The organism is Lacticaseibacillus sp. 53-4, assembly GCF_016861805.1.
Taxonomy (GTDB): Bacteria; Bacillota; Bacilli; order Lactobacillales; family Lactobacillaceae; genus Lacticaseibacillus.
On record NZ_BOLT01000013.1, the window covers coordinates 1 to 57,671 of the forward strand.

54 protein-coding genes are annotated in these 57,671 nt (G+C 56.6%); 49 read left to right on the forward strand and 5 right to left on the reverse strand.

Annotated elements, in window-relative coordinates; all coding sequences use genetic code 11:
- The 6 genes from JUF21_RS06570 to JUF21_RS06595 all read left to right on the forward strand — a co-directional run.
- Positions 1 to 244: hypothetical protein (locus JUF21_RS06570; protein WP_203663595.1), on the forward strand; the 244-nt coding region annotated here is incomplete at its 5' end.
- A gap of 35 nt (positions 245 to 279) precedes the next feature.
- On the forward strand, positions 280 to 1,158 hold the full coding sequence (locus JUF21_RS06575; protein WP_203663604.1) for an LPXTG cell wall anchor domain-containing protein: 879 nt from the start codon (positions 280 to 282) through the stop codon (positions 1,156 to 1,158).
- A gap of 2,006 nt (positions 1,159 to 3,164) precedes the next feature.
- Positions 3,165 to 4,031, forward strand: a complete 867-nt coding sequence (locus JUF21_RS06580; RefSeq protein ID WP_203623737.1) for a sortase domain-bontaining protein — start codon at positions 3,165 to 3,167, stop codon at positions 4,029 to 4,031.
- Between the two features lie 605 nt (positions 4,032 to 4,636).
- Positions 4,637 to 4,903: a hypothetical protein gene (locus tag JUF21_RS11930; protein WP_239061432.1), complete on the forward strand. Its 267-nt coding sequence runs from the start codon at positions 4,637 to 4,639 to the stop codon at positions 4,901 to 4,903.
- A gap of 405 nt (positions 4,904 to 5,308) precedes the next feature.
- Positions 5,309 to 6,607, forward strand: coding sequence for an LPXTG cell wall anchor domain-containing protein (locus JUF21_RS06590; RefSeq protein ID WP_203663608.1), 1,299 nt, complete (start codon positions 5,309 to 5,311; stop codon positions 6,605 to 6,607).
- 598 nt (positions 6,608 to 7,205) lie between these two features.
- Entirely contained in the window at positions 7,206 to 7,478 is a 273-nt protein-coding gene (locus JUF21_RS06595; RefSeq protein ID WP_203623740.1) for a hypothetical protein, read from the forward strand.
- A gap of 211 nt (positions 7,479 to 7,689) precedes the next feature.
- Here the strand turns inward: JUF21_RS06595 and rpmB are convergent, their stop codons facing one another.
- The gene (rpmB, locus tag JUF21_RS06600; protein ID WP_054665539.1) at positions 7,690 to 7,875 is read right to left on the reverse strand and encodes a 50S ribosomal protein L28; all 186 of its coding nucleotides are present in this window, start codon (positions 7,873 to 7,875) and stop codon (positions 7,690 to 7,692) included.
- Between the two features lie 183 nt (positions 7,876 to 8,058).
- Between rpmB and JUF21_RS06605 the strand changes: the two genes are divergently transcribed.
- The 10 genes from JUF21_RS06605 to ftsY all read left to right on the forward strand — a co-directional run bounded on the left by JUF21_RS06605 (position 8,059) and on the right by ftsY (position 22,688).
- Complete coding sequence (locus JUF21_RS06605; protein WP_054665536.1) at positions 8,059 to 8,424, forward strand: Asp23/Gls24 family envelope stress response protein; 366 nt, start codon at positions 8,059 to 8,061, stop codon at positions 8,422 to 8,424.
- Positions 8,425 to 8,449: 25 nt separating this feature from the next.
- Positions 8,450 to 10,123, forward strand: coding sequence for a DAK2 domain-containing protein (locus tag JUF21_RS06610; RefSeq protein WP_203623741.1), 1,674 nt, complete (start codon positions 8,450 to 8,452; stop codon positions 10,121 to 10,123).
- Positions 10,124 to 10,339: 216 nt separating this feature from the next.
- Positions 10,340 to 12,379, forward strand: a complete 2,040-nt coding sequence (gene recG / locus JUF21_RS06615; protein ID WP_203623742.1) for an ATP-dependent DNA helicase RecG — start codon at positions 10,340 to 10,342, stop codon at positions 12,377 to 12,379.
- 27 nt (positions 12,380 to 12,406) lie between these two features.
- Positions 12,407 to 13,411, forward strand: a complete 1,005-nt coding sequence (plsX, locus tag JUF21_RS06620) for a phosphate acyltransferase PlsX (RefSeq protein WP_203623743.1) — start codon at positions 12,407 to 12,409, stop codon at positions 13,409 to 13,411.
- 54 nt (positions 13,412 to 13,465) lie between these two features.
- Positions 13,466 to 13,711, forward strand: coding sequence for an acyl carrier protein (acpP, locus tag JUF21_RS06625; protein WP_125754792.1), 246 nt, complete (start codon positions 13,466 to 13,468; stop codon positions 13,709 to 13,711).
- A 424-nt stretch (positions 13,712 to 14,135) separates the two neighbouring features.
- Complete coding sequence (metE, locus tag JUF21_RS06630) at positions 14,136 to 16,424, forward strand: 5-methyltetrahydropteroyltriglutamate--homocysteine S-methyltransferase (protein ID WP_203663610.1); 2,289 nt, start codon at positions 14,136 to 14,138, stop codon at positions 16,422 to 16,424.
- Positions 16,402 to 17,274: a methylenetetrahydrofolate reductase [NAD(P)H] gene (gene metF, locus JUF21_RS06635; RefSeq protein ID WP_203623745.1), complete on the forward strand. Its 873-nt coding sequence runs from the start codon at positions 16,402 to 16,404 to the stop codon at positions 17,272 to 17,274. Before metE ends, metF begins: the two co-directional genes overlap by 23 nt.
- Before the next feature lie 136 nt (positions 17,275 to 17,410).
- Positions 17,411 to 18,109, forward strand: coding sequence for a ribonuclease III (gene rnc, locus JUF21_RS06640; RefSeq protein WP_203623746.1), 699 nt, complete (start codon positions 17,411 to 17,413; stop codon positions 18,107 to 18,109).
- Between the two features lie 10 nt (positions 18,110 to 18,119).
- A complete protein-coding gene (gene smc, locus JUF21_RS06645; protein ID WP_203663618.1) occupies positions 18,120 to 21,683 on the forward strand; it encodes a chromosome segregation protein SMC in 3,564 nt (1,187 codons plus the stop codon).
- A gap of 9 nt (positions 21,684 to 21,692) precedes the next feature.
- A complete protein-coding gene (ftsY, locus tag JUF21_RS06650) occupies positions 21,693 to 22,688 on the forward strand; it encodes a signal recognition particle-docking protein FtsY (RefSeq protein ID WP_203663620.1) in 996 nt (331 codons plus the stop codon).
- Positions 22,689 to 22,735: 47 nt separating this feature from the next.
- Here the strand turns inward: ftsY and JUF21_RS06655 are convergent, their stop codons facing one another.
- Positions 22,736 to 23,053 (reverse strand): hypothetical protein, encoded by a 318-nt coding sequence (locus JUF21_RS06655; RefSeq protein ID WP_203623749.1) that lies wholly within the window; start codon positions 23,051 to 23,053, stop codon positions 22,736 to 22,738.
- Positions 23,054 to 23,205: 152 nt separating this feature from the next.
- On the opposite strand from JUF21_RS06655, the gene JUF21_RS06660 reads away from it, so the two are divergent.
- A complete protein-coding gene (locus JUF21_RS06660) occupies positions 23,206 to 23,547 on the forward strand; it encodes a putative DNA-binding protein (protein ID WP_203623750.1) in 342 nt (113 codons plus the stop codon).
- Between the two features lie 11 nt (positions 23,548 to 23,558).
- Positions 23,559 to 24,992 carry a signal recognition particle protein gene (gene ffh / locus JUF21_RS06665; protein WP_203663622.1) on the forward strand — a complete coding sequence of 478 codons (1,434 nt, stop codon included), beginning with the start codon at positions 23,559 to 23,561 and terminating at the stop codon, positions 24,990 to 24,992.
- Positions 24,993 to 25,040: 48 nt separating this feature from the next.
- Here ffh and JUF21_RS06670 read toward each other — a convergent pair whose 3' ends face one another.
- Positions 25,041 to 25,376 carry a hypothetical protein gene (locus JUF21_RS06670; protein ID WP_203623752.1) on the reverse strand — a complete coding sequence of 112 codons (336 nt, stop codon included), beginning with the start codon at positions 25,374 to 25,376 and terminating at the stop codon, positions 25,041 to 25,043.
- A gap of 210 nt (positions 25,377 to 25,586) precedes the next feature.
- Between JUF21_RS06670 and rpsP the strand changes: the two genes are divergently transcribed.
- The 13 genes from rpsP (at position 25,587) to JUF21_RS06735 (ending at position 35,699) form a co-directional block, all read left to right on the forward strand.
- A complete protein-coding gene (gene rpsP, locus JUF21_RS06675) occupies positions 25,587 to 25,862 on the forward strand; it encodes a 30S ribosomal protein S16 (RefSeq protein ID WP_125754782.1) in 276 nt (91 codons plus the stop codon).
- A 10-nt stretch (positions 25,863 to 25,872) separates the two neighbouring features.
- Positions 25,873 to 26,127, forward strand: coding sequence for a KH domain-containing protein (locus tag JUF21_RS06680; RefSeq protein WP_125754781.1), 255 nt, complete (start codon positions 25,873 to 25,875; stop codon positions 26,125 to 26,127).
- A 41-nt stretch (positions 26,128 to 26,168) separates the two neighbouring features.
- Positions 26,169 to 26,687: a ribosome maturation factor RimM gene (gene rimM / locus JUF21_RS06685; RefSeq protein ID WP_203623753.1), complete on the forward strand. Its 519-nt coding sequence runs from the start codon at positions 26,169 to 26,171 to the stop codon at positions 26,685 to 26,687.
- The gene (gene trmD / locus JUF21_RS06690) at positions 26,677 to 27,432 is read left to right on the forward strand and encodes a tRNA (guanosine(37)-N1)-methyltransferase TrmD (protein ID WP_203623754.1); all 756 of its coding nucleotides are present in this window, start codon (positions 26,677 to 26,679) and stop codon (positions 27,430 to 27,432) included. The genes rimM and trmD overlap by 11 nt, the downstream gene beginning before the upstream one ends.
- A gap of 353 nt (positions 27,433 to 27,785) precedes the next feature.
- Entirely contained in the window at positions 27,786 to 28,133 is a 348-nt protein-coding gene (rplS, locus tag JUF21_RS06695) for a 50S ribosomal protein L19 (protein WP_125754778.1), read from the forward strand.
- 47 nt (positions 28,134 to 28,180) lie between these two features.
- Positions 28,181 to 28,351 carry a hypothetical protein gene (locus JUF21_RS06700; RefSeq protein ID WP_164506125.1) on the forward strand — a complete coding sequence of 57 codons (171 nt, stop codon included), beginning with the start codon at positions 28,181 to 28,183 and terminating at the stop codon, positions 28,349 to 28,351.
- 12 nt (positions 28,352 to 28,363) lie between these two features.
- Positions 28,364 to 28,609: a DUF896 domain-containing protein gene (locus tag JUF21_RS06705; protein WP_203623755.1), complete on the forward strand. Its 246-nt coding sequence runs from the start codon at positions 28,364 to 28,366 to the stop codon at positions 28,607 to 28,609.
- A 68-nt stretch (positions 28,610 to 28,677) separates the two neighbouring features.
- A complete protein-coding gene (locus JUF21_RS06710; RefSeq protein WP_125754776.1) occupies positions 28,678 to 28,902 on the forward strand; it encodes a YneF family protein in 225 nt (74 codons plus the stop codon).
- A 155-nt stretch (positions 28,903 to 29,057) separates the two neighbouring features.
- On the forward strand, positions 29,058 to 30,824 hold the full coding sequence (locus tag JUF21_RS06715; RefSeq protein WP_203663630.1) for an ABC transporter ATP-binding protein: 1,767 nt from the start codon (positions 29,058 to 29,060) through the stop codon (positions 30,822 to 30,824).
- On the forward strand, positions 30,817 to 32,604 hold the full coding sequence (locus JUF21_RS06720) for an ABC transporter ATP-binding protein (protein WP_239061433.1): 1,788 nt from the start codon (positions 30,817 to 30,819) through the stop codon (positions 32,602 to 32,604). The genes JUF21_RS06715 and JUF21_RS06720 overlap by 8 nt, the downstream gene beginning before the upstream one ends.
- Before the next feature lie 176 nt (positions 32,605 to 32,780).
- Positions 32,781 to 34,445, forward strand: a complete 1,665-nt coding sequence (alsS, locus tag JUF21_RS06725) for an acetolactate synthase AlsS (protein WP_203663639.1) — start codon at positions 32,781 to 32,783, stop codon at positions 34,443 to 34,445.
- Between the two features lie 12 nt (positions 34,446 to 34,457).
- Positions 34,458 to 35,162, forward strand: coding sequence for an acetolactate decarboxylase (gene budA / locus JUF21_RS06730; RefSeq protein WP_203623758.1), 705 nt, complete (start codon positions 34,458 to 34,460; stop codon positions 35,160 to 35,162).
- Positions 35,163 to 35,252: 90 nt separating this feature from the next.
- The gene (locus tag JUF21_RS06735) at positions 35,253 to 35,699 is read left to right on the forward strand and encodes a GNAT family N-acetyltransferase (RefSeq protein WP_203623759.1); all 447 of its coding nucleotides are present in this window, start codon (positions 35,253 to 35,255) and stop codon (positions 35,697 to 35,699) included.
- 54 nt (positions 35,700 to 35,753) lie between these two features.
- Here the strand turns inward: JUF21_RS06735 and JUF21_RS06740 are convergent, their stop codons facing one another.
- Together JUF21_RS06740 and JUF21_RS06745 are read right to left on the reverse strand one after the other, a co-directional pair.
- Positions 35,754 to 37,136, reverse strand: coding sequence for an APC family permease (locus JUF21_RS06740; RefSeq protein ID WP_203623760.1), 1,383 nt, complete (start codon positions 37,134 to 37,136; stop codon positions 35,754 to 35,756).
- The gene (locus JUF21_RS06745) at positions 37,133 to 37,786 is read right to left on the reverse strand and encodes a 1-acyl-sn-glycerol-3-phosphate acyltransferase (RefSeq protein WP_203623761.1); all 654 of its coding nucleotides are present in this window, start codon (positions 37,784 to 37,786) and stop codon (positions 37,133 to 37,135) included. The genes JUF21_RS06740 and JUF21_RS06745 overlap by 4 nt, the downstream gene beginning before the upstream one ends.
- 96 nt (positions 37,787 to 37,882) lie before the next feature.
- Between JUF21_RS06745 and JUF21_RS06750 the strand changes: the two genes are divergently transcribed.
- From JUF21_RS06750 to rbfA, 18 genes are all read left to right on the forward strand, one after another.
- Positions 37,883 to 38,623, forward strand: a complete 741-nt coding sequence (locus JUF21_RS06750) for a tRNA1(Val) (adenine(37)-N6)-methyltransferase (RefSeq protein WP_203623762.1) — start codon at positions 37,883 to 37,885, stop codon at positions 38,621 to 38,623.
- Entirely contained in the window at positions 38,616 to 38,900 is a 285-nt protein-coding gene (locus tag JUF21_RS06755; protein ID WP_125754768.1) for a GIY-YIG nuclease family protein, read from the forward strand. Before JUF21_RS06750 ends, JUF21_RS06755 begins: the two co-directional genes overlap by 8 nt.
- Positions 38,887 to 39,345 (forward strand): GNAT family N-acetyltransferase, encoded by a 459-nt coding sequence (locus JUF21_RS06760; protein WP_164506124.1) that lies wholly within the window; start codon positions 38,887 to 38,889, stop codon positions 39,343 to 39,345. Before JUF21_RS06755 ends, JUF21_RS06760 begins: the two co-directional genes overlap by 14 nt.
- Positions 39,346 to 39,529: 184 nt before the next feature.
- Positions 39,530 to 40,333: a 30S ribosomal protein S2 gene (rpsB, locus tag JUF21_RS06765; protein ID WP_125754766.1), complete on the forward strand. Its 804-nt coding sequence runs from the start codon at positions 39,530 to 39,532 to the stop codon at positions 40,331 to 40,333.
- A gap of 93 nt (positions 40,334 to 40,426) precedes the next feature.
- Positions 40,427 to 41,302 (forward strand): translation elongation factor Ts, encoded by an 876-nt coding sequence (gene tsf / locus JUF21_RS06770; RefSeq protein WP_203623763.1) that lies wholly within the window; start codon positions 40,427 to 40,429, stop codon positions 41,300 to 41,302.
- Positions 41,303 to 41,422: 120 nt separating this feature from the next.
- Entirely contained in the window at positions 41,423 to 42,142 is a 720-nt protein-coding gene (pyrH, locus tag JUF21_RS06775; protein WP_203663641.1) for a UMP kinase, read from the forward strand.
- 2 nt (positions 42,143 to 42,144) lie between these two features.
- Positions 42,145 to 42,702: a ribosome recycling factor gene (gene frr, locus JUF21_RS06780; RefSeq protein ID WP_125754763.1), complete on the forward strand. Its 558-nt coding sequence runs from the start codon at positions 42,145 to 42,147 to the stop codon at positions 42,700 to 42,702.
- Positions 42,703 to 42,864: 162 nt separating this feature from the next.
- Positions 42,865 to 43,602, forward strand: coding sequence for an isoprenyl transferase (locus JUF21_RS06785; RefSeq protein WP_239061356.1), 738 nt, complete (start codon positions 42,865 to 42,867; stop codon positions 43,600 to 43,602).
- An 11-nt stretch (positions 43,603 to 43,613) separates the two neighbouring features.
- Positions 43,614 to 44,408, forward strand: a complete 795-nt coding sequence (locus JUF21_RS06790) for a phosphatidate cytidylyltransferase (protein WP_203623766.1) — start codon at positions 43,614 to 43,616, stop codon at positions 44,406 to 44,408.
- A 26-nt stretch (positions 44,409 to 44,434) separates the two neighbouring features.
- Positions 44,435 to 45,676 carry an RIP metalloprotease RseP gene (gene rseP / locus JUF21_RS06795; RefSeq protein ID WP_203663643.1) on the forward strand — a complete coding sequence of 414 codons (1,242 nt, stop codon included), beginning with the start codon at positions 44,435 to 44,437 and terminating at the stop codon, positions 45,674 to 45,676.
- An 18-nt stretch (positions 45,677 to 45,694) separates the two neighbouring features.
- Positions 45,695 to 47,404, forward strand: coding sequence for a proline--tRNA ligase (locus JUF21_RS06800; RefSeq protein WP_203623768.1), 1,710 nt, complete (start codon positions 45,695 to 45,697; stop codon positions 47,402 to 47,404).
- Between the two features lie 142 nt (positions 47,405 to 47,546).
- Complete coding sequence (locus JUF21_RS06805) at positions 47,547 to 51,854, forward strand: PolC-type DNA polymerase III (RefSeq protein WP_374706443.1); 4,308 nt, start codon at positions 47,547 to 47,549, stop codon at positions 51,852 to 51,854.
- A gap of 174 nt (positions 51,855 to 52,028) precedes the next feature.
- Complete coding sequence (gene rimP / locus JUF21_RS06810; protein ID WP_164506123.1) at positions 52,029 to 52,502, forward strand: ribosome maturation factor RimP; 474 nt, start codon at positions 52,029 to 52,031, stop codon at positions 52,500 to 52,502.
- A 32-nt stretch (positions 52,503 to 52,534) separates the two neighbouring features.
- The gene (nusA, locus tag JUF21_RS06815) at positions 52,535 to 53,734 is read left to right on the forward strand and encodes a transcription termination factor NusA (RefSeq protein WP_203663645.1); all 1,200 of its coding nucleotides are present in this window, start codon (positions 52,535 to 52,537) and stop codon (positions 53,732 to 53,734) included.
- Between the two features lie 9 nt (positions 53,735 to 53,743).
- Positions 53,744 to 54,043, forward strand: coding sequence for an RNase P modulator RnpM (rnpM, locus tag JUF21_RS06820; protein ID WP_125754756.1), 300 nt, complete (start codon positions 53,744 to 53,746; stop codon positions 54,041 to 54,043).
- A complete protein-coding gene (locus JUF21_RS06825; protein ID WP_203623771.1) occupies positions 54,040 to 54,339 on the forward strand; it encodes a ribosomal L7Ae/L30e/S12e/Gadd45 family protein in 300 nt (99 codons plus the stop codon). The genes rnpM and JUF21_RS06825 overlap by 4 nt, the downstream gene beginning before the upstream one ends.
- A 24-nt stretch (positions 54,340 to 54,363) precedes the next feature.
- Positions 54,364 to 57,222 (forward strand): translation initiation factor IF-2, encoded by a 2,859-nt coding sequence (gene infB / locus JUF21_RS06830; protein WP_203623772.1) that lies wholly within the window; start codon positions 54,364 to 54,366, stop codon positions 57,220 to 57,222.
- Positions 57,223 to 57,247: 25 nt separating this feature from the next.
- On the forward strand, positions 57,248 to 57,601 hold the full coding sequence (gene rbfA, locus JUF21_RS06835) for a 30S ribosome-binding factor RbfA (RefSeq protein WP_203623773.1): 354 nt from the start codon (positions 57,248 to 57,250) through the stop codon (positions 57,599 to 57,601).
- Positions 57,602 to 57,671 lie beyond the last annotated feature (70 nt).

Sequence of the window (57,671 nt, forward strand, 5' to 3'; positions counted from 1 at the left end):
ACATTACACACACTCCATTTCTAATTTCTTTGGTCGGAGAGCAGACAAGGGACAGTGTAATGTCCTCTTTGTGTGCTCAGACATAAAAATGGTATATAAAAAGGAGTTTCGAGGCAAGATGCCTTTCAACTCCAAATATCGTAGCGCCACTTTTCACAGCTGGCATCAGCTGCAGCTGAAAAGGCTGCGCAGAATGATGTCACAAGCAAGCAACAAGCTGCGTTTGCTGCTACTGGTGCTCTGAATAGTGCTAAGTACAAGCTTGCAGCTGCTAACACTGTGGCTGCTAAGGCTGCAGCACAAAAGGAAGTCGACGTTGCGGCCAATGCCCAGAAAGCTGCCGTTGATGCTTATAATGCTGCACAAGCAGCATTCACTGCTGCAAAGTCAGCTGTGAAGAATGCTCAGACTACCGGGGCAAACGATCAGAAGTTTGGTGACACTGGTCACTACACCACGAAGAACAGTTCCGTAGCAACTCAGGACAATGACATTAAGTTTGGTGGCTCAGGTCACTACACCACAAAGAACAGTTCTGCGGCAACTCAGGACAACGACATTAAGTTTGGTGGCTCTGGCCATTACACCACAAAGAACAGTTCTGCGGCAACTCAGGACAACGACATCAAGTTTGGTGGCTCTGGCCATTACACAAATGTTCCAGCCATCGACACTAATGCCCCACTGTCACACCGTACCCGTCCTAGCTCCGCTGACGTAAACTTCTCGACTCAGTCTTCTGCTGAAGCTGAGAAGGCTGCTAATCTGTCACACCGTACTCGTGTAAACTCACAGGACGTCAACTTCTCGACCCGCGAATCCGAAGGCCGTCGTGAAGCAGCTTCTGTTCTTTCACACCGTACACGTCTTAACTCACAGGACTTCAACTTCTCCACGATTGCTTCTGACAACGCTGCTAAGGCAGCTGCTGACAAGGCTGCGGGGAGCAAGGATAACGGCGCTAAGGTAACACCAGTTGACAACAAGACAACCGGCACCAAGACAACTGGCGTTGCTACAAAGGCTTCTGCTTCTGCTGGTAAGGCTTCTCTGCCAAAGACCGGTGACAGCAACAATGTTGTTGCTGCTGGTGTTGGTGCCGTTGCCGTTCTCGGCGCATTGTTCGGCTTGGCCGGCGATCGTCGCAAGCGTGCTTAAGTTTTAAAATCTACAGCTTTTAGAGCTACTCAACCCTGAGTATCATCAGGTGCAGATTCATCAGATTCATACATCTATCACCCCTGATAGGTTGTGAGAAGACTCTCCGAGATTTCGGTCTCGGGGAGTTTTTGTGTTCCACGGTAATTGTGTTTCAGACGATGGCGGGCCCACCTCGCCTTGTTGAGTCATTGCGCGAATGGTTTTGGCTGCTGGTGATCATCAACAGGGAGTCACCAAATTTTTCGTGCTGAGTCGTATTTCTTGCGAGTGTGATTAACAGCCCTTAGAATTGGCAATTGGGTGGGGGAAGGGTTGTTAGTTCGCTACCTCAGCCCTTCCCGCCGCTCCGCTCAAAGGGGGTGATGATCACCGAAAACAAAGCGTCGGCTGCATCATCCAAGTGGCCGGCAATGAAACAAGCCAGTTGGCGTCCAGCTTGACTACTGTTGGATGTCACTTGTGGGTCTCACGGATTCGAGACCCACATCAAAATCTGTGTGCAGCCCATGAATGAGCAATTCCCCCAAGAATCGCTATTCATGCAAGAAGGACGTCCACGGCTTGTTTCACCATTCTGATCGGAGATACGAAGACCTTGACCGGCATCGGTACAATGCCGGTCAGGGTCTTTTTGTTTGGGAAGGATGTCTGGCTTGTCTGATGGTCTGAAGGGATTGTCAGCCGAAGCTCAGGAGTCAGAGATTTCGGGGCTGCGCGGCTGGCACAGCAGGTGGCTGGCTGACCGGACATGTGGTGATTGCGATCAACTCCCCAAGCGAGGGTGCCATGATCAACATCGATTGAAAGCGGCTAATCGTCACAGTAGCGGGGGCGTCTGCAAAATGTTTAGGGCCATTTCTGCGTTGACGGCGGAATCTCTTAACGGCCGAGTTGATGATGGGTGGTTGTCGGTTGAAGCCTGACTTCGGACAACAAGGGGGTGATTGTCAGTCGAATTGGCGGCCGAAAGCAGAATATTTGCGAAATGCGACGAAAAGATTGAAAAAGCCTGTTATTGGACAAAAATAACAGTTTTGTCCAGCCAACTCATGCGAGCGTAATCCGTTCATGGGTCCATGCTGAGTCAGACACTGAAGGAGCTTGAAGGAACGCTAAGGGTGAGAAAGCTAGCAGATCGTCACTGATTCGACACTCAGAAGTGTTTTAAAGGTGGTTGATTGTGGCACGGCGGGCAATATCAGGGAATTAGACGCTGGTTGACTTGGAACTAAGCGAGGTATGGCGATTGTTTAGACACAGGGAGTGGATAGCGGCTGTCGGTTGTGAAAGTAGCGCCCCTGAATGTTTGGCTCGGCCCGGGTTCCCAATCCTGATAGATTCCCACGGCGTGTGATCGCGCAACTTTGCGCCCGCTGAAGCTGGCCGACTGAGCGGCAAGAACAGGCAACTATCCTTGACGTTCTTTGTTCGCCGGAATTGATTTGCGCCTTGGTGAGATCTGTCCAGACGGGGGTAAAAATAACAGCTGAGGGAAACGTTATTTACTGAAAACGGCCTCGCCTGTTTTAGCTTGCTGGTATTATTTTACCCTGAATGGTGTACCATCACTTTCCGCTATTGCCTTTTTCCCAGGAAAGCGGTGATTGACCCTTGATTACTGTAATCCTTTATTCATCAGGTGCTTAGCGCTTTCACCCTAGCCTTTCAGAACGGTTTTGTGTAATGCTAATACCCCAATTTTTTCACCCCACTCTTCGTCAATTCTGATATTTGCCGCCGAAATATTTTCTGAAAATGTTCTTGCGCTTTTCTGCAAATCCCTGTATATTGGTCAGGTTGTCAAAAACACGGAAACAAATGGTTATCGGTTTTTCGAGTGAGTAGACAGGTTAATTGTTTCACGTGACCATTTGGGTCATATCGGAGTTGTAAGTCAGTAATAGCGGTAGGACGATCTCTGCTGGGAAAAGAAGAGAACGTCAGCATTTGACCGCGCATTATGTAGGAGACCGGGGGGCTTCCTGCAGGTTAGGGGAATCTTTTTGAAAATCAATATGAAATTCTTGTCTCTTGGTGCCGCTGTCGTGATTGCGGGGGGCTTTGGTGCGGTGAACATCGTGACCAATGCAAGCAATGGCGATGTGGTTGACGCGTTAGAGCTGTCGACTACTGGCCACGGCAAAAGTGCCGCAGCGAGTGCCAGTGCTCACAGGGCAATGCCTGCTTCCAGCAAGCAGGTCTCGGTCGCTGCAGCCAAGGACAAGAAGACGGCGCACCAGGCTGCAGCTAAGGCCGCTAGTGCTAAGGGTGCCAGTGCGAAGCCAGCGACCGTAAAGCCGGCGACGCCTAGCACCACTGCCGCCAAGCCAGTTGCGGCTGCTCAGTCGCATCCGGCTGCACCAGTGCGTCACGTCGCAGCCCCAGTCCAGCACACGGCGGCACCAACTGCCGCTCAAAGCGCTGCGGCCAAGGCGGCCAGTATTCGTGCCACCACTGGGGAAACCTATGTGGGGACGATTTCTGGGTTGGGCCATTCGACGGTCGTCGTTCAAGGCAGCCGCAGCCGCACGAAGGCGCCTGCGCAGGCCGGCATGGCTATGACCTGGGGTGGGGCAACTCACATGACCACCACGGATGGTTTGACCTCTGAGATCGCGGGCCACGCGAAGAGCAACACTTTTTCCTGGATCATGGGCCTCGGCATTGGCAGCCGCGTCTCTGTGACTGATGCCAATGGCCAGTCGCGGACTTACACGGTATACATGACCGATGACGTCAACGATGAGAGCTATTCCGTCAAGAACGGCGCAGACCGCTTGAACGCGATCCTCAGCCCGAACCAGGGCGAAGCCGTTGTCTTGCAGACCTGCATCTCACAGACGGTAAACCGGCTAGTCTGGGCCCACTAAGGACTTGGTCGACGCTGTCTCAAAACTCAAAATAGGATATGTTATCAGCCAACTTAAATCCCGTTAATGCTTACTCGCAAAAAACTCTTCGAGAATAACTTCTCGAGGAGTTTTTTGCTTTTACTAGATGTATGCGCCCGTGGAAAGGCGCTGGGCGGGCATCTGCGGATCGAGGCTGAGTTTGTGAAGAGCCTGAATTTGAAATATATTTGAGTCAGATATGCACATTACCTGACTTTTTCGGTGTTTGATTGTACAGTATAGGTTGAGTGTATGACAATTAGCGTCAACGACGAACAGTTGAACTAGGTGTGAGCTGCAGATGCGGTAATTGTGGTCGCTGTGGGGGGGCCGCTTGATGGAATCATCCTAGTCGGGATTATAGATAAGAGGGGAATGCAATGGGCAGAGCGATTGACATCACCGGTCAGCGGTTTGGCCGGCTGGTCGCCTTGCGAATGACGGGGCATTCGCAAAGTGGTAATGCGTTGTGGTTGTGTCAGTGTGACTGTGGCAATCAGATTGTGACGGATTCGAACCATCTGCGGCACGGACTGGTGAGAAGTTGTGGGTGTCTGCGGCGAGAGCGTTCCCGGGAGAATATCTTGACCAATCTGAAGACCTTATTCAGGATGAAGTTTGGGTCACCGACGCCTTACGACCCAGAGAAACCGATCCGCATGAATTCCCGCAACGTCTCCGGGGTGACCGGTGTCAGCTGGGATGCGGTCGCCAACCGCTGGTTCGCCCGGTTGATGGTGGGCGGAAAGCTGGTTTTGAACAAGGCCTTTGCGACCTTCGGCGACGCGGTTGCCGCGCGGCGGGCCGCGGAAGCCAGCTATCACGTTGCGCCGCGCAAGCCACGGCATTAGGCTGATAGGCCAAAAATTAGATTCGTGTGATTAGCTGATAAGAGAAAAATAATTTACTCTCCGGAACTCAAGCAGGCGAAATAAAGCTTGGGGGCTGGGGAGTTTTTGCTGGTATCAGTGAATTTATAGGCTGAGCGGGGATTGCATGCTTAATGGGACGTGAGGACAACGTTATTCGCATAATTTATTGATTGCGGCCAGGAATTTCTCATTCAGATGGAGAATTGATTATCCTGAGTGACCGGCCGCATTTTTATACTTACTTTTTCATGGTTTCAATCATCATTTCTCCCCGATATACTCATTGGGACAGGTGATGCAAAATAAAGACTGTCGTATATGCCTGTCAACAGAAGTATGACGCGACTTGTACCGACGAGTTATCACTTTATAGGGGGAATTTTGATGAAAAATCGTTCCAACACGCTGAAAGCCGCTCGTTCCAATAAGGCCTGGTTCGCCGCTGGGGTCGTTGCAGCTGGCTTGTTCAGCGTCTCTGCGATTGGGAGCACAACTGTCTCGGCTGCGACGCTTGCGCAAGCCTCTGCGGCAAATACGCTTGCGGCGCCGAACCAGACAGGTAAGGTCCAAGCCGACCTTGACGCTTACGCCAAGGGTATGCAGATTGGAAGGACTGGTGCGATCTCGCTCCCGGCCCACTTTACGAATGGTCAACGCGCCGACTACATTGAGGCCATCACGGCCGGGTTCAAGGCCGGCCAGCTGATGCACCAACACAAGCTGAACCACATTGACACGATTGCCGAGACGCCGAACAAGTCGACTCAGGCCTCAGATGACGCCGCAGCCAAGGCCAACAACGATGTCAATAATCAGAATCCGACCGATCCAACAGGTAAGGTCAGTGAAGATCTTGACGCTTACGCCAAGGGGATGCAGATCGGCAAGACTGGCGCGGCTTCTTTGCCGGCTCACTTTACCGATGGTCAGCGTGCCGACTACATTGAAGCAATCACTGCCGGGTTTAAGGCCGGCCAGCTGATGCACCAAAGCAAGCTGAACCACATTGACACGATTGCCGAGACACCAAACATGTCGACTCAGGCTTCAGATGACGCCGCAGCCAAGGCCAACAATGATGTCAATAATCAGAATCCGACCAACCCGACCGGCAAAACCGAGGAGGACCTTGATGCCTACAACAGAGGGCTGCAGATCGGCAAGACCGGCGCAGCCTCGCTGCCAGCCCATTTTACGGATGGAAAAAGCGCGGACTACATCGAAGCAATTAAAGCCGGGTTCAAGGCCGGCCAACTGATGCACCAAAGCAAGCTGAATCACATTGACACGATTGCCGAGACCCCGAACAAGTCGACAGAAGCCTCTAACGCGATGGAACCGGCGGTCAACAGCAATCTGAACAAGATGGAAAACCTGCCGAACCTGTCGACCTTAGCCTCTGAGAAGGCCCGTTCAGAAGCGGAAAAGAACGGCGAGGACGGGGCAGAGGAGCCTGATTTTCCGGCCGCGCTGATCATGCCAGCTGCGGACATCACCACGCCGCGGCCGACCCCTGCACCAAAGCCAGGTCAACAGTCTCGCCAACCAGGCAAGAAGACCGCAAGCCAGCGGGTTTTACCGCACACTGGCGAAGCGTCAAACGTGGCCGCTGCTGGGCTGGGCGTCTTCGCGACACTAGGGGCACTGTTGGGCCTGAGCGGGATTGGCCGCAAGCGCGCCTAACCGAAAGAATTTCATGGCCCTCAAGTGCTTTCAACTCTCTGACATGTCCGCTTCGGTGGGCATGTTTTTTGCTGTGAGGCGGGCCGCAAAAATATTGTAAAATATTAGCGAGAAAAATAGTTGACAGCGGTTTCATTGCGTGCAATACTAACTATGGATGACGAGTGGGTAGGGAAGGAACAACCCCATCAGCACTACTCGCCGACTACCGGGCGATCCGACCGTACCAGGGTTGACCCGGCATGCTGAGCCGCCAGCTGGTTGGCTATGAAGACCCTATTCGAATATAGGGGGTCCTTTCAGGACGCATGGCAGGATGCTGCTATCACTTTCCTAACTTAATAAAGAGACTCGAAGCGGCAACGCAACGGGGATAGCAGGCAGGGGCAACCCTGCAATAAAAAGCCACCGGGGCAACCACGGTGGCAGGGGACACCATTTCGAATAGAATGGTGTTCTTTGCGTGCCTTTTTTCGTCTGCGCCGCATTTGACCGCCAATCATTGATCAATTAATTAGGTCAGTTATGCCCGTTTTGAACTATATTCGGCATTTTGACTGTAAACTGATGATGATTAATGATCCAAGGAAGGGGCCCCATGATGAGTGCGCCATTAGACATTACTGGAGAACGTTATGGCCGGCTAGTCGTGCTTGAGCGAGCCGGGCATAGTTCAAATGGTAATCTGCACTGGCTGTGCCAGTGTGACTGCGGCAACCAGACGGTCGTGGATTCATATCGGCTGCGGCACGGCGGCGTGCGCAGTTGTGGATGCTTGCGCCGCGAACAGTCGCGGAAGAACATTCTGGCCAATCCCAAAACGGCGGCCAAGATGCGCCGTGGTGACGCCCACAAGAAGCGCATGGGCTAATGGCGGCCGCGCCTGATCCTCAGGCCCGTCAGCTAGACGCCCGAGAGGAAAAAGCAATTTAGCTCACTTCGAATCATGAGTTGAGCCGTTATTTTAGCATGTCCAGTCACCTGGCATGCTTTTTTTGGCGACGCAAAAGCCCCACTCGCATGACACGAGCAGGGCTGAGCGGACAAAAAAAGCGCCACATGGACGCGATTTTTAATTGGGATTAAACCCGGGTCACTTTACCTGACTTGAGGGCACGAGCTGAAACCCAAACGCGCTTCGGCTTGCCATCGATCAAGATGCGGACCTTCTGAAGATTGGCCTTCCAGGCACGACGGCTTGAGTTCAAAGCGTGTGAACGCTTGTTGCCAAAAGTCGTGTGACGGCCGGTAATGACGTCTTTTGCCATAACGAGGGACCTCCTTTGCAATCGCATGTTGCGATTTTTTTCACTCAACTAATTTATCATACGGCCGGGCCGAATACAAGGGCTAGCAAGGAAAATTACTTGACAGCTGCCGCCTTCCTTTCAAATAATGGGTTGCTATGCTAAACTATTTGGGAAATACCTAGTCAAATAGGAGGTTATCGCATGGCGGTAAAAATCAAGACCAAGTATGGCACCATCGATATTTCGAACAATGTCATCGCAACGGTCGTCGGCGGTGCAGCCACTGATATTTATGGCATCGTCGGCATGGCTTCGCGCAACCAGATCCGCGATAATTTGAATGATATTTTAAACCGGGAAAACTACGCCCGCGGGGTCGTCGTTCGCCAGGCGGACAACGGCGTCACGATTGAAGTCAACATCATCGTCGGTTACGGCACCAAGATCTCGGAGGTCTGCCGCAACGTCCAGGAGAAGGTCAAGTATAACCTGGAAACCATGCTCGGGGTCACCACTAATGAAGTGACGGTCATCGTGCAGGGCGTACGGGTGTTGGCTAACGACTAGCAGCGGCGCGAGGAGGACTGAACAGGTGGAAGTCACAGAAATTACAGCAGCGAAGTTCCAGGACATGATCCGCGTCGCTGCACATCGCATTAAACAAAACGCAGAATTCGTCAACTCACTGAACGTGTTCCCGGTGCCGGATGGCGACACGGGGACCAACATGACGCTGACCTTCCAAAGCGGTGCGAAGGCCGTGCTGGAAAGCGATAGTCAAAGCGTTGGCGAGTTGGCGCAGCATCTGGGCAAAGGGTTGCTCATGGGGGCACGGGGCAACTCAGGCGTCATTTCTTCGCAACTGTTCCGCGGGTTTGCCAAGAACGTCGAGAAAAAGTCGACGCTGTCAGCGCAGGACCTGGCGGATGCTTTTGCCGCCGGGGTCGAAACGGCGTACAAAGCCGTCATGAAGCCGGTCGAAGGGACGATTCTGACCGTTGCGCGTGAGGCGGCCAAGGCCGGCCTCAAGTCTGCGGCGTCAACTGATGATGCAGTCGTCGTGATGGCGGCTGTCACCAAGGCGGCCAAGCGCGCGCTGGCAAAAACGCCGGAGCTGCTGGCAGTGCTGAAGGAAGTCGGCGTCGTTGATTCCGGTGGCCAAGGGCTGGTCTTCTTATATGAAGGCTTCAGCGAAGGGCTCTCCGGCGAAGCGGCCGACGACGCCTATGTGCCGGACGAAGAAGAGATGGACGAAATGGTCAACGCCACGCACCACCAAGGCGCCCAAACCCAGCTCAATCCGGATGACATCGTCTATGGCTACTGCACGGAAATGATGGTCGAACTTGGCAAGGGGGATAACCCGAAGTCGTTTGACTATGAAGCCTTCCGCAATTACCTGAACACGCTGGGGGACTCCACCCTGGTCGTGGCCGATGACGAAGTGGTCAAGGTGCACGTGCACACGGAGCACCCGGGGACCGTTTTCCGTTACGGCCAGCAATACGGGACGTTGGCGAAGATCAAGGTCGACAACATGCGGCTTCAGCACGAGTCAATCATTGAGCGCGAAGAAGCGATTCAGCAGGACGACAAGCCGCAGCCGCTGGCAGAAATCGGCGTCGTCGCCATCGCGGCCGGCTCTGGGCTCGGCGACTTGTTCAAGAGTCTGGGCGTCACCACCGTGCTGAGCGGCGGGCAGACGATGAATCCAAGCACCAACGACATTTTGGACGCGATCACCAAGGCCCACGCCAAGAACGTGATCGTGCTGCCGGATAACTCTAATATTTTCATGGCAGCTGATGAGGCGGCCAAGGCGGCGGAGGTCAACGTGGCAATCGTCAAATCCAAGACGATCAACCAGGGGATGACCGCGATGCTCGGGTTCAACCCGGACGCGCCGCTGGCAGAAAACCAGGAGCAGATGACCGAAGAGCTCGCAAATGTGGTTTCCGGCTCGGTGACCCAGTCGATTCGCGACACGGTGATTGACGGCCTCGAAATTAAAAAGGATGACTGGATGGGCATCATTGATAACAAGATCAAGGTGTCCGAAAAGAATCGCCAGCAGGCGGCTATCGACATGATTGAAGCCATGCTGGACGAAGATTCCGAAATCATCACGCTGATCATCGGTGAGGACGGCAGCGGGGAAGAGGCCGACGCCATTTCCAAAGCCATCACAGAGGCGCACGAGGACCTGGAAGTCGAAATCCACGAAGGCGACCAACCCGTTTATCCATATTTGGTTTCAGTTGAGTAGTTTGATGCAGACCGGAGACCACGTCCGGTCTGTTTTTGTTCAAGGTGCAAAGGGTTCGCGCACTTAGGGGGACAGCTAGCCTAGCTCAAGGCATTGCCAGCGTCTTTTGCTGGCGAGGCCTTGAGCGTAGCTAGATGCTCCCCCGTTGCGAACCCGTGCCCGATTACGCCAAGCCGCAGCCCGATTCCGTCGCCTGTTCAGAAAGGAGGGAACCCCATGTCACTAACCGATCCAGTCACCGTCCTGCCCGGCGTTGGCCCCAAGCGTCAAGCAGCACTGGCCAGCTTAGGCCTGGAAACAGTCGGTGATGTGCTGTTTTATTTTCCCTTCCGTTACGATGATCTCCAGGTCAAAGATTTGGCTGAGGCGGCGGACCAAGAAAAGCTGACCATCAAGGGCGTCGTCGTGGCGCCGGCGGTGGTGGCCCGGTTTGGGGCGCACAAGAACCGGGTGAACGTGCGCTTGCAGGTCGACCGCAGCGTGGTGATGGTCACCTTCTTCAACCAGCCGTGGCTCAAGGACAAGTTTGAGCAGGGCAGCGAGGCGGCCATCTACGGCAAGTGGGACGCCAAGCGCCACACGATGACCGGGATGAAGGTGCTGGCTACGCAAACGCAGGACGCGCCATCGCTGGCCGGCATCTATCCGGTCAACAAGAACATTCGTCAAAGCACGCTGGTCCAGCTGGTCAAAGACGCCTGGGCGCGCGATGCCGACAACATTCAAGACGTCGTGCCCAGCGCGGTGCGGGCCAAGTTCAAGCTGATGTCGGACCGCGAAATCGTCCACGGCATGCATTTTCCCGATACACCGCTTGAGGCCAAGGCCGCCAGGCGCAGTGCCGTGTTCCGCGAATTTTTCCTGTTCGAAACCCAGATTCAAGCGCTGCGCGAGGATAACCAAGGTGAGGCCAACGGGCTGGCGATTCCTTACGACAACCAGGCACTGCGGGGGCTGATCAAGACGCTGCCGTTTGAGCTCACCACTGCCCAGAAGCGGGTGGTCAACGAGATCTGTGCTGACATGCGTTCGCCGCACCACATGAACCGCCTGCTGCAAGGCGACGTTGGGTCAGGGAAAACCATCGTGGCGGCCATCGTCATGTACGCCGCGGTCACGGCGCGCTACCAGGCGGCGCTAATGGTGCCGACCGAAGTGCTGGCCGAGCAGCATTACGCCAAGCTGACGAAGCTGTTCGCCGATTTTCCCGTCAAGATCTCGCTGCTGACCGGCGCGACAACCGTGGCGGCGCGCAAAACCATCAAGGCCGATCTGGCCAGTGGGGCGTCCGACATTGTCATTGGCACGCACGCGCTGATTCAAAAGGATGTCGACTTCGCGAACCTCGGGCTGGTCATCATCGACGAACAGCACCGCTTTGGGGTCAACCAGCGCAAAATTCTCCAAGAAAAGGGCCTGAAGCCGGATCTGCTGGCGATGACGGCCACGCCGATTCCCCGGACGCTGGCCATTACGGCGTACGGTGAAATGGACGTGTCCACAATCGACGAGCTGCCGGCAGGCCGCCAGCCGATCACGACCACCTGGGTCCGCAAGAATCAGCTGCGCGAGGCGCTTTCGCGAATCAGCACGGAACTTGCCGCTGGTCACCAGGTGTTTGCCATCACGCCGCTGATCGCCGAATCGGAGAAAATCGATCTGCAAAACGCCGAGCAGCTCTACGAGGATCTGAACAAGGCCTTTGGGGCCAAGTACCAGGTTGCACTGCTCCATGGTCAGATGAAAAACGACGAAAAAGATGACATTATGCGCCGCTTCAGTCAAAATGAGATTCAGGTGCTGGTGTCGACCACGGTCGTTGAAGTCGGGGTCGATGTGCCGAACGCGACGGTAATGATGATTTTTGATGCCGACCGGTTCGGGCTGGCCCAGCTGCATCAGCTGCGGGGCCGAGTCGGGCGAGGCAAGTCTGCCGCGTACTGTATTTTGGTGGCAGACCCGAAAAATGACGCTGGCGTTGAACGCATGACCGTCATGACGGAAACCACTGACGGCTTTAAGATCGCTGAAAAGGACTTGGAACTGCGCGGGTCGGGTGATATTTTCGGTGAGGCGCAAAGTGGGCTGCCGGAATTCAAGATCGCCGACCCGGTTGCGGACTACGCGACCTTGAATGCGGCGCAGCAAACGGCGGTGGGCCTGTTCAAGGCGGACCCGACGCTTTCGGCGCCCGAGTTTGCCCCGCTGCGCGCGTATCTGGCACGGCGCCAGCAGGCAGTCGGCAGCTTGGATTAAGAACAGTGTGAAGAGGAGATTAAAACGATGAAAATTGCTATCGATGCGATGGGCGGCGATCACGCCCCTGAGGTTGTGATTCAAGGGGTTGAACAGGCCCGCGACGAGCTTCAAGACGTCGACTTTCTGCTTTACGGGGACGAGAACAAGATTCGGCCCCTGCTGAAAAACGATTCTCACGTGACGATTATTCACACCACTGAGAAGGTCAACTCCGACGATGAGCCGGTGCGCGCGATTCGCAGCAAGAAGCAGGCCTCCATGGTCCTGGCTGCCCAGGCCGTCAAAAGCGGTGAGGCCGACGCGATGATCTCGCTGGGCTCAACTGGGGCGCTGCTCGCTGCCGGCCTGTTCATTGTGGGCCGCATCAAGGGCATCGACCGGCCTGGCCTGATGCCGACTTTGCCGACCACGGACGGCGCGGGTTTTGTGATGCTTGACGTCGGCGCCAATGCCGAGAACCGGGCGTCACAACTGGTTCAGTACGCGGTTATGGGCGACTTTTACGCGCGGGATCTGCGCGGGCTGAAAAATCCCAAGGTCGGCCTGCTGAACAACGGCACCGAAGCCAATAAAGGCAATGAGCTGCATCAGGAGACTTACAAGCTGCTCAGTGCGCTGGATGGGATCAATTTTGTCGGCAACGTCGAATCTGACTCGATTCTCAAGCACACGGCAGACGTCGTGGTGACTGACGGCTTCACCGGCAACGCGGTGCTCAAGACCATCGAGGGCTCTGCGCGCACCATTTTGGGGCTGGTCAAGCACGCCATCATGGATAACGGCGTGAAGGCGAAGCTCGGCGGGCTGCTGCTGAAGGATGGCATTCAGTCCGTGGCCAGCACGTTTGACGTGTCCAGTTACGGTGGGGCTGTCTTGCTGGGGCTCAAGGCCCCGGTGGTCAAGGCGCACGGCGGTGCGGATGCCAAGGCGGTTTACTACACGGTCAAGCAGGTCAAGCAAATGGTGGAAACCGGCACGGTCCAGAAAGTGGTCGATTACTTCCAGGCCCATCCAGCGACCAAGGCGTGACAAAGCACCCCAAATCAGGTATGCTAAATTGCGTGAAAATCAAGGAGGCGCACTATGTCAGAGCAGGAAGTATTTGATAAAATCGCCGGGCTGATCGAGGACCACTTCCAGGTCCCGGCGGCCAAGGTCACCAAAGAGTTGAATTTTAAGACCGACCTCGATGCCGACTCAATTGATTCCGTTGAGTTTGTGCTTGAGCTCGAGGATACCTTTGGGGCCGAGATCCCAGACGAGGATGCCGAAAACATTCAAACCGTCGGGGATGCGGTGCAGTACGTACTCGATCACCAAAATAAGTAAGCAACCGATGACCACCTGGCAGGCCCGCGCTCACCAGGTGGTTTTTTAGTGCCGAAGTTCATGGTTTTTTAATTTTCGCTGGGTTTATTGTTGACAGGGTCTTGCATTCAGGGTTAGAATTTTCACAACATTAAAACGCGATTAAAAGATGAGTAACCGACGAGTCTGGGACAGAAAGCCGCAGGGGATGAGAAGCGGTGCAGGCAACTCGGCGAAGATGGTCTTTGCTGCCGCGGCCGGCTGAGCAAAAGCAAAGTTGGTCTGGGTGCGCCCATTACAGCGCCGAGTCTCACCGCAAGGTCGGACTGATCGAGGCGGCTGGCGTGAGTCAGTCGTGTATACAAGGTGGTAACGCAGCCAAGCTGCCCTTGCACTCTCTAGGAGTGTGGGGGCGGCTTTTTTTATCGCAAAAAGGAGCAAAATCATGACAACAACAATTATTGGTTATCCGCGCATCGGGGCCCACCGTGAGCTCAAGTTTGCGACCCAGCACTATTTCAAGCAGCGCATCTCCGCCGAGGAGCTGCAGGACACGGCGAAAAAGCTGCGTCAGGCCAACTGGGCAACCATCAAGCAGGCGGGGATCGACCAAGTGCCGACCGGTGACTTTTCATTCTTCGACACCACGCTGGACACGGCCTTTCTGCTGAACATCGTGCCAAAGCGTTACCAGGACCTGAAGCTGGCGCCCTTGGACGAGTACTTTGCGCTGGCCCGCGGCTACCAAGGCGCAGCGGGCGACGTCAAGGCGCTGTCCATGAAGAAGTGGTTCAACACGAACTACCATTACCTGGTGCCTGAATTTGACCGGGACACCCAGATCAAGGTGCGCGACTGGCAGCTGTTTGCTCAATTCAAGGAAGCCAAGGAGCAAGGCATCAACGCGCGACCAACGCTCGTGGGGCCGTACACGCTGCTGCACCTGAGCCGCTTTCTCGATGGCAAACAGCCAGCGGACTTTGTGGACGCGCTGGCGGCGGCGTACGCCGAAATCATCAGCCGGCTGGTCGGCGAAGGGGCCGAGTGGATCCAGCTGGATGAGCCGGCGCTGGTGTTTGACCAAACGGACGCGGACCGAGCCCTGTTCAAGCAGCTTTACACGGCAATTCTGGCGCAAAAAGGGTCGGCGAAGATCCTGCTGCAGACGTACTTTGGCGACGTCACCGATTCCTACCAGAATCTGACCAGCCTGGCCTTTGATGGGTTGGGCCTGGACTTCATCGAAGGGAAGGTCAACTTGGACCTGCTGACGACGCAAGGGTTCCCGAAGGACAAGGTGCTGTTTGCCGGGGTGATCAACGGCAAAAACATCTGGCGCACCAACTACGATAAGACGCTGACGTTGCTGTCTCAGCTGGACGAGGTGGCCGACCAGATCGTGCTGTCGACCTCGACGTCGCTGCTGCACGTGCCGTACACCACCAAGAACGAGACGAAAATCGACCCGGCGGAACTACGCTACCTGGCGTTTGCTGAAGAAAAGCTGACCGAGCTGCGCGAGCTGGACGAGGCGCGGAAGGCCAAGCGCGACACGCCGGCGGTGCTGACGAACCGCCACCTGTTTGCTACGCCGCGCTACGATGAAGACCCGGCCATCAACGCCAAAATTGCGGCCTTGAAGCCTGAGGATTACAAACGGCTGCCGGCACGCAAGGAGCGCCTGGCGATTCAGGCCAAGGAGTTCAACCTACCGATTTTGCCGACCACGACGATTGGGTCATTTCCGCAGACGGCGGCGGTGCGCAAGAATCGCGCCGAGTTCCGCAAGGGCAACATCACGGAAGAAGAATACACCGCCTTCAACCACAAGGAAGAACGGCGCTGGCTGAAGATTCAAGAGGACCTCGGACTGGACGTGCTGGTTCACGGCGAATTTGAACGCAATGACATGGTCGAATACTTTGGCGATAACCTCAAGGGCTTCCGCTTCACCGAAAACGGGTGGGTGCAGTCTTACGGCACCCGCGGGGTCAAGCCGCCGATCATTTGGGGCGACGTGGTGCGCACGCATCCGATTACCGTGGCGGAGTCCGTGTACGCCCAGAGCCAGACGGACAAGCCGGTGAAGGGGATGCTGACCGGGCCGGTGACGATTCTCAACTGGTCGTTCCCGCGCGAGGATGTCTCGCCTAAGGTTTCCACGGAGCAAATCGCACTGGCGCTTCAAGGCGAAGTGCTGGATCTGGAAAAACATGGCATCAAGATCATCCAAATCGATGAGCCGGCCTTGCGGGAAAACCTGCCGCTGCGCAAAAAGGACTGGAACAGTAAGTACCTCGACTGGGCCGTGCCGGCATTCCGGCTGGTCGGCGCGAAGGTGCAGCCAGGGACGCAGATTCACACCCACATGTGCTACTCCGAATTTGGCGACATCATCGAGGCCATTGACGCGCTGGATGCGGATGTGATCAGCTTTGAAGCCGCCCGTGCCGATATGACGCTGCTGGATGTGTTGCACGACGTCCACTTTGAGACCCACGTCGGCCCTGGCGTTTACGACATTCACTCGCCGCGCGTGCCGTCCAAGGACGAAATCGTCAAGATCATTCACGAGATTCTCCGGCGCATTCCTAAGGAGAACGTCTGGATCAATCCTGACTGTGGTTTGAAGACCCGCGAGGAGCCCGAAACGGTCGCGAGCCTGCGCAACATGGTCGAGGCGACCAAACAGGTACGAGAGGAGCTCGCGCATGAAAGTCAACCGACTGTTTAATGATCATCAGGTCTTGTCCTTCGAGCTGTTTCCGCCGCGCCGCCGGAACACTGATGATGACTACCGCCGCATTGATGACACCATCAGTGCCGTTTCCGAGCTGAACCCGGATTTTGTTTCGGTGACGCTTCACACCGGGGCCAAAGATCAGCGCCGCGTGACGCTGGAACTGGCTGACCGGATCCAGCAACAGTACGGCCTGCCGGCGGTTGCGCATCTGCCTGCGGTGCAGCTGACGACGGCCGAGGTTGACAGCCTGCTGGATGACTTCAAGGCGGCTGGCATTGAAAATATTTTGGCCTTGCGCGGCGATATTCCTGATGGCGGCCGGGTCGCCAACGATTTTCCGCACGCCAGTGACCTGATCACGCACATTCACGAGTACGGCGACTTTAACGTCGTCGCGGCCTGTTACCCCGAGACACATCCCGAGGCGACCAGCCCCGAGGCCGATCTGCGCCACCTGAAGGAAAAAGTGGACGCTGGGGCCTCACAGCTGATCTCGCAGCTGTTCTTCGATAACCACGTCTTTTACGACTTTGTGGCGCGGGCGCGGGCCGCGGGCATCCAAGTGCCCATCGAGGCCGGGATTATGCCAGTGCTCAGTCAGCACCAGATCGACACGATGGCCTTGACCTGCGGGGTCAGCTTGCCGGAAAAGTTTCTCAGCATGATGAAACACTACGAGGGGCGCCCCGAAGCCATGCGTGACGCCGGCATTGCCTACGCCATCGATCAAATCGTTGACCTGATGGTGCACGGGGTCGATGGCATCCACCTTTACACCATGGACAACCCGACGGTCGCCAAGCGCATTGTTGAGGCGACGCGGTCCCTGGTGCGTCAGTAATTTAGCTTAAACGGCACGCTTGCACACAGCAGGCGTGTCTTTTAAGCTCATCCGCGTCATTGGGCGGCTGGTGTTAGACCCAGTCGTTCTGTATAATGGATTAGAGTATGTTTAGCCAAATTACAGGAGGTCAACAATGGTCGCATCTGAGTTCGTCAGTGAGTTACGCCAGCGGTACGAAATCGAGTTCAAAGACTTGAGCCTGCTCGACGAAGCGTTTACGCATTCGTCCTACGTCAACGAGCATAAGGAGCTCGGCCTCAAGGACAACGAGCGGCTCGAATTTCTCGGGGATGCCGTGCTTGAGCTGACGGTCTCAGATTACTTGTACCGGAAGTTTCCAGACCTGCCGGAAGGCGACCTGACGCGGATGCGTTCGGCGGCAGTCCGCACGCGCGCGTTTTCAGGCTTTTCCAAAGAAGCGCACTTTGACCGCTACATTAAGCTGGGCAAGGGCGAGGAGCGCGCCGGGGCCCGCAAGCGGTTGACCTTGCTGGAAGACCTGTTTGAAGCCTTTAACGGCGCCTTGTACCTGGACCAGGGCCGTGAAGCCAACATTAAGTTTGCCAAACAGATCATTTTTCCTAAAATTGACGCCGGCGAGTTCTCAGCCGACATGGATCACAAAACCGCGCTGCAGGAGTATGTCCAGCAGGATGGGGAAGTCGACATCGAATACCACTTGCTGGCGGAAACCGGCCCGGCGCACGCGCGGCAGTTCCAAGTGGACGTTGCGGTTGACGGCACCGTGCTCGGTTCTGGTGTGGGTAAGAATAAAAAAGCGGCGGAGCAGGCCGCGGCCGACGATGCGTTGACCAAGCTTCGCGCAAAGTGAGTGAAAGTGCATGCAGTTAAGACATCTGACAATCAACGGCTTCAAATCGTTCGCGGATAAAACCGAGATCGATTTTGTGTCCGGGTTGACCGGCATCGTTGGCCCAAACGGCTCCGGTAAAAGCAACATCACCGAGGCCATTCGCTGGGCACTCGGCGAACAAAGTGCGAAGTCTTTGCGCGGCGAGAAAATGGGCGACGTGATTTTTGCCGGCACCGCCACCCGGCCGCCGCTCAACCGCGCCGAAGTGACGATGACGTTCGATAATTCAGACGGCTATTTGCCGAAGCAGCCGGCCGCGGTCACAGTGACCCGGCGGCTTTTTCGTGATGGCGAATCGGATTTTCTGATCAACAATCAAAATGTCCGGCTCAAGGACATCGTTGACCTATTCATGGATTCGGGTCTGGGCAAGGAGAGTTTCTCGTTCATTTCTCAGGGCCGCGTCGAGGCCATTTTTAATTCCAAACCAGAGGACCGGCGCGGCATTCTTGAAGAAGCCGCCGGCGTTTTGAAGTACAAACAGCAAAAAACCAAGGCCCAGGCGGAGCTCAAGGAAACGCAGGACAATCTGGATCGCATCAACGACATCGTGTCCGAGTTGCACAAGCAAGTCACGCCTTTGGCCGAGCAGGCCTCACTGGCCCGCGACTACGAACGCCAGACGAAAGACTACCAGCGTATTCATAAAGAAATCCTGGCACTAGAGATCCAGCAGCTGGCTGATGAGCAGACCAAGACGCAAGGGGAAGCTAAGGTTACCAAGGAGACCGTGGCCGCGCTGACCGCCAAGGCCAAGCACCTCGAGGGCCAGTCGGAAACCCTGACGGCGACTGATCAGGAGCTGGACGCCAAGCTGACCAAGCTGAACGATTCGCTGCTGTCTCAATCGATGAAGCTGGAAAGTCTCACCGGGGAGGTCAACGTGTCGTCAGAGCGCGCTAATAACGCGCAGGAGACGCTGAAGGATCTGCAGGCGCAGTTGGCGCAGGCGCAAACTGACCTGGCCGACGCGAAACAGCGCGTGGCAAATCTGACGCGAACTCAGACCGAACAAGCGGCGCAGCGCAAGCAGTTAGCCGAAAAGTTGACGGCTGCCCGCGCCGGCGCACAGTCCCCTGAAGCACTGGCCAAGCAGCTCGATGAAGCCCAGGCAAAGTACATTGACCTTCTGCGGCAGCAGGCGGATACGAAGAATGCCCTGGCGGCCGCGCAAAAGGATCAGCAGGTGGCGCAGAACCAAAGCGCCGCCGACCGGGCGCGGCTTTCCGAGCTTAACAAGCGCCAGCAGGCTCAGCAGGAGACCGTCGATCAGCTGATCGGGCAAGTGGCCAAACTGACCGCGGCCAGCGAAGATGCGCGCACTAAAGCGGCCGCCGCGCATGAACAAGCGGAAACCGTTCAGCAGGCGTTTGCGGACGCCCAAGACCGCCTCAACCAGGCGACCACCCTGTACCAACGCGCCAACTCGCGTTATGAGACCCTGCAGGAGCTGAAAGATGATTACGCCGGATTCTATTCCGGCGTGCGCGCCGTGCTGAAAAACAAGGCGCAGCTCGAAGGCGTCATCGGCGCTGTGGCCGAGCTGCTGGCAGTGCCAAGCAAGTACCAGCAGGCCTTTGATGTCGCATTGGGTGGCAGCTTGCAGGCGATCGTGACGACCACTGAGCAGGCTGCCAAGCAGGCCATCACGTACCTGAAGCAGACGCGCGCCGGGCGGGCGACCTTTTTGCCGACCGCTGTGATCCGGCCGCGGAACCTGCCGGCGAGTGTTGCCACCGAACTGGCCGGCCAGCCTGGGTTTATCGGCATCGGTGTCGAGCTGGTGCGTTTCCGGCCCGAAGTGGCGCCGGTCATGGCAAACCTGCTCGGCAGCCTGATTGTCGCCGAGACCTTGGACGCCGGGATCAAACTGGCTAATTTGACGCATCATCGCTACCGCATTGTGACGCTTGACGGTGATATTCTGACTCCCGGCGGCGCCTTGACCGGTGGCCAGACGCGCAAGCAAGGCGTATCGCCGCTGGCGCGCACCCAGGAGGTCACGCAGTTGCACGCGCAGCTGCGGCAGATGAAAGATGCTTTGGCCAAGCAAACCGACTTAGTGAATGGCCTGCAAGCCAAGCTGACGACAGCCCAGACTGCAGCCACGGAAGCCGACCGCGCGGTCAATCAGGCGCTGGCGGATCTTTCCGCCCAAAAAGCCCAGCTGGATGCCCAGCAGGCTAGTTTGACCCAGCTTGACCGGCAGCGCCAAGCCGCTAAGTTGGCAACCGGGACCGCAGACGATTATGATCAAAAGATCGAGACGTTGACCGGTCAGGCGGAAGCAGTGGGCAAGGCGTTGACCGAGACGCAAGATCAAATCGACCGCACCAAGGCGCAGCAAAGCCAGGCCGAGGCCAGTGCGGCTGAGATCCAAGCAAAAGTCAACGACTTGCAGACGCAACTGGCGGTGCTTAAAAGCACGGCCGAAACCACCAAGACCCAACTGGCGCAGTGGCAAGATCAAGTGCAAACCAGTACCCAATCCTTGGCTCAGCTGAAGGAACGGATCGCCAAAATTCAGCAGGCGGCTGAGGAAAGTGCGACTGACAAGCAGACCCGCACGCAGACCATCGCGCAGTTGAAAGTCAGCACCAAGGCGCTGCGCGAGGAGCAAGACAAACTGACCAAGGAAAAAGCCGCCAATCGCGGCAAACTCAGCAGTGTGTCGGCCGAAATCACGACGACCTACACCCAGCAGCACACGGCGATGGCACAGGCCGAACAGCAAAGTGCCTCGCTTTCGCGCATCAAGGTCAATCTGGATAATCGGCTGGCCACATTGTCGGAAGATTACCAACTCACTTATGAAGCGGCCCTGAAGGCCACAACCAGCAAGGCGGCAGAACTGCCGCAGCTGAAGTCGCAGCTCAAGCTGTTAAAGCGCGGGCTGGACGAGTTGGGACCAGTTAATCCGAATGCCATCACGGAGTACGAAAACGTGAAGGAACGCTTTGACTTTCTGACGAAGCAGCAGGACGACTTGATCGCCGCGAAAACCCAGCTGGAAGCCACGATGGGTGAGCTGGACGAAGAGGTCAAAAGCCGCTTTAAAGACATGTACGAGGCCACCAACGCCGCCTTTGAAACCATTTTTCCGCAGATGTTTGGCGGCGGCGAGGCGCACCTGACCCTGACCGATCCAGACGACTTACTTAACACCGGCATTGAGATCTCGGCGCAGCCGCCTGGCAAGAAGCTGACGCGGCTGTCCCTGCTGTCTGGTGGGGAGCGCGCGCTGACGGCCATTGTGCTGTTGTTCGCGATTCTGAAGGTGCGGCCGGTGCCATTTTCCATTTTGGATGAAGTTGAGGCCAGCCTCGACGACGTTAACGTCGATCGGTTCGGCCACTTCTTGCGCGATTATAGTTCGGACACGCAGTTCATTGTCATCACGCACCGGCGCGGCACCATGCTCGCGGCCAACATGCTGTATGGCGTGACGATGCAAGAATCCGGTGTGTCCAAGATGGTCGCCGTGTCCTTGGATCAGGTTCAAGATGAAAATACCGAGCCAGTTTCAAAATAGGAGGCAGTCATGGGATTATTCGATTCGCTGAAGAAAGCATTCGGCGGCGGCCAGCAGGAAACCGCTGAAGAAGAAAAGTACGACGCTGGGCTGGAGAAAAGCCGCAGCACGTTCGGCGAAAAGCTGAACGCGCTGTTTGCCAATTTTCGCACGGTCGATGAGGACTTCTTCGATGACCTCGAGGAAATGCTGATCGGCGCCGATGTCGGCTTCGAAACCGCCGAAAAACTCACTGATGAACTGCGCGATGAGGTCAAGCTCAAGAACGCCAAGAGCAAAGATGAAGTCTCCCAAGTCATCGTGCAAAAACTCGTCGACATCTACGGCGAGGCAGGCGAAGGCGAAGATAACTCGCTGCACTACGCCGAATCCGGGCCGACCGTCTTCTTGTTTGTTGGCGTCAACGGTGCCGGCAAAACGACGACCATCGGCAAACTCGCCCACCAGCTGCAGCAGGATGGCAAAAAGGTTCTGCTGGCGGCCGGTGACACGTTCCGGGCTGGAGCAATCCAGCAGCTGCAGGAATGGGGCAAGCGCGACGAGGTGCCGGTCGTGGCGACAGAACCCGGCGGTGATCCCGCCGCGGTGGTGTTCGATGCGGTGAAGCGCGCCAAGGACGAAAACTTCGACGTGCTGCTGGTCGACACCGCCGGCCGCCTGCAGAACAAGGTTAACCTGATGAAGGAGCTCGACAAGATCAAGCGGGTGATCGTGCGTGAGCTGCCAGATGCGCCACAAGAGGTGCTGCTGGTGCTTGATGCCACCACCGGTCAGAACGCGCTGAGCCAGGCCAAGGAGTTCAACCAGACCACCAAGATCTCCGGCATTGTCCTGACCAAGCTCGATGGTTCTGGCAAGGGCGGCATCGTGCTGGCGATTCGCAACTCGCTCCACGTGCCAGTCAAGCTGGTTGGCCTGGGCGAAAAAATGGACGACTTGCAGGTGTTTGATCCAAACAAGTTCGTGTATGGGTTGTTCAAGGGCCTGATCAAGGAAGAAAATTAGCATAAAAAAACCGCTGTGAGTTTCACAGCGGTTTTGTGTTCAGCAGACTATGCGGTAGCCGCTTCCTTCTTCTCGCGGCCCAAGATGAGCTGCAGGACGATCAGGACGACATAGGCGATCAGGATGTAGCCGAGCCACGGCCCAATCTTAACGGAGCTGTCAAACCAGTACTTCTGCCAGGCGGTGTTGCTCATCACCCACAGGAAGATGGCACCGAGCAGCGCGCCGATCGCGTTGAGAATCGCGAAGAACCACAGATTCCCGTTTTCATGGTTGTGCAGATAAATGCCGGAAAAGACAATGTTCCAGAGGAACCAGCCGCAGAACGCGGCCACGATGCCCCAGTACAGAATGGTTGCAACCATAATTATTCCCTCCAATTCATTACCTCTCTAGTTTACCACGATGGAAGCGGAATTTTGACCTTTTGTTCCGAATCGCCAAGTGCGGCTGCCTGCATTGACGCGGCCGCGGCTGACCGGTATTCTGTTATAAGGAAGAAAAGGCGGGACAACTAATGGAAATTGAGAAGAATAACCGCATGAATTCGCTGTTTGAATTTTACGGGGCGCTGTTGACCGACAAGCAGCATTCGTACCTGGAGCTGTACTACGGCGACGATTACTCGCTGGGCGAGATTGCGACCGAGTTCGACGTGTCGCGCCAAGCCGTGTACGACAACATTCGCCGCACCGAGGCGAGCCTGGAGGAATACGAAAGCAAGCTTCACCTGCTGGCTAATTTTCAGGCGCAAAACGAGGCCGTTGGCGACTTGGTGCGCTATGTGAAAAGTAAGTATCCCGGCGATTCGAAACTGAATGAGTTATTGGCCCGTGTCGCTGACCAAGCTGCGCGGTAGGAGGCAAATTTATGGCATTTGAAGGATTATCAGAACGCCTGCAAAAGGCCCTTTCTGGCCTGCGGCGCAAAGGTAAGGTATCGGAGCAAGACGTGCGCGACACCATGCGCGAGATTCGTTTGGCGCTGCTTGAAGCCGACGTCAATTTTGGCGTCGTCAAGGACTTCGTTAAGAACGTCCGCGAAAAGGCCCTGGGCGCCGAAGTGCTCGACAGCCTGACGCCGGCTCAGCAGATCATCAAGATCGTCAACGACGAGCTGACTAAGACAATGGGCGAGGCGGCCGTGCCGCTGAACAAGTCCGCGCACATTCCGACGGTCATCATGATGGTCGGGCTGCAAGGGGCCGGGAAAACCACCACGGTCGGGAAGCTGTCCAAGTACCTGATGGATAACGAAAAGGCGCGGCCGCTGCTGATTGCGGCTGACGTCTACCGCCCGGCTGCGATCGACCAGTTGAAGGTCATCGGCGAGAAGCTCAGCGTGCCGGTCTTTGACATGGGCACGGACACCGATCCAGTTGAAATCGTTCGCCAAGGGCTCGCGCAGGCCGCGCTGCAAAAGAATGATTACGTGCTGATCGATACTGCCGGCCGCCTGCAGATCGACGAGCAGCTGATGACCGAACTGGCGAACATCAAGGATCTGGCGCATCCCGACGAGATCCTTTTGGTCGTGGATTCCATGACTGGGCAGGCCGCCACCGACGTTGCCAAGGGCTTTAACGAGCGCCTCGACATCACCGGAGTCGTGCTGACCAAACTCGATGGTGATACCCGCGGTGGGGCGGCGCTGTCGATCCGGGCCGTCACTGGCAAACCGATCAAGTTTGTCGGTCAAGGCGAAAAGATGGATGCGCTCGATGTCTTCTATCCGGCCCGGATGGCCAACCGGATCCTGGGCATGGGCGACATGATGACCCTGATCGACAAGGCGCAGAAGAACTACGACGAGAAGCAGGCGCAAGAAGTCGCCGAGAAGATCAAGGAAAACACGTTTGACTTCAACGACTTCATCGACCAGATGGACCAGGTCACCAATATGGGTTCCATGGATGAGATTATGAAAATGATCCCGGGGCTGGCGAATAACCCGGCCATGAAGAACTTCCATGTGGATCCTAAGGACATCGCGCACCAAAAGGCCATTGTGTACTCCATGACCCCGCAGGAACGCGAAGACCCTGACCTGCTGAACCCGTCGCGGCGCCGGCGCATTGCCGCCGGTTCCGGCGTGCCGATCGTCAAGGTCAACCAGATGATCAAGCAGTTCAACCAGGCCAAAAAGATGATGAATCAGATGTACAAAGGCAACTTCTCCGGCATGGAAGGCATGATGGGCAATGGCATTCAGGGCCGTCTAGGCAAGATGGCCATGAACAAGATGGTGCGCAAGCAAAAGAAAAACAAAAAAAAGCGCCTGAAGACCAAGCACTTCCACTCCTAATTAGACCAAAATCGCGCCATGGATTGATCTCCATGGCGCGATTTGATTTTACTGCATCAGGTAAAGGGCGAGCACGATCGCATTGGCCAGCCCGGCGATCAGGGGCCCGTATGTTTTGAACTTGCTGACGTGCTGGCCGATCATGGCGTCGAAGAGTTGCACGCAGGTCATCGCCACCGCAATGGCCGCCAGGTATTCGGGACTGCGGAAGATGAGCAGGCCCAGCGTGGCAATGGCTAAGGCGCCGCTTCGCGCCAGTGCGTAGCGCGCGTTGAGCCCGTCTGCGGCGTAACTCGCTTTGCTTTGCCGATAAGCGGCGATGGCAAAGCCGAGGCTCACTGCCGCACTAATGGCGGTGATGATGGCGCAGAGTTGATATAACATGGAAGGACTCCTATCCGGTGCGGTTTTGTCCCAGCTTAACATAGCCCCGGGATTTAGAACAGCCATTGGGAACTCCCCCTTAGTCGACTCAAGAATGACCCGGCAGTCTTTTCTCAAGGCCATTTTGAGGATGTAAAGAAAAAACTCTTTACACGTCAAGTATTCTTTGCTATGATTTTGAAGTTGAGAAATTTACAGGAGGTGTACTTAATGGCAGTAAAAATTCGTTTGAAGCGGATGGGTTCCAAGCTTAAGCCTTTCTATCGCGTTGTCATCGCGGACTCACGGTCCCCACGTGATGGTCGGTTTATCGAATCCGTTGGCTACTACAACCCACTCTCAGACCCAGTTGATTTGAAGCTGGACGACGACGAGATCTTGGCATGGTTGCAGAAGGGCGCTCAGCCTTCCGACACAGTGCGCACCTTGCTTGCTAAGCACGGCATCATGCAGAAGTATCACGAAGCTCGTTTCACCAAGAAGTAGGCGTTAATCAGTGGACATCACAGCGCTGATCAAAGCAATCGTGACGCCATTAGTCACACATCCAGACGCCATTGAGATTACGCGGCACGAAACTGCCGAGTACATGGCGTTCGATTTGAGCGTTGACCCGGACGATGTTGGTCGAGTCATCGGCAAAGGCGGCCGGGTCGCGCAGGCGATCCGCACCATTGTCTATGCGGTCAAATCCCCGTACGACAAGCGCGTGCGGCTGAACATTTTGGATGCCTCGCATTCAGAAGCGTAAAAAGATCGGCGGATGCCGGTCTTTTTTGATAAGGAGGAATTATGGCAGAGTTATACACGGTCGGTAAAATCGTTAACACGCATGGCATCAAGGGCGAGCTGAAGGTCATGCCCGTCACCGATTTTCCGGAGCAGCGCTTCGCCCCTGGCAGCCAGCTGGTCATTGAAGCCAAAACGCCGCTGACGGTCACGGTGGCCGGCGCGCGCAAGCAAAAGGCGATGTACCTGCTGAAGCTCAAGGAGTTCGACGACATCAATGACGTTGAGCGCTTTAAGGGGCTGGCCCTTGGCGTGGCCGATGCGGACGTGCAAGATCTTTCTGAAGGCGAATACTACTACCACGACATTATCGGGCTGACCGTGATCGACCAAACAGGCGCCACGCTCGGTCAGGTCAGCGAGATCCTCAGCCCTGGCGCGAATGACGTTTGGGTGATTCCGCGGCCGGGCAAGCCAGACGTCCTGCTGCCGTTTCTGAAGAGCGTGGTGCTGCGCATCGATCTGGATGCCAAAGTGGCTCACGTAGACGTGCCAGAGGGGTTGATCGACGATGCGGATTGATGTGCTAAGCATTTTTCCGGACATGTTTGCGCCGCTGACGCAAAGCATGATCGGCAAGGCCTTGGAAAAGGACCTGCTGCAGTTTAAGGTGACCGATTTTCGCCAGTACTCCCATGACAAGCACCACCATGTTGACGATACCCCGTACGGCGGCGGGGCGGGCATGCTGCTGAAGCCGGAGCCGATCTTTGAGGCGATGGATGACATCAACGCGGCTCACCCGGGCAACAAACGGGTCATCCTGCTCGATCCAGCAGGTAAAACGTTCAACCAAAGCGAGGCTAAAAAGCTCGCCAAGGAGGATCACCTGGTCTTCATCTGCGGCCACTACGAGGGTTACGACGAGCGCATCCGCAGTCTGGTGACCGACGAGTATAGCCTGGGTGACTTCATCCTGACCGGCGGCGAACTGCCGGCGATGGTGATGATCGATGCCATTGCACGGCTGCTGCCAGGGGTGCTGGGCAACGCGGAAAGCGCCCCGACCGACAGTTTTGAGAACAACCTCTTGGAGTACCCAGAATACACGCGTCCGCCAAGCTTCCGCGGCATGGACGTCCCGTTCGTCCTGCAAAACGGCGACCACGGCAAAATCGATGACTGGCGCCTGAAGGAATCCCTCCGCCGCACCTTGCAGCGCCGGCCAGACCTGCTGGAGCACGCTGACCTCGACAAAAAGGCGCAAAAGCTCTTGCGTGAGGTAAAGCGCGAGGAGCGAACCAAGTATACAGACGAGCCAGACTAAGTATTGTTCGGATAAGTTGAGTTTGAAACTGGCTGGAGTAGGCAAGGCTGAGGGGCGGAGAGAAAAATGGCTCAGCAGTGAAAAAATTGTTGGCGGTTTACCGCCTACAATTTGCCTCGAATGAGAGACTCGCTTGCGAGGCTCGAAGCGGGGCCACTGCTCTAGCTTCGCGTCGCCAGCCATTTTTCTCGGAGCCTCTCAGGCGCAGCCCACGGCCTTAACTCTAGGCTCGTCAACATTTTTTCTTTACACCGCTAGGCCACTATGCTAGAATTACAACTTGTGATAACTCACATAACAACGATGTTCCGCTGGGCGGGATGCTTAAGAATGTCGACAAAGGAGCAGTTCTGATGAACCCATTAATTGAAGAAATCACCAAGTCCCAGCTGCGCACCGATATCCCAGACTTTCGGCCTGGCGACACGGTTCGCGTTCACGCGAAGATCGTCGAAGGCGACCGCGAACGTGTTCAGCTGTTTGAAGGCGTTGTAATCAAGCGCCGCGGCGTTGGCGTTAGTGCAACGTACACCGTTCGTAAGATTTCGAACGGCGTCGGCGTTGAGCGGACGTTCCCACTTCACACCCCACGTGTGGAGAAGATCGACGTTGTCCGTCACGGCCAAGTCCGTCGGGCAAAGCTTTACTACCTGCGGGCACTCCGTGGGAAGGCTGCGCGGATCAAAGAGAAGCGCCGTTAATCCGAGAAGGCCGCAGTTGCGGCCTTTTTTGATGCCGCGGAGGAACTATGGAAAAAATCATCACTGTCATTTACTATCAACAAGCCACGACTTTTCGGCTGATCAAGGCCTTCTCCTCGCCATCGCGCGCGGCGGATTACCTGCACATGATCCAGCAGGCCCCGTTCCCCGGTGAGGAGCCGAGTGGCTATCAGCAGCAGATCCTGCATCTGAATTAAGAGGTGAGCAGCATGGCACAACAACCACAAGAACGCATTGACCGGATCAACGAGCTGGCCCACAAGGCGAAGGCTGAGGGGTTGACCGACGAGGAAAAAGCGGAGCGCAAACAGCTGCGTGAAGCCTACCTGCGTGATTTTCGCGCCGGGTTTGCCGACCAACTTGAGACGACCCAGTTTTTCGATAAGCAAGGGCATGAAATTACGCCCAAGAAGGTCCGCGAGCTGCAAAGAAAACGCGGGTTGCGTAAAGATTAGGCTTTCAATCAATCCAAGCGTTTTGTACAATGAGAGAGTTGAATCTCACATGAAGGGGGGAATTTGAGATGATGTTCGCAATTGGGCTGGTCGTTGGCCTTTTGGCCGGCGCCGTAGCCGGGTTCTTCGGGGCCCGCGCATATATGAAGAAATATTTCCAAGACAATCCTCCTGTCAATGAGGAAATGCTGCAGAGCATGATGATGTCGATGGGGCAAAAGCCATCCCAGAAGAAACTCAACCAGATGATGGCGCAGATGAAGCAGCAACAGAAGAAAGCCAACAAGAAGTAGGCTTTGGCGTCAGACTTGGAAACGGTCCGGTCAATTTTTGACTGGCCGTTTTTCTTTTGGCGCGCGGCCGCGATTTCTCACGGATTCACTTGCAAATTCTTATCATTTAATCATATAATTTTCAGGCAGTGCGTTTTTGAGGAGGGCTGCTTGTAATGGGTATTTTTAAGAAATTGGGTTGGTATTTTAAAGAGGAATGGCGAAGGTATTTATTCGGGGTGGTCTTCCTTCTACTGGTTGCCTTGGTCAACTTGATCCCGCCGCGCGTGATCGGCAGCCTGATCGATTTGATGGATGGGCACCAATTGACGTCCGCGAAGCTGTTCTTCATGCTGGGGCTGCTGGTGTTTGCCGGCGTCGGCCAGTATGTGTTCCGCTACGGCTGGCGCACGGCGATTTGGGGCGGTGCAGCCAAGCTCGAAAAAACCTTGCGTTCTCGTTTGTTCTGGCACTTCATGAAAATGGATGCCACGTTCTACCAGCGCCACCGCACTGGGGACCTCATGGCCCACGCGACCAACGACTTGAACGCGATTCAAAACGTCGCCGGGGCCGGAATCTTGACCTTATTTGATTCGATCATTACCGGCTCGACCACCATCGTCGCCATGATCATGTTCGTCGACTGGCGCCTGACGCTGCTCGCAATTTTGCCGATGCCGCTTCTGGCCATCATGGCCCGCAAGCTCGGCATGCGCCTGCATCGCGAGTTCTCGCGGTCCCAGGCCGCCTTTTCGCGCCTGAACGACAAGACCCAGGAGTCGATTTCTGGGATCAAGGTCATCAAGACGTTTGGTCAGGATAAAGAAGATACCGAAGACTTCGACAAGATCGTTGACAAAACCATCAGCATCAACAAGCGGGTCAACTTCATCGATTCGTTGTTCGACCCCACCACCAGCTTGATCATGGGCATCACGTATATCATCACTATTATTTATGGTGGCAATTTGGTCATGAGCTCAGCCATCACCATTGGCCAGCTGGTTTCGTTTGTGTCTTATGTCTCTGCGCTGGTGTGGCCGATGTTTGCCATTGGCCGGCTGTTCAACGTGCTGGAGCGCGGGAACGCCTCCTATGACCGCGTGGTGAGTCTGCTGCGCGAAAAGAGTGCCATCATCGAGGCCCCGGACGCGATTTCGACGCCGGCGCACGGCGACCTGCGGTTCAAGGTCAACAAGTTTAGCTACCCGGATGACGATCACGCAACACTGGTCAACGTCCACTTTACTTTGCCGGAAGGGGAGACCCTCGGGATTGTCGGCCGCGTCGGCGCCGGCAAGAGCACGATTTTCAAGCTGCTGCTGCGCGAGTTTGACAACTACGACGGCGAGATCGACTTCGGCGGCCACAACATCAAGGAATACACGCTTGATGCGCTGCTGGATTCGATTGGCTACGTGCCGCAGGATAACTTCCTGTTCTCCACGACCGTTGCCGACAACATTCGCTTCTCCTCGTTTGATAAGCAGCAGGAAGAAGTGGAAGAAGCTGCCCGCGAAAGTGCCGTGCACAACGACATCCTCGACTTCACCGAAGGGTATGGCACCCTGGTTGGCGAGCGTGGGGTCAGCCTGTCAGGCGGGCAAAAGCAGCGTCTGGCGATTGCCCGGGCGGTCATTACGACGCCGGAGCTCTTGATCCTCGATGATTCACTGTCTGCGGTCGACGCGAAGACGGAAGCCGAGATCCTGCACAACCTGAAGCAGGAGCGGCAAAACAAGACGACCATCATTGCAGCCCAGCGGCTGAGCTCGGTCATGCACGCCAACCAGATTCTGGTTCTGGCAGACGGCCACGTGATTGAGCGCGGCACGCATGAGGAGCTGCTGAAGAACGACGGCTGGTACGCCGAGATGTGGGCCAAGCAGGAGCTGCAAGGCGAAATCGAAACCAAGATTGAAGGTGAGACCCTTGGCTAAATATCAAAGTGCATGGTCCAAGAGCATTCCGGTGCGCGAGCAGGTCCACATTTTTGGCCGCTTGATGAGCTACACCAAGAAGTACTGGAAGCAGTTCACCGGCGCGCTGGTCGGCGCGGCTTTGCTGGCGGGCATGAACATCGCCTTGCCGTATGTGCTGCAGGTCTTCATGGATAAGTACCTGACCAACAAGAGCGCCACGGTCCAGATCATCCTGATTTTTGCGGTCGTTTACGCGTTTGGGACGGTCATGAAAGGGCTGTTTCAGTTCCTGCAGAACTTCGCCTTTCAAATGGGCGCCGAGCGCGGCCTGGAGGACGTTCGCCGGGCGCTGTTCAAAAAGCTGCACACGCTGGGGATGCGGTACTTCGACCAGGTCCCGGCCGGGTCGATCGTCAGCCGCGTCACCAACGACACGATGACGCTGGCCGATTTTTGGAACGTCATTTTGTCTGTGATCGTCGGCATGTTCTCGGTGATTTCCAGCTTTATCGCGATGTGGACGCTCAGCCCCCGCATCGCGCTGTACGTGCTGGCCTTCATGCCGCTGCTGATTTTTGCCATTTGGTATTACAGTCAGTACAGCTCGAAGGTTTACCGCCACATGCGCGAGAAGCTGTCTGAGCTGAACACTAAACTGAACGAGTCGATCGAAGGCATCGGCATCATTCAGCAGTTCCGGCAGGAAAACCGGATCACCAAGGAATTTGAAACCACCAACAACGATTACTTGGAGACCCGCAACGCGATGATCAAGACCAATTCGCTGCTGCTGTCGCCGATCATCAACCTGCTGTACAGCTTGGGGCTGGTTGTTGTGCTGTGGGCGTTTGGCGCGATGTCAATGGACGTCGTGGTCAAAGCCGGGGTCGTTTACGCGTTCACGCAGTATGTCGCGAACTTCTTCAACCCGATGACGAACATGATGGATTCGCTGTCCTCGCTGCAGGACGGGATCGTAGCGGGCAGCCGGATTTTCCATATTTTGGATGAAACGGAGTACGCGCCGGCGCAGAATCCTGGCGCCAGCGCCACCATCACGCAGGGCAAAATCGAGTTTCGGCACGTGTCCTTTGCCTATGATGGCAAGCATGACATCCTGCACGACATCAGCTTCGTCGCCAATCCCGGCGAAACCGTCGCGCTGGTCGGGCACACCGGGTCCGGGAAGAGCTCGATCATTAACGTGATGATGCGCTTCTACGAGTTCGGCACTGGGGAGATCCTGATCGATGACAAGGACATCCGCGAGTATCCAATGACAGAGCTGAGGCAGAAGCTGGGTCTGGTCCTGCAGGATTCGTTCATGTTCTATGGGGACATCTCCTCAAACATTCGGCTGTTTAACGAAAACATCACCGATGAGCAGGTCGAGGCGGCGGCTAAGTTCGTGCAGGCCGACTCCTTTATCGAGAAGTTGCCGAACAAGTACCACGCCCGCGTGATTGAAGGCGGGGCGCAGTTCTCCAGTGGCGAACGCCAACTCTTGTCGTTTGCTCGGACCATTGTGACTGATCCAAAGATTCTGGTACTGGATGAAGCCACCGCGAATATCGATACGGAAACCGAAGCCCTGATTCAGGAGGGGCTGCGGCGGCTGCGCAAGGGCCGGACCTCAATTGCCATCGCGCACCGCTTGTCAACGATTCAAGACGCCAACTTGATCCTGGTGCTTGACGCCGGTCGCATCATTGAACGGGGCACACATGAGGAACTGCTGGCCAAGCACGGCCGGTACTACGATATGTATGAGCTGCAAAACGGTTCGAAGACGGAATAGAATAAGGGTGCTGCGATTAGTCGCGGCACCCTTTTGTTTTTGCCAAGTTGCACAGATACAAAATAAAAATGTCACACGCTAATACTGATAGTACAGTATTCCAGAAAAATTTGCTTTTCATTATGAAACAGATGTGATATTGTTTGAAACAGACATTTTGAAAGGAAGTCTTCGCCATGTCCAAACGTTTTGGGGCCGACCTTGTCGTCGAAAGCCTGATCAATCATCATGTTCCCTTTGTTTTCGGGATTCCCGGTGCGAAAATCGACCGCGTGTTTGAGCGGTTGGAACACCCAGTCGCACAGGACACCCCCAAGCTGATCGTGACGCGCCACGAACAAAACGCGGCCTTCATGGCAGCGGCAGTCGGCCGGATGACCGGCGACCCTGGCGTGGTGTTGACCACTTCCGGGCCCGGGGCGGCGAACCTGGCGACCGGCCTGGTCACCGCAACGGCCGAAGGTGATCCCGTATTGGCACTGTCCGGTCAGGTTCAGCGCAAGGATCTGCTGCGCTCCGCCCACCAAAGCATGCGCAACGCGGAGATGTTTGCGCCAATCACCAAGTACTCGGCGGAAGTCCAGGACGTCGACAACATTTCCGAACTGATGGCCAACGCCTGGCGCACGGCGGCATCCGGTAAGCAAGGGGCCAGTTTCATCTCGATTCCGCAGGACGTGACGGATGCGGAAACAGAGAAGTCGGCACTGGCCGTTAGTGAAAAACCGAAGCTTGGTCCGGCGTCGCTCAACGACATGGTCGATTTGGCGCGGCGCATCAAGGAAGCCGAGCTGCCGGTGCTGCTGCTGGGCATGCGCGCGTCTGCCCAAGACGTCACCGATTCGGTGCGCGATTTGCTGAAGACGGCGGCCATTCCGGTCGTCGAGACCTTCCAAGGCGCGGGCATTGTGTCACACGACCAGGAGGCCAACTTCTTCGGCCGCGTGGGTTTGTTCCGCAACCAACCGGGCGACCAGCTGCTTCAGCGCAGCGACTTAGTGGTCGCCATCGGGTATGACCCGGTCGAGTACGAGCCGCGTAACTGGAACGCCGATGGCAAGGCTTCAATCGTGGTTATCGACTCACAGGAAAGCGAACTTGATCAGCATTTTCAGCCGATCGAGGAACTAGTCGGCGACATTTCCCAGACCCTTGAGCTGCTGATCCCGCAGGTGCGCGGCTATCATGTCGCACCGGGCTCCCAGCGCTACTTGGAGGACCTTCAGGGGCAGCTGAAGGCCAGTGATGTGCCGCCGGTCGAAACCGGCAACCGCGTGCACCCGCTGAGCATTGTCGCCGCGCTGCAGGCTCGCGTCACGGATCACATGACAGTGACCGTCGATGTTGGCTCGCATTACATCTGGATGGCGCGGCACTTCCGCAGCTACGAACCGCGCCGCCTGCTTTTCTCAAATGGGATGCAGACGCTGGGGGTCGCGCTGCCATGGGCCATCGCTGCGACGCTGGTGCGGCCCGGCGAAAAGGCCGTCTCAGTGTCCGGTGACGGTGGTTTTCTCTTCTCGGCCATGGAGCTGGAAACAGCCGTGCGCCTGCACGCCAACCTGGTTCACGTGATCTGGAACGACGGGCATTACGACATGGTCAAGTTTCAGGAGGAAATGAAGTACGGCCAGGCGGCAGGTGTCGATTTTGGTCCCGTGGACTTTGTGAAGTACGCCGAAAGTTTCGGGGCTAAGGGGCTGCGCGTCGAGCGGCCGGATCAGCTCGGCGCTGTCCTGGATGAGGCATTTGCGACAGATGGCCCAGTGATCGTCGATATCCCTGTCGACTACGCGGACAACCCCAAGCTGGGTGAAGCCATGCTGGCCGATCAATTCTAAGGAGACGTCGTCATGAAAACAGATATTTTGTATCAGCACGGCACGCTTGGGGTGCTGGTGCCCGGATTATTAAACGGGACCCAGAAGCTCAGCGAACTCTTGAACCATGGTGACTTTGGCATCGGCACACTGACCGGCTTGAATGGGGAACTGATCATCTTAGCCGGGACTGTGTACCAGGTGCAGGCTTCGGGGCAAGTCGTCGTCATCACTGATGGGGAGGTCCCGTTCGCCAATGTCCATTTTGCGGCGTTCGGCGTCTCAAGCCCGGTGACGGCCGAAACCGCTCAAGCGGCCGAGGCGACCATGCTGAGTCAAATCGGCACGCGCAACCTGTTTGCCGCGGTATCGCTGCATGGGACTTTTGACCACATGACGACTCGCGCGGTCAAGGCCCAGCACCGCCCATTCCCAGGGCTGGCCGCCACTGCGGCAGATCAGGCCGTGTTCAGCCGCGACCAGGTGACCGGCACCTTGATGGGGTACTGGTCACCGCAGCTGTACGCGGGGATGGCCTCACCAGGGTTCCACCTGCATTTTCTCAGCGACGCCCATGACTTCGGCGGGCATGTGCTCGATTTTGCCGGTGCCGCCGGCGATCTGGCAACGCAGGTCTTCAGTGATGTGCAGCTGCACCTGCCAACTGCCGATCGGGAATTCCTGCAGGCCGATCTCGACGGGGATTTGCTTGCAGACATCACTAAAGCTGAACACTAATTGGTCAAAACCATCAACTCGTCAGTTGGTGGTTTTTGCTTTTGGCGCCGGGTTCAGGTATAAGGGAGTTAAACAAAGGAGGGCATGCCGATGATTCGAGTTGCGACTGTCGCTGATCTGCCAAAGGTGGTCAGCCTGTTTCATGATTATTACCAGACCAGCACGGTGCCCCATGAATTTGACGACGACCGGATGCTTGGGTTTCTCAAGGAGCGCCTGGCCAACCAGCAAGCCGGGCTGCTGGTGGCCGAACAAGGCGGTCAGGTGGTGGGCTTTGCGCTGCTGTACGTGACCCAGAATACGCGGGATTTGGCGCCACAAGTGATCATCAACGATGTGTTCGTGGCTGCGCAGTTTCGCAGGCACGGCATCGCGCGCCAGCTGATGACCGCTAGTTTTGTCTGGGGCCGTCAGCACGGCGCCAAACACGTGAGTTGGCAGACTCGCACCACGAATGCGGCCGCCCAGCCGCTGTATGATCAGCTGGGTCAGCGGGAAAGCGGCTGGATTCATTACGACCGCGATTTGACCGACTAAAAACGCCCGCCAACGAATTGGCGGACGCATGCGGCGCAGTGAAAGCTGCGCTATTTATTTGCCATGGCGGTAGCCGTAGCCGAAGTAGATCAGAAGACCAACGCCGAACCAGGCCAGGCTCATCAGCCAGGTTTCTTTTGATAGCTGGCTCATCAAAAGGAGGCAGAACAGAAACGAGACGATCGGGATGACCGGGTACCCGGGGACCTTGAACCCCGGGTTGTGGATCTGCTCGTGCTTGCGCAGCGGCAGGATGCCGAGGCTGACAATGGCAAAGGCAATCAGGGTCCCGATGTTAACCAAATTGACGAGCTGGGTCAGCGGCACCAAGCCGCCGAGCACTGCGATGATCAGGGTGACGGTGGTCAGGGCGTGGCGCGGCAGCTGCTGCTGGACCTCGCCGAACCACTTGGGCAGCAGGCCATCGCGGCCAATCGCGTACACCAGGCGCGAGCTTGAGTAGATCATGGTGACCATCATCGTGAACATGCCGGCCAGCGCGCCGATGGCAATGATCCCGGCCAGCTGCGGCTGATGAATGAAGTTCAGCGCAAAGGATACCGGGTCGGCCACGTTGAGGTGGGTGTACTTGACCATGCCAGTCAGCACAATGGCGACCAGCACGTACAGCACGGTGGCGATGATCAGCGTGCCAATGATGCCGCGCGGCAGCGTTTTTTGCGGCTTTTTCACCTCAGGGGCACTGGCGGAGACGGCATCAAAGCCCAGATAGGCGAAAAACACGAGCGAGGCGCCGGCCAAGATGCCCTTGACGCCAAACGGCATAAACGGGTGCCAGTTGACCGGCTTGATGTAAAAGGCCCCGACGATGACGAAAATGCCGATGATGAGAAGCTTAACCAGGACCATCGCGCGGTTGACGGCCATTGAGGTATTCATGCCGCGTGACAGCATGCCGCCGATCAGCAGAATGACCAGCACCGCAATGAGGTTAATGTAGGTGCCATGAGCCGGGTCAAAGGCGCCGCTGAGCGCCTGGGGCAGGTGCCAGCCAAAGCCGCTGATGAGGCTGGCAAAGTAGGCGGAGAAGCTGGTTGACACCGCGGCCACCGCCAGCATGTACTCGAGGATCAGCGCCCAGCCGATCACCCAGCCCACCAGCTGGCCGAACACAATGCTGCCGTATGCGTAGGCGGAGCCGGCCACGGGCAAAGCCGAGGCAAACTCGGCGTAGCACATCGCCGCCAGAGAGCAGACCACCGCGGCCAAAACAAAGGCCAGCGTGATGGCTGGCCCACTAGTCGTCGCGGCGACCGTGCCTGGTAAAATGAAGATCCCGGTGCCAATCACGGCCCCGATGCCCAAGGCGATCAGGTCTCGGGTGGTCAGCGTGCGCGCCAGCTGGTGGTCAGCATTCAGGGTACTTTCCACATCCGGCTTGTGCGTGATGCGCTGCCAAAAACTCGGTTTATTCATTTGACCTTGCCAGCCTCCTTTTCGGCTAAGTACTTCTTTTGATCCGGCACGTACTTGAAGGTCGGGTCGATGGCCTTGTCAATGGCGTCAAAGGATTGCTGCATCTGCTCGCCGACTTGCGCGGTCAATTCATCCGTCACGCGGCCACTAGGGACCGTGATGGGGTCCCCAAACCGCACCGTGATCCGCTTGCGCAGAAAAATGTGCGAGAACTTGACCGGGCCTTGGTAGACCGCCGGCACGATAGGCACTTTCGCCAACTTGGCGATCAGCACCGCGCCGCCCTTGAGCTGCTGCGAGTAGCGGGAGCCTGATGGGAAAATCATCACCGCGAGCTTGCCTTCTTTTAGTGTCCGCACCGGGACCTTGATGGTACTTGGCCCGGGATTAGCGCGGTTGACCGGAAAAGCGTTGGCATGGTTCATGATCCAGCGTAAAATAGGATTCTTGAAGAGTTCTTCTTTGGCCATGAACGAGAACTTGCGCGGGCTGCCGGCCAAGGCGAAGAAGATCGGGTCCCACCAGGTCCGGTGGGGGCCGACGAGCACGTATGGCCCATCTGGCAGCACCTGTTTATTTTCATAATGCGTGTTGCCGTTGATCAGCAGGACAAGGACCCGCACGACCCAGCGGATGAATGAATAAAACATGAAGTTCATTCCTTCCATAAAATGCCGCTTGCGGCTAGGATATTGTTCGATAAATTATACCACAAACACTTAAGGGCGTTAGCAGGAGGCGCAGGCATGAGTGAAGTCACATTGGAACCAGACGAACGGATCGACGTGCTGCAAGGCGTGGGCATTCGCATCATCCAAAGCCCATGCGTCTTTGCCTTTTCACTGGACGCGGTGCTGCTGGCGGGGTTTGCGCAGGTCAAACGCCGCAGCCGCGTGGTGGATTTGGCGGCCGGCAACGGCGCGGTGGGCCTGTTCGTTGCGCGCCGGACAACCAATCAGGTGACGCTGATCGAGCTGCAGCCTAGGCTCGCCGACATGGCGCAGCGCAGTGTGCAGCTCAACGACCTGAGAAACGTTGACGTGCACCAGCGCGACCTCAAAGACGCCGCGCAAATCGTGCCCAAAGATTCGGTCGACGTGGTGACCTGCAATCCCCCATACTTCAAGGTGACCGATCAGTCGCTGACCAACCCGAACGACCACCTGGCGCTGGCCCGCCACGAGCTGACCACCAACTTCCACACCGTCTGTGAAACTGCGGCGGGACTGCTGAAGTATCAGGGCAAGGCGTTTTTCGTGCACCGACCGGAGCGGCTTGAAGAATTGCTCTCAACCATGGCGGCCGCGGACCTTGCCCCTAAGCGCGTGCGGTTCATTCACCCCAAGGCGGACCGCGAGGCTAACATGGTACTGCTGGAAGGGATTCGTTCTGGCAAGCCGGCGGGGATGCGAATTTTGCCGCCGCTGGTGGTCTACGGGCCAGATGGGCAATATGGGGAAGAGGTGCAGCACTTACTTTATGGCTAAATACTTTTTCTACGTCCTGCTGTGCGCCGACGGGACGTTTTACGGCGGCTACTCGACGGATGTGACTGCGCGGGTGGCGACGCATAATGCAGGTAAGGGGGCCAAGTACACCAAAGCGCGCCGCCCTGTCCGCCTGCTTTATTCGGAGGGGTTTGCGGATGAACATGATGCGCTTTCGGCCGAGTGGCACTTTAAGCACCAGAGCCGCGCGGCCAAAGAAGCGTTTTTAAGCGCGCATGATGTTCATTGGGAGGAGTCTGACGATGGCCACGCTTAAAATTGTGCCAGTGACTCCGAAGAATGCGCCGCTTGCAATCGCGCTGACCGTCGATCCCAGCCAGCGCCAAATGATTGAAACCAATGCGCAGTCGCTTTCAGAAGTCCAGCAGGACCGGCGCTTTGACTGGCATCCATTTCTATTGGTCGCTGACGACACCCCAGTGGGGTTCGCAATGATTGGCGCCTACAATCGGGAAGAACGTTACATCTGGCTGGACCGGTTCATGATTGCCGCGCCGTATCAAAGGCAAGGGCTGGGCAGCCGCTTCTTGGAGCTGCTCAAAAGATTGATCAGCCGGCAGTGGGATGTGGTGGACATCGTGCTCAGCTATGATCAGGCCAATCTTGTCGCAGCTCGCTTGTATCAAGCACATGGGTTTGTGCCGGTAGAAATGAAAGACGGCAATGATCCGATGGCGGTTTACCATGTCGCACAACCATGAGCGCCGCGCACAAAGAGACTTTTGCCGAATTAAGTTGCACCGCGCCGGCTTTCTCTGTATAATATTTTAAGTGTGAAAAACACACAACCCACATCAGGGGAAGATCGTGGTGCCGGTGCTTCGGGAGAAGTGGCACAGCGAGTTGACGCCTCTGAGAGGAATAAAACCATATGGAGGACTACACATGTCTGTATTAAGCATGAAGCAACTGCTTGAAGCTGGTGTCCACTTCGGTCACCAGACCCGTCGCTGGAATCCAAAGATGAAGCCATTCATCTTCACGGAACGCAACGGGATTTACATTATCGACCTGCAGAAGACGGTCAAGATGATCGACGATGCCTACAACTTCGTCAAGGAAGAGGCCGCTGACAACGGTGTGTTCCTGTTCGTCGGCACCAAGAAGCAGGCACAGGATGCCATCCAAGAAGAGGCCACTCGCGCCGGCCAGTACTACGTCAACCACCGTTGGCTTGGCGGCACGCTGACCAACTGGAACACCATCCAGACGCGGATCAAGCGCCTCAAGGACATCAAGAAGATGGCCACCGATGGCACCTTCGACAAGCTGCCGAAGAAGGAAGTTTCCCTGCTCAAGAAGTCTCAGGCCAAGCTTGAGAAGTTCCTCGGCGGGATCGAAGACATGCCTCGCATCCCAGACGTGATCTTCATCGTTGACCCACGCAAGGAAAAGATCGCCGTTCAGGAAGCACAAAAGCTGAACATCCCGATCGTTGCGATGGTAGATACGAACTCTGATCCGGACGACATCGATGTCATCATTCCTTCTAACGATGACGCGATCCGGGCCGTTCGCCTGATCACCGCGACGATGGCAGATGCCATCATCGAAGGCAAGCAGGGCGAAGATCAGGCTGAAGACGCCGATGCTGACCAACAGCCAGCAGACGACGCCCCGAAGGCCGATTCGATCGAAGACATCGTGAACGCCGTTGAAGGCGACAACACGAAGCCTGACGCCGAATAATTAAATCGTCAGTTAGACTCAGCCGTCTGTGCTTTGCAGCAATTGCAGGCGCAGGCGGCTTTTTTAAAACAAATTTTAGGAGGAATTCAAGAAATGGCTATTACCGCAAAGCAAGTCAAGGAACTGCGTGACCGTACTCAGGTCGGCATGATGGATGCGAAAAAGGCGCTGGTTGCTGCCGATGGCGACATGGACAAGGCGATCGACGTCCTGCGCGAAAAGGGCTTGGCCAAGGCTGCGAAAAAGGCGGGCAACATCGCCGCCGAAGGTCTGACTGCCATTACCGTTGACGGCAACGCCGCAGCCATCATCGAAGTCAACTCAGAAACCGACTTTGTAGCGTCCAACGACAAGTTCCAGAACCTGGTGAACGGTGTTGCCAAGGCCATTGCTGCCGGCAAGCCGGCCGACATGGATGCCGCTCTTAAGCTGGACGTTGACGGCCAGACCGTTGACGAAGCAGCCAAGGCGCTGACCGCAGTCATCGGCGAAAAGATCGACCTGCGCCGCTTCACGGTGGTTGAAAAGAACGACGGCGACCACTTCGGTGCCTACCTGCACAACGGCGGCCAAGTCGCAGCGCTGGTCACCATCGAAGGCGGCGACGACGAAACGGCCCACGACATTGCGATGCACGTGGCGGCCATCAACCCGCAGTACCTGGATCGCACCCAGGTGCCGGCCGATGAGCTGAAGAAGCAAACCGACCTCTTCACCAAGGAAACCGTTGACGAAGGCAAGCCGGAAAAAATCGTGCCGCGGATCGTTGAAGGCCGCGTGAACAAGTGGCTGTCTGAGATCTCACTGGTCGACCAGGAATTCGTCAAGGACTCCGACAAGACCGTTGCCGAATACGCGAAGAGCAAGGGCGCAACCGTCAAGGGCTTTGTCCGCTACGAAGTCGGCGAAGGCATCGAAAAGAAGCAAGATAACTTCGTTGATGAAGTCATGGGTCAAATCAAGGACTAGTTTCTTTTATGGGTCACGCCTAGTGCGTGGCCTTTTTTCGACTGCAGGTCGTGCTCGTTAGGGCAAGGCCCGGCCTGGTATGGTAAACTAGTAACAGCAATTCAAGAAGGGACAACACTCATGATCAAATACAAACGCATTGTACTGAAAGTTTCCGGCGAGGCGCTTGGCGGCGAAACCGGTGCGGGAATACAGCCCCCGGTCATTAAGCTGATCGCCGAGCAGATCATGCAGGTTCACGACATGGGCGTGCAGATCGCCATCGTTTGCGGCGGTGGCAACATCTGGCGCGGCGAGACTGGTGCGGCCATGGGCATGGAACGGGCGCAGGCAGACTACATGGGGATGCTGGCCACGGTGATGAACGGACTGGCCCTCCAAGACAGTTTGGAAAACCTTGGGGTGCCAACGCGCGTGCAGACCAGCATCGAGATGCGCCAAATTGCTGAGCCGTACATTCGGCGGAAGGCGGTTCGGCACCTGGAAAAAGGCCGCGTCGTCATTTTCGCCGGGGGCACCGGGAACCCATACTTCAGCACCGACACGACGGCGGCCCTGCGCGCTGCCGAAATCGGCGCTGACGCCATCCTGATGGCGAAAAACGGGGTCGACGGGGTCTACTCTGCGGATCCGAACAAGGATGCCAGCGCGAAGAAGTTTGATCACCTCAGTCACATGGACATCATTACCAAAGGGCTGAACGTGATGGATTCCACCGCCAGCACCTTGTCGATGGACAATGACATCCCGCTGGTCGTGTTTAATTTGAATGATCCAGACAACATCAAGAAGGTCGTTGAAGGTGCACACATTGGCACAACGATCCAAGGAAAGGACTAATCATGGCGAACCAAATTATTGATGACGCCAAGGCGTCAATGAAGAAGTCTGAAGAAGCACTGTCTCGCCAGCTCGGTACCATTCGGGCTGGGCGCGCCAATGCCAGTCTGCTCAACCGGATCGAGGTTGAGTACTACGGCACCAAGACGCCGCTCAACCAGATCGCCGCGATCACGGTGCCAGAAGCCCGGGTCTTGCTGGTGACGCCTTACGATAAATCCAGTTTGAAGGATATCGAGGCCGCGCTGAACGCGTCTGACCTGGGCATCAACCCGGCCAACGACGGGAATGCCATCCGGCTGGTCGTGCCGCAGCTCACCGGTGAGCGCCGCGCGGAGATTGCCAAGGAAGTTGGCAAGTTCCAGGAAGAAGCCAAGATCGCGATCCGCAACATTCGGCGCGACGCCTTGGACAAGCTGAAGAAGCAGGAAAAGGCCGGCGACATCACCGAAGATGACCTGCACCGCGGTGAAAAGGACGTGCAAAAGGTGACCGACGATTCCGCCAAGCGGATCGAAGCCATCGCAGCCGAAAAAGAAGAAGAAATCAAGGAAGGCTAATCACCGGCCTTTGCCCGCGGGTTTGCCGCGGGTTTTTCAATGTCGACTAAGCGCACCACTGCCGGTGCAGGTGGCGGGTTGCAACCTGGCCGGCTTTTTTGACCGCGGGATTTCTGCTACAATACGTGAGATGTGACTAGTTTCACGATGGAGGACTTTTTGTTGGCAAATCAACCACTTGATCCCACGCGGATTCCGGCGCACGTCGCCATCATCATGGATGGCAACGGGCGCTGGGCCAAGGCCAGACACCTGCCGCGCGTGGCGGGTCATAAGCAAGGCATGGAGGTCGTCAAAACGATCACCAAGGCGGCAAGTCGCCTCGGGGTCAAAGTGTTGACGCTTTATGCTTTTTCAACGGAGAACTGGAAGCGCCCAACCAGCGAGGTGTCCTACTTAATGCGCCTGCCGGTCGATTTCTTCGGCACGTTTATGCCGGAGCTGATCGCCGAAAACGTGCGCGTGCAGGTGATGGGCGAGCTGGATGCCCTGCCCGCAAAGACGCGTAAAGCGGCGAAAGACGCGATGGCTGACACGGCGCAAAATACCGGGATGATCCTGAACTTTGCGCTGAACTACGGCGCCCGCGACGAGCTGGTGCAAGCTGCTCGCACCATGGCTCAGGAAGCTAAAAGCGGTCAGCTTGACCCGGAGCAGATCGACGCACAGGTGGTTGCCGATCATCTGATGACGCGCCACCTGGGGGCCTTGGCCGATCCCGACCTGCTGATTCGCAGCAGTGGCGAAGAGCGGTTATCCAACTTTTTGCTGTGGCAGTTGGCCTATTCCGAGCTGGTGTTCACCGATACGTACTGGCCTGACTTCACTGGGGCTGTCCTCGAACGATGCATCGCGGAATACCAGGCACGTGACCGCCGCTTTGGCGGGTTGAAAAGTTAACGGAGGGTGTTATGAAACAACGAATCATTACCGCAGTCGTCGCGCTGATCATCTTTATTCCGATTCTCATCCTTGGCGGTTGGTGGATCGAACTAGCTGGGTGTGCGCTGGCGGTCATCGCACTGTCAGAAGTGTTCATCATGCGCAAGAAAATCATTGTCTCGTTTGATTTTCTCATTTCGGCGCTGGGCGTGTTGGCAGTGGCGGTGCCGGACAGCATGCTCAAGTGGCTGCCGGCGTACATCTCCCGCCTCGACATCATCTACCTGTTTGTGGTCCTGCTGCTGTTAAACACGGTAGCCAGCAAGAACAAAACCAGCTATGACGACGTCGCCGTGTCTGCCTTGTCGATTTTTTACATTGGGACAGGCTTTCACTACTTCATCATGCTGCGCAACGATCCGAACGGCGGGCTTGATACCTTGTTGTTCGCGATGCTGATCGTGTGGCTGACGGACTCCGGTGCGTATTTCTGCGGCCGGGCGTTCGGCAAGCACAAGCTCTGGCCGGCCATCAGCCCCAATAAAACCTGGGAAGGCAGCATCGGCGGCAACGTGACGGCGCTGATCTTCGCGGCGATTTACCTGAACTTTTTCCCGCAGGCGTACAGCTTCTGGCCGATGATGGGCATCGCGCTGGCACTGTCGATTATCGGCAGTCTTGGCGATTTGATTGAGTCGGCGCTGAAACGTTACTACGGCGTTAAGGACTCGGGCAAGATTCTGCCGGGTCACGGCGGTATTTTGGATCGGTTCGACAGCATGCTGCTCGTGATGCCGATGATTCACTTCTTTGGCATTCTTTAACCGCAGTCGCACAGTAAGGAGCGTCTATGACAACAATTATTGAATTCTTGGTCGTCTTTGTGATTCTTGTGCTTGTGCACGAATTTGGACACTTCATTTTTGCCAAGTGGTCCGGCATTTTAGTGCGGGAATTTTCCATTGGCATGGGCCCCAAGCTGGTCGCTTGGCACAAGAATCACACGACGTACACGCTCCGCCTGCTGCCTTTGGGCGGTTATGTCCGCATGGCGGGCTGGCAGGACGAAGACGACGAGATCAAGCCAGGCACCATGCTCGCCATTGAGGTCAACGACCAAAACGTCGTTGAGCGGATCAACCTGTCGAGCAAAACCACGCTCCAAGGCGGCATCCCGGTCCAAGTCGACAAGGTAGATCTGCAGCATGACCTGACCGTTGTCGGTTACGAAAACGGCGATGAGTCCGAGCTGAAAACCTGGTCCGTCGATCACGACGCGACCATCATCGAGGAAGACGGCACCGAGGTCATTATCGCCCCGGATGACGTGCAGTTCCAAAATGCCAAGCTCTGGAAACGCATGCTGGTCAATTTTGCCGGGCCAATGAATAATTTTCTGCTGGCAATCGTGGTGTTCATCGGCGTGGCGCTGGTCAACGGCGTCGCGGTGACCAACACCAACCAAATCGGCAAAATCGAACCGAATTCACCGGCCGCGGCCGCAGGGCTGAAGGCTGATTCGCGCATCGTGTCGATCGGCGGCGATAAGATCGCGGCGTTTGACGATATTCAAGGTGCCGTGGCCCAGTACCGCGGGCGCACCACCACGCTGGTGGCGACTAAGGCGGGGAAGACGCAGAAGCTGATGATTCGGCCCACCAGCGACGGGACCATCGGGGTTTACGCCAAAACGACTAAGGCCCCCATGGCGGCGATCGAGTCCGGCTTCACCACGACCTGGGCTTATGTCACCGGGATTTTCCATGTTCTGGCGCAAATGGTCACGGGGCATTTCTCCCTGAACCAGCTTGCGGGCCCGGTCGGCATCTACACGATGACGGCCACCGCGGCCAAGGGCGGGCCGATGAACCTGATCCTGTTTTTAGGCGGCCTGTCGGTCAACCTGGGGATCATGAACCTGATTCCGATCCCCGTGCTCGACGGCGGCAAACTTGTACTCAACCTGCTTGAAGCCATTCGGCGCAAGCCGCTCAAGCAGGAGCACGAAGGCGTGATCACATTGATCGGCGCCGGGCTGATGTTCGCGTTGATCATTGCGGTGACCATCAACGACATCATGCGCAGTTTTTAAACCCTTTGGAGGAAAGTCATGAAACAATCTCGAATGTTTATTCCCACTGAAAAAGAAGTCCCCAGTACTGCTGAGGCCAAATCGCACCAGATGATGTTGCGCTCCGGCTTCATCCGCCAGGTGGCGGCCGGGGCGTATGCCTACCTGCCGTTGGCGGAGCGAGTCTTGCAAAAAATTGAGGCCGTGATCGACGACGAAATGAGCAAGATTTCCGCCGTCAAAATGCAGATGCCAAGTTTGCTGCCGGTTGAGCTCTGGCAAGAATCCGGCCGCTACGAAACTTACGGGCCAAATCTGTTCAAGCTGAAGGATCGCCACGACCGCGACTTCATTTTGGGCCCGACGCACGAGGAGACCTTCACGGACCTGGTTCGCAACGATTTGAACTCCTACAAGAAGATGCCGCTGGTGCTGTACCAAATCCAGACCAAGTACCGCGATGAGGATCGCCCACGCTACGGCCTGCTGCGTTCGCGTGAGTTCATCATGGAGGACGTTTATTCCTTCACCGCGAACACCGAGGATCTGGACACCATTTATACCCAGATGGAAAAGGCCTACACCAACGTGTTCAACCGGTTGGGGTTAAACTTCCGCGCGATTGTCGGCGACGGTGGCGCGATGGGCGGCAAAGATTCCAAAGAGTTTTCGGCCATCGCGGATATCGGTGAGGATACGATTGTTTATTCTGATTCATCCGATTATGCGGCTAACTTGGAAATGGCCACCAGCATGAATGTGCCGGCCACCACGCACGAAGACGCCGCCCCGCTGGCCCCGGTTGACACGAAGGACGCCAAAACCATCACCGAGGTCGCCGAGTTCCTGAAGGTGCCGGCAAGCAAGCTGATCAAGGCGGTCTTGTTCATCGCCGACGAAAAGCCGGTGCTGGCACTGGTTCGCGGTGACTACGAAGTCAACGACGTCAAGCTCAAGAACCTGCTGAACGCGGATTACCTCGACATGGCCACCCCAGAGCAGGTGCAGCAGTACATGCACGCCGAAATCGGCAACATCGGGCCGGTCAACGCGCCGGAGGATGTTCAGGTCATTGCCGATAACAGTTTGACGGGACTCGTCAACCTGGTCGCCGGGGCGAACAAGGCCAACACCCACTTGATCAACGTCAACCTTGGGCGCGACTTCACCGCTGACCAAACGGCGGACATTCGCTTTGTTAAGGAAGGCGAAGTGTCGCCTGATGGCCAAGGCGTGCTGAAGTTCACCAAAGGTATCGAAATCGGTCATATCTTCAAGCTTGGGACCCGGTACACTGAGGCGATGGGGGCCAACTTCCTCGATGAGAACGGCCGCGCTAAGCCGATCATCATGGGCTCCTACGGTATCGGCGTGTCCCGGCTGCTGTCGGCCATCGCTGAGCAGACGTTGGACGAGCACGGCCTGGTTTGGCCGCGGGCCGTTGCGCCATTTGACGTGCATGTCGTGCCCGTCAACTTGAAAAAGCAGGCGCAGGCCGATCTGACGGCTAAGATCACGAAGCAGCTGGAAGATGAAGGCTTCGCGGTGCTGGTCGATGACCGCAACGAGCGGCCAGGGGTCAAGTTTGCGGATTCCGACCTCATCGGGATTCCCGTGCGCGTCACTGTCGGTAAGAAAGCCGAGGATGGCATTGTCGAGCTGAAGTTGCGCAAGTCAGGTGAGACCCTTGAGGTCAAGTCCGAGGAGCTGATTTCCTCGCTCAAGATCCTGCTTGACCACGCAGAATAAAATAATCTCCAGCAAGCGGCGCCGAGTCCGACTCGGCGCCGCTTTTGCGTTCTGTGCCGCCTTGTTTGCACCGCGCATTCGGGGTAACATTGTTTCATCATCAAAAAGGGAGTGGCTTTTTTTGGCGCTATCAAAAGCAGAAATGTTTCAAAAGCTGATCGAGCAGGCACACTTGCCTGACCCGGTCAGACAAGACCCTGCCCTGGCCAGCGCGACGGTCGAGGCCGTGACCATTCACAGCCGCTCTAAACGTTACGAGTTTGTGCTCGGCACGGCGGCGCTGCTGCCTTATGCCGTGTTTATTCAGCTGGATTCGCATATTAAGTCCGCGTTTAAGGGGATCGCCGAGGCCAGCATTCGCGTGCAGCCGCAAACGGTCGACCTGCAGGCCAAATTTTTGTCCGCATACTGGTCCTACGTGGTGGCCAACGCGCAAATCGAGTCGGCCATCGTCGCGGAGACCTGCATGAACCAAACCCCGCAGTTCGAGGACGGCAAAGTCACGCTGCTGGCGGAAAACGAGCCGGTACGCCAGTTTTTGATTCAGCAGGGCCTGGGCAAACTGGCCGAAGCCTACGCACAGGTCGGCCTGCCCGGCGTGACCGTGGACGCGGCCGTTGATGCCAGCGAGTCGGAAGCCAACCTGGCGGCCTTTAAGGCGCAAAAGGCCGAGGAAGCCGCCGCAATGGCCAAGCGGGCGCAAGCAGTCGTGGCCCAGCGCGAGCAAAATCCAGCGCCCAGCGGCCCGGTTCAGCTGGGCCGCGGTTTGAAGAATAACGAGACGCCAACGCAGATGGTCGCGATCACCCAGGAGGAGAACTCCGTTTTGATCGAGGGCTACGTGTTTGACGTTGAGGTTCGCCAGCTGCGCTCCAAGCGGTCGCTTTTGATCGCGAAAGTGACAGACTACACCTCGAGTTTTATCGTGAAGAAATTCAGCAACGGTGCCGATGATGAAGCGGCGTTCGGCCAGATCAAGGTCGGCATGTGGCTGAAGATTCGCGGCAGCGTGCAGGAGGACACCTATTCCCGTGAGCTGACCGTCATGGCCCGCGACATGGTGGAAGTGCACCATGATCTGCCGCAGGAAACGGCAGAAGGCGAAAAGCGCGTTGAGCTGCATTTGCACACCAACATGAGTCAAATGGACGCCTTGCCAAGCATCAGCGCCTATGTCGAGCGCGCCAAGGCCTGGGGCCAGACTGCCATTGCCGTGACCGATCACGCCGGGCTGCAGGCCTATCCCGAGGCCCACACTGCGGCGACTCAGGCCAAGCTCAAAATGCTTTACGGCGTCGAGATCAACCTGGTCGACGACGGGGCACCAGTGGCGTACAACGCCGATGCACCGCGAAGCCTCGCGGATGCCACGTACGTGGTGTTCGATATTGAAACCACCGGGCTGTCTGCGGTGTACGACAAAGTGATCGAAGTCGCCGCCGTCAAGATGAAAGACGGAAAGGTTATCGACTCGTTTGAAGAGCTGATCGACCCGGGGTTTGCGCTGTCTGAATTCACCATCAACCTGACCCACATCACCGACGAGATGGTGCGCGGCTCCAAGACTGAGGCCGAGGTGCTGAAGCTGTTCCGGCAGTTTTGCGCCGGCACCATCATGAGCGGCCACAATGTGACATTCGATGTCGGCTTTTTGAACAAAGGCTACGAGCGCTTGGGCGAGGAACCGATTCAAAACCCCGTGATCGATACGTTGGAGCTGTCGCGGATGCTGCACCCGGAGCGCAAGAACCACAAACTCGACACGCTGACTAAGGCCTACAAGATTCCACTGAATCATCACCACCGGGCCAACGCGGATGCCGAGGCGACCGGGTACCTGCTGTACGCGCTGGAAAAAGAGGCGCTGAAAAAGTACGACATTGAGCAGCTGAATCAGCTAAACTCGCGTATCGGCGAAGACGAGGCCTACAAGCAAAGCCGGCCGACCCATGCGATCGTGTTTGCGAAGACTCAGGCTGGGCTCAAGAACCTTTTTAAGCTGGTCAGCCAGTCCAACATTGATTACTACTACCGGCTGCCGCGGGTGCCGCGGTCTGCCCTGCAAAAGCTCCGCGAGGGTCTGCTGGTCGGGTCGGCCTGCGACTCCGGTGAAGTCTTTATCGCGGCGATGCAAAAAGGCGCCGCTGAAGCCGCCAACAAGGCGAAGTTCTACGATTACCTGGAAGTGCAGCCGCTTGCCAACTACCAGCCGCTGATCGATGGCGGCCTGGTTCAAGGCCAGGCGCACCTGCAGGAAATTTTGAAGACCATCATCAAAATTGGGCAAGACCAAGGCAAGTTAGTGGTCGCCACCGGCGATGCCCACTACCTAGACAAAAACGATGCCATTTACCGCAAGATTTTGATTCACAGCCAAGGCGGGGCCAACCCGCTGAACCGTCACGAGCTGCCGGATGTGCACTTCCGCTCCACGCAGGAGATGCTGGACGCCTTCGCCTGGCTCAAAGATGACCAGTTGGCTCACCAGCTGGTCGTGGAGAACACCCACAAGGTGGCGGATCTGATCGATGGGGACATCACCCCAGTCAAGGACCAGCTTTACACGCCGAAGATCCCAGGGGTGGAAGAGCACCTGCGCGCCGATGTGATGAACACCGCGCATCAGATGTACGGGGATCCATTGCCTGAAATTGTGCAGGCACGGCTGGACAAGGAACTCAAAAGTATTATCGGTAACGGGTTCTCAGTGATTTACAACATTGCCCAGCAGCTCGTGCTTAAGTCCAACAAGGACGGCTACCTGGTTGGCTCCCGTGGGTCCGTCGGCTCCAGTTTGGCGGCCACAATGTCTGGCATCACGGAAATCAACCCGCTGCCGCCGCATTACCGCTGCCCCAAGTGTCAGTATTCCGAGTTCTACACCAAGGGCGAGTACGGCTCAGGCTTTGATTTGCCAGACAAGGCCTGCCCCAAGTGCGGGACCAACATGATCAAAGATGGTCAGGATATTCCGTTTGAAACCTTCCTGGGCTTCAAAGGGGACAAGGTGCCTGATATCGATCTGAACTTCTCCGGGGACTATCAGCCAATCGCCCATAACTACATTAAGGTGCGGTTTGGCGAGGACCACGCGTTTCGCGCTGGGACCATCGGCACGGTGGCGGATAAAACGGCTTACGGCTATGTCAAAGCCTATGAGCGCGACACCGGCCAGATGCTCCGCGGAGCGGAAATCGATCGCCTGGCTAAAGGCGCCACCGGCGTTAAGCGGACGACGGGCCAGCACCCGGCGGGGATTCTGATTGTGCCGGAAGACATGGATATTTACGACTTTTCGCCGATCCAGTACCCAGCGGACGATCAAAGCGCCGCATGGAAGACCACCCACTTTGATTTTCACTCGATTCATGACAACATCCTCAAAATGGATGTGCTGGGGCACGATGACCCGACCATGATCCGCATGCTGCAGGACCTCTCCGGGGTCGACCCGAAGAGTATCCCGATGGATGACCCCGGCGTGATGTCGCTGTTTTCCAGCCCCGACATATTAGGGGTGACCCCAGAGCAGATCAATTCGAAAACCGGGACGCTGGGCGTGCCGGAATTCGGGACGCGCTTTGTGCGGGGGATGCTCGAGGAGACGCACCCCAAGAAATTCTCCGAGCTGCTTCAGATCTCCGGCCTGTCCCACGGCACCGACGTGTGGCTGGGCAACGCCGAGGAGCTGATCCAAAACGGCACGGTGACGATCAAGGAAGTCATCGGTTGTCGTGACAACATCATGATGGATCTGATTCACTGGGGAATGGACGACTCTCTAGCGTTTAACATTATGGAGCACGTCAGAAAGGGCCGCGGGATCCCGGATGACTGGCAACAGGCCATGCGCGACAACCCGAAGGTGCCGGATTGGTACATCGATTCCTGCCTGAAGATCAAGTACATGTTCCCGAAGGCCCACGCGGCCGCGTACGATTTGATGGGGCTGCGCATCGCTTGGTTCAAGGTTTACTTCCCGCTGGTGTACTATGCGTCTTACTTCTCGGTGCGCGCCGAAGACTTCGACCTGGTGGCGATGAGCCACGGCAAGGAGGCCACCAAGGCCGCCATCAAGGCCATCACTGACCAGGGCAACGACGCCTCGGCGAAGGACAAGACGTTGCTGACGGTGCTGGAGCTGGCCAATGAGTGCCTGGAGCGCGGCTTCACCATTAAGATGGTCGACATTAACCAATCCGACGCGCATGATTTCCTGATCGTGGATGATCACACGCTGCTGGCGCCGTTCCGCGCCGTTCCGGGGTTAGGCGACAACGTGGCCAAGCAGATCGTTGCGGCCCGCGAGGAGAAGCCGTTCCTGTCCAAGGAAGACCTGGCGAACCGCGGTAAGGTCTCAAAGACCCTGATCGATTACATGACTGAAAATCATGTGCTCGACACGCTGCCTGATGAAAACCAGCTGTCACTGTTCGACTCGATGTTCTAGTCCCATGGGAGCCGCCGCGATTCACTGTTGCATTGGAAAGGGTTTTATGCTAGATTATCCATAGTAGTTAAATCCTTTGAGGAGGAGTGAGCAGAGATGCTCACTCCTTTTCTTAGGAGAGGTAACGGGGGCCGAATTGGCCGCCAGCACAACAACCTAAAAGGGGGGAAAGACTTGAGCACGGTTGTCGAGACAGTGAAACAAATCGTTGATCCGATCCTTGAAGCCAACCATTTCGACCTGAGCGATATCGAGTTTGTTAAGGAAGGCGGCAGCTGGTACTTGCGGGTCTACATTGATAAGCCGGGTGGCATCACGCTTAACGAGTGTGTGATGGTCTCAGAGGCCTTGTCCGAGAAATTGGACGCCATGGACCCTGATCCCATTCCGCAGGCCTACTTCTTGGAGGTTTCCTCACCAGGTGCCGAGCGGCCGCTGAAAACTGACCAGGACTTTAAAAACGCGGTTGGTGAATACATTCATATCTCCTTGTTCACGAAGCTCAACGGTAAGAAAGTGTTCGAAGGCACCTTGAAGGCGCTGGATGACGACACCCTGACCTTGGAGCTGAAGGATAAGGCGCGCAGGTTCGAGCAGGCATTCGATCGCCAGACGATCGCCAACGCCCGCCTGGCCATCGAATTTTAAGCGGCAATCCCGCTGGCAAAGGAAGGAACAACATGTCAAAGGAAATGATTGAAGCCCTTGACGCCCTCGAGACCGAAAAAGGCGTCAAAAAAGAAGTTGTGATTGAGGCGCTTGAAGACGCGCTGGCCTCGGCGTACAAGCGTAATTACGATCAGGCACAAAACGTCGACGTCGAGTTCGACAAGGACCAAGGCGACATCCACGTGTACGCGGTCAAGGAAGTCACTGAGGAAGTGTTCGACTCTCGGCTGGAAGTCAGTCTGAAGGACGCGTTGGCCATCAACAAGGCTTACGAGGTCGGTGACAAGATCAAGTTCGAAGTCACCCCGAAAGACTTTGGCCGCATTGCGGCGCAAACCGCTAAGCAGGTCATTATGCAGCGGGTGCGCGAGGCCGAGCGCGGCATTATCTACGATGAGTACTCGCAGTACGAAAACGAGATCATGACTGGCGAAGTTGAGCGGCGCGATAACAAATTCATTTACGTGAACTTGGGTAAAATCGAGGCCGTGCTGGGCCGCGGCGATCAGATGCCGAACGAGCAGTACGAGCCCCACGATCGCATCAAGGTGTTCGTGTCCAAGGTTGAAAACTCAAGCAAGGGCCCGCAGGTCTTTGTTTCCCGCACCAACCCTGGGCTGGTCAAGCGCCTGTTTGAACAGGAAGTGCCAGAAATTTTCGACGGCACGGTGGAAATCGCCGGAATCGCGCGTGAGGCTGGCGATCGCACCAAGATCGCCGTGCGCTCGACGAACCCGTCTGTCGATCCGGTCGGCACCACGGTTGGCCCTCGCGGTGCCCGCGTTCAGGCCGTGGTCAATGAGTTGTCCGGCGAGAACATGGATGTCGTGCAGTACGAGGAAGACCCGGTGGATTACATCGCCAACGCCTTGAACCCGGCGCAGGTCATCGCCGTTCAATTCAACGATGAAGACAACGACCGGTCCTGCACGGTCATCGTGCCCGACTACCAGCTGTCTTTGGCCATCGGCAAGAAAGGGCAAAATGCCCGGCTTGCCGCCAAGCTCACCGGTTACAAGATCGACATCAAGGCCGAATCTGACGTTGAATTTGTCGATGATGACGAGCTTGAGGAAAACGACGAGCAAATCGAAGAGACCCAGGCGGATCAGTCTGGTGCTGACGCGCCGGCTGAAGACGAGGCGGCCGCTGCGCCAGCACCTGAGGACTCAGATGCAAAAGCCGCAGACGACGCGGCCGAAACCAAGTAGGAGGCAGCCATGAAAAAGCGCAAGATCCCGATGCGCAAGGACCTGCTGTCGGGAGAGATGTTTCCGAAAAAGTCCCTAGTGCGCATCGTACGGCAAGCGGATCAAACCGTTGCCATCGATCCCACCGGTAAAGCTCAGGGCCGCGGCGCGTACGTGGCTCTGGATCCTGCGGCCGTCAAGAAGGCCCAAAGCAAACACATCATCGAAAAGGCGTTTGACGTCAAAGTGGCCGATAGTTTTTACGATGAGTTGTACGCCTACGTCGACCACCAGAAGGCTCGCCAAGAGCTGTTCGGCGACCAGGCATGAACAAGCAGCAAGCGCTAAACTTGCTGGGGCTGGCGCAACGGGCCAACCGGCTAACGGCCGGTGAAGGCTTTGTGCTGGCGGCGATTCGGGACCAAAGTGCCAAGCTGGTCCTCGTCGCCTCTGACGCCTCAGCGAACACCAGAAAAAAGTTTTCCGATAAAGGCAGCTTCTACCAGGTCCCAGTCAACTTAACCTTGACGAGCCTGGAGCTGAGTTCTGCGATCGGCCGTAAGCGGTCCGTGATCGCGGTGCAAGATCGCGGCTTTGCAGAGAAGCTGGTCAAGCTGCTCACCTAATGAATAGACAGGGAGCGTGAAGAAATGGGCAAACAACGAGTTTATGAATTTGCCAAAACGCTCGGCATCCCGAGTAAAACCGTGATCGACGCGGCCAAAGCTCAGGGCATCGAGCTCAAGAACCACATGTCAACGTTGGACGATCAGCAGGAAGCTGCTTTGAAGTCCGCGCTGAAGGGCCAGTCCGCCAAGGCGGCAAAACCTGCCGCAAAGGCGAAAGCCGAGGCTAAGCCGGCAGCTAAGACGCCAGCGGCCAAGCCGGCCGCAAAGCCTGCAGCTAAAGCTGAGGCCAAGCCTGAAGCCAGCGCTGAATCTAAGCCAACTGCCAAGCCAGCAGCGGGCGCTAAGCCAGCCGCTGATCAGTCAGCAGAAGCCAAGAAGGTGCCAGGGACTCACCACATGCCGCAAAAGACGGCAGATGGCAAGACCCTGATCTCCAAGTCTGCGATTCGCCGGCCGCACAACACCCAGGCTAACGCCCGCGGTGGCCGGTTCAACCGCAACGACAACCGGGGCGGCCAAGGGCAACCGGCCGGCCAGCAGGCTGCTGGCAATCGCGGCGGCAACCGGTCGAATGAGAGTCGCGGCGGTTACAACAATAATCGTTCGACTGATAACCGCAACGATAACCGGCGCAGCGGCAACAACCGCAACGATAACCGGCGCGGCGGCGATCGCTTCTTGAACCAAACCAGCGCCAGTCCGATGCCGCGTGCCGGTCGCCGGACTCAGGCCAATGGGAATCCGCGGCCAGTGGCTGGCAACGACGAGAAGTTCATCAAGCAGCTGGAAGAAAAGCGCCAGCAGGATAAGGCGAAAGCTGCAGCCAAGCGCGAAACCGAAAAGGCGCTCGAAAAAGTCGCCGAGGAAAAGCCAATCGCGGCCGCCTATACGGCCCCAGTGCCGCCTGCCGCTGAAAAGCCGGCAAAGCCAAATGACAATCGGCGCACTGCGGATCACAGCAGCAACGACAATCGCGGCCGCAACAACTTCCGCAACAGCCGCGGCGGTTACAACAATAACCGCGGCGGATTTGGTAACTCGAATCGGCGCAACAAGAAGAACAAGCGCAGACAGCAGACGCAACCCAAGAAAGAAATGCCACAGCGCAAGGAGCGGCCATTGCCAGAAAAACTCATCTACACTGTTGGAATGAACGCCCAGGATCTGGGCAAGATCCTGCACCGCGAGCCAGCCGAGATCATCAAGAAGCTGTTCATGTTGGGTGTGATGGTTAACCAAAACCAGAGCCTCGACAAGGACACCATCGAACTGGTCGCGACCGATTACGGCATTGACGCTGAACAAAAGGTTGAGGAAGATATTACCGACCTCGACAAGATGTACAACGCCGAAGTCACCAACAAGGACACCCAGACGCCGCGGCCACCAGTGGTCACCATCATGGGCCACGTTGACCATGGTAAAACCACCTTGCTTGATCGTTTGCGTCACACCCATGTGACCGAAGGCGAAGCAGGCGGGATCACGCAGCACATCGGGGCTTACCAAGTGAAGCTCAAGGATCGTCTGATCACGTTCCTGGACACCCCAGGGCACGCGGCCTTCACCAACATGCGGGCGCGTGGCGCGGATATCACCGATATCATCGTGCTGGTCGTGGCGGCCGATGATGGGGTCATGCCTCAGACCATCGAAGCCATTAATCACGCCAAGGCGGCGAACGCGCCGATGATCGTTGCCATCAACAAGATCGATAAGCCAGGTGCAAATCCGCAGCGCGTCACCGAAGAGCTGATGAAGTACGATCTGGTCCCTGAAGACTACGGTGGTGACACCATCTTCGTCAACATTTCCGCCAAGTTCGGCAAGAACATCGACGAGCTGCTGGAAATGATTTTGCTGGAAGCGGACGTACTGGAGCTCAAGGCTAACCCTGACCAAAAGGCCATCGGGACCGTTATTGAAGCTCGCCTGGACAAAGGACGTGGCCCTGTTGCTACGGTGCTGGTCCAGGAAGGTACCCTGCACGTCGGCGACCCGATCGTCGTCGGCCACACCTTTGGCCGCGTGCGGACCATGACCAACGATCATGGCCGCCACGTCAAGGATGCTGTGCCAGCGATGCCAGTTGAGATCACCGGTTTGAACGACGTGCCGCAGTCTGCGGACAAGTTTGTCGTCTTTGACGATGAAAAAACCGCCCGCGCGGCCGGCGAAAAGCGGGCCCAACAGGCACAAGAACAGGAACGTCAACAGACGCATCACGTCACCCTCGACAACCTGTTTGAAACCATGAAGGAAGGCCAACTCAAAGAAGTTGACATCATCATCAAGGCGGATGTGCAGGGTTCGGTCGAAGCGCTGGCCGGCAGCTTGAAGAAGATCGAGGTCAAGGGCGTCCGGGTGAACATCATTCACCAAGCCGTTGGGGCGATCAACGAAAGTGATGTCACCTTGGCTTCCGCTTCCAACGCGGTCATCATTGGCTTCAACGTGCGGCCAACGCCGCAAGCGAAGGCTCAGGCCGATGCCGATGATGTGGATATCCGCTTGCACCGCGTCATCTACAAGGCCATCGAGGAAGTCGAGTCTGCGATGAAGGGGATGCTGGAGCCGACTTACGAAGAGAAGGTCACCGGCAACATCACCGTGCGCGAGACCATTCCGGTGTCCAAGATTGGGACGGTGGTCGGCGGCTACGTCGACAGCGGCTTCATTCGCCGCGACTCCAAGGTCCGCCTGATCCGCGACGGCATCGTGAAGTACGAAGGCGAACTGGGCTCCTTGCGCCGGTTCAAGGATGACGTGAAGGAAGTCCGTCAGGGCTTTGAACTCGGTTTGACCATCGATGGTTACAACGACATCAAGGTCGATGATCAGATCGAGGCGTACACGATGGAAGAGGTTCCGGTCAAGTAACCTCAGGCCATCTGAAGAGGCACACATGAAACATCGCATAGGCCGCGTGGAGACCCAGATCCAGCGTGAAATCGATGACATTTTGTTAAAAGATGTCAACGACCCGCGGGTTCGGGCAGTCACGATCACCGGCGTGAAGTTGACTGGCGACCTCCAAGAGGCCACCGTCTACTTCAGCATTTTATCTGACGATCCCAAGGCGCTCGCAGACGCCCAAACTGGCCTGGATAAGGCCAAAGGGCTCATTCGCAGTGAGGTCGGTCAGCGCATTAAGCTCTTCAAGGTGCCGACCTTGACGTTCAAGCAGGATACGTCGGTTCAATACGGCGCGCACATTGACGAGCTGCTCAACGAAGTGAAACACGAAGGCCTCGAGTAAAGGCTGTGCGGCCCACCAGCGATGGTGGGCCGTTTTTTTTATAGAGGCTTTAGCCGGGCTCGCGCGGAGA

What these genes read in the sequence shown, in the direction of transcription:
- JUF21_RS06590 (WP_203663608.1), top strand. Translation starts at nt 5,309, where the DNA reads ATGAAAAATCGTTCCAACACGCTGAAAGCCGCTCGTTCCAATAAGGCC.
- JUF21_RS06595 (WP_203623740.1), top strand. Translation starts at nt 7,206, where the DNA reads ATGATGAGTGCGCCATTAGACATTACTGGAGAACGTTATGGCCGGCTA.
- rpmB (WP_054665539.1), bottom strand. Translation starts at nt 7,875, where the DNA reads ATGGCAAAAGACGTCATTACCGGCCGTCACACGACTTTTGGCAACAAG.
- JUF21_RS06605 (WP_054665536.1), top strand. Translation starts at nt 8,059, where the DNA reads ATGGCGGTAAAAATCAAGACCAAGTATGGCACCATCGATATTTCGAAC.
- recG (WP_203623742.1), top strand. Translation starts at nt 10,340, where the DNA reads ATGTCACTAACCGATCCAGTCACCGTCCTGCCCGGCGTTGGCCCCAAG.
- plsX (WP_203623743.1), top strand. Translation starts at nt 12,407, where the DNA reads ATGAAAATTGCTATCGATGCGATGGGCGGCGATCACGCCCCTGAGGTT.
- acpP (WP_125754792.1), top strand. Translation starts at nt 13,466, where the DNA reads ATGTCAGAGCAGGAAGTATTTGATAAAATCGCCGGGCTGATCGAGGAC.
- metE (WP_203663610.1), top strand. Translation starts at nt 14,136, where the DNA reads ATGACAACAACAATTATTGGTTATCCGCGCATCGGGGCCCACCGTGAG.
- metF (WP_203623745.1), top strand. Translation starts at nt 16,402, where the DNA reads ATGAAAGTCAACCGACTGTTTAATGATCATCAGGTCTTGTCCTTCGAG.
- rnc (WP_203623746.1), top strand. Translation starts at nt 17,411, where the DNA reads ATGGTCGCATCTGAGTTCGTCAGTGAGTTACGCCAGCGGTACGAAATC.
- smc (WP_203663618.1), top strand. Translation starts at nt 18,120, where the DNA reads ATGCAGTTAAGACATCTGACAATCAACGGCTTCAAATCGTTCGCGGAT.
- ftsY (WP_203663620.1), top strand. Translation starts at nt 21,693, where the DNA reads ATGGGATTATTCGATTCGCTGAAGAAAGCATTCGGCGGCGGCCAGCAG.
- JUF21_RS06655 (WP_203623749.1), bottom strand. Translation starts at nt 23,053, where the DNA reads ATGGTTGCAACCATTCTGTACTGGGGCATCGTGGCCGCGTTCTGCGGC.
- JUF21_RS06660 (WP_203623750.1), top strand. Translation starts at nt 23,206, where the DNA reads ATGGAAATTGAGAAGAATAACCGCATGAATTCGCTGTTTGAATTTTAC.
- ffh (WP_203663622.1), top strand. Translation starts at nt 23,559, where the DNA reads ATGGCATTTGAAGGATTATCAGAACGCCTGCAAAAGGCCCTTTCTGGC.
- JUF21_RS06670 (WP_203623752.1), bottom strand. Translation starts at nt 25,376, where the DNA reads ATGTTATATCAACTCTGCGCCATCATCACCGCCATTAGTGCGGCAGTG.
- rpsP (WP_125754782.1), top strand. Translation starts at nt 25,587, where the DNA reads ATGGCAGTAAAAATTCGTTTGAAGCGGATGGGTTCCAAGCTTAAGCCT.
- rimM (WP_203623753.1), top strand. Translation starts at nt 26,169, where the DNA reads ATGGCAGAGTTATACACGGTCGGTAAAATCGTTAACACGCATGGCATC.
- trmD (WP_203623754.1), top strand. Translation starts at nt 26,677, where the DNA reads ATGCGGATTGATGTGCTAAGCATTTTTCCGGACATGTTTGCGCCGCTG.
- rplS (WP_125754778.1), top strand. Translation starts at nt 27,786, where the DNA reads ATGAACCCATTAATTGAAGAAATCACCAAGTCCCAGCTGCGCACCGAT.
- JUF21_RS06700 (WP_164506125.1), top strand. Translation starts at nt 28,181, where the DNA reads ATGGAAAAAATCATCACTGTCATTTACTATCAACAAGCCACGACTTTT.
- JUF21_RS06705 (WP_203623755.1), top strand. Translation starts at nt 28,364, where the DNA reads ATGGCACAACAACCACAAGAACGCATTGACCGGATCAACGAGCTGGCC.
- JUF21_RS06710 (WP_125754776.1), top strand. Translation starts at nt 28,678, where the DNA reads ATGATGTTCGCAATTGGGCTGGTCGTTGGCCTTTTGGCCGGCGCCGTA.
- JUF21_RS06715 (WP_203663630.1), top strand. Translation starts at nt 29,058, where the DNA reads ATGGGTATTTTTAAGAAATTGGGTTGGTATTTTAAAGAGGAATGGCGA.
- alsS (WP_203663639.1), top strand. Translation starts at nt 32,781, where the DNA reads ATGTCCAAACGTTTTGGGGCCGACCTTGTCGTCGAAAGCCTGATCAAT.
- budA (WP_203623758.1), top strand. Translation starts at nt 34,458, where the DNA reads ATGAAAACAGATATTTTGTATCAGCACGGCACGCTTGGGGTGCTGGTG.
- JUF21_RS06735 (WP_203623759.1), top strand. Translation starts at nt 35,253, where the DNA reads ATGATTCGAGTTGCGACTGTCGCTGATCTGCCAAAGGTGGTCAGCCTG.
- JUF21_RS06740 (WP_203623760.1), bottom strand. Translation starts at nt 37,136, where the DNA reads ATGAATAAACCGAGTTTTTGGCAGCGCATCACGCACAAGCCGGATGTG.
- JUF21_RS06745 (WP_203623761.1), bottom strand. Translation starts at nt 37,786, where the DNA reads ATGTTTTATTCATTCATCCGCTGGGTCGTGCGGGTCCTTGTCCTGCTG.
- JUF21_RS06750 (WP_203623762.1), top strand. Translation starts at nt 37,883, where the DNA reads ATGAGTGAAGTCACATTGGAACCAGACGAACGGATCGACGTGCTGCAA.
- JUF21_RS06755 (WP_125754768.1), top strand. Translation starts at nt 38,616, where the DNA reads ATGGCTAAATACTTTTTCTACGTCCTGCTGTGCGCCGACGGGACGTTT.
- JUF21_RS06760 (WP_164506124.1), top strand. Translation starts at nt 38,887, where the DNA reads ATGGCCACGCTTAAAATTGTGCCAGTGACTCCGAAGAATGCGCCGCTT.
- rpsB (WP_125754766.1), top strand. Translation starts at nt 39,530, where the DNA reads ATGTCTGTATTAAGCATGAAGCAACTGCTTGAAGCTGGTGTCCACTTC.
- tsf (WP_203623763.1), top strand. Translation starts at nt 40,427, where the DNA reads ATGGCTATTACCGCAAAGCAAGTCAAGGAACTGCGTGACCGTACTCAG.
- pyrH (WP_203663641.1), top strand. Translation starts at nt 41,423, where the DNA reads ATGATCAAATACAAACGCATTGTACTGAAAGTTTCCGGCGAGGCGCTT.
- frr (WP_125754763.1), top strand. Translation starts at nt 42,145, where the DNA reads ATGGCGAACCAAATTATTGATGACGCCAAGGCGTCAATGAAGAAGTCT.
- JUF21_RS06790 (WP_203623766.1), top strand. Translation starts at nt 43,614, where the DNA reads ATGAAACAACGAATCATTACCGCAGTCGTCGCGCTGATCATCTTTATT.
- rseP (WP_203663643.1), top strand. Translation starts at nt 44,435, where the DNA reads ATGACAACAATTATTGAATTCTTGGTCGTCTTTGTGATTCTTGTGCTT.
- JUF21_RS06800 (WP_203623768.1), top strand. Translation starts at nt 45,695, where the DNA reads ATGAAACAATCTCGAATGTTTATTCCCACTGAAAAAGAAGTCCCCAGT.
- JUF21_RS06805 (WP_374706443.1), top strand. Translation starts at nt 47,547, where the DNA reads ATGTTTCAAAAGCTGATCGAGCAGGCACACTTGCCTGACCCGGTCAGA.
- nusA (WP_203663645.1), top strand. Translation starts at nt 52,535, where the DNA reads ATGTCAAAGGAAATGATTGAAGCCCTTGACGCCCTCGAGACCGAAAAA.
- rnpM (WP_125754756.1), top strand. Translation starts at nt 53,744, where the DNA reads ATGAAAAAGCGCAAGATCCCGATGCGCAAGGACCTGCTGTCGGGAGAG.
- JUF21_RS06825 (WP_203623771.1), top strand. Translation starts at nt 54,040, where the DNA reads ATGAACAAGCAGCAAGCGCTAAACTTGCTGGGGCTGGCGCAACGGGCC.
- infB (WP_203623772.1), top strand. Translation starts at nt 54,364, where the DNA reads ATGGGCAAACAACGAGTTTATGAATTTGCCAAAACGCTCGGCATCCCG.
- rbfA (WP_203623773.1), top strand. Translation starts at nt 57,248, where the DNA reads ATGAAACATCGCATAGGCCGCGTGGAGACCCAGATCCAGCGTGAAATC.